Source organism: Desulfovibrio sp. JC022, assembly GCF_010470665.1.
In the GTDB taxonomy this organism is placed as follows: domain Bacteria; phylum Desulfobacterota; class Desulfovibrionia; order Desulfovibrionales; family Desulfovibrionaceae; genus Maridesulfovibrio.
Genome location: NZ_VOPZ01000009.1, coordinates 1 through 57,671 on the forward strand (window position 1 = coordinate 1; position 57,671 = coordinate 57,671).

60 protein-coding genes (1 of these 60 running past the window's edge) are annotated in these 57,671 nt (G+C 48.2%); 23 read left to right on the forward strand and 37 right to left on the reverse strand.

The features are described from left to right. The coding region (locus tag FMS18_RS15300) for a transposase (protein ID WP_163295553.1) at positions 1-144 on the forward strand (144 nt) is incomplete at its 5' end. A gap of 79 nt (positions 145-223) precedes the next feature. Continuing rightward, on the forward strand, positions 224-1,588 hold the full coding sequence (locus tag FMS18_RS15305; RefSeq protein WP_163295554.1) for a DUF4062 domain-containing protein: 1,365 nt from the start codon (positions 224-226) through the stop codon (positions 1,586-1,588). Between the two features lie 49 nt (positions 1,589-1,637). Here the strand turns inward: FMS18_RS15305 and FMS18_RS15310 are convergent, their stop codons facing one another. The 4 genes from FMS18_RS15310 to FMS18_RS15325 all read right to left on the reverse strand — a co-directional run bounded on the left by FMS18_RS15310 (position 1,638) and on the right by FMS18_RS15325 (position 5,391). Then, on the reverse strand, positions 1,638-2,636 hold the full coding sequence (locus FMS18_RS15310; protein ID WP_163295555.1) for a Fic family protein: 999 nt from the start codon (positions 2,634-2,636) through the stop codon (positions 1,638-1,640). A 3-nt stretch (positions 2,637-2,639) separates the two neighbouring features. Next, entirely contained in the window at positions 2,640-3,365 is a 726-nt protein-coding gene (locus tag FMS18_RS15315) for an OmpA family protein (RefSeq protein ID WP_163295556.1), read from the reverse strand. A gap of 86 nt (positions 3,366-3,451) precedes the next feature. Next, positions 3,452-4,228 carry a MotA/TolQ/ExbB proton channel family protein gene (locus FMS18_RS15320; protein WP_163295557.1) on the reverse strand — a complete coding sequence of 259 codons (777 nt, stop codon included), beginning with the start codon at positions 4,226-4,228 and terminating at the stop codon, positions 3,452-3,454. Further along, a complete protein-coding gene (locus tag FMS18_RS15325; RefSeq protein ID WP_163295558.1) occupies positions 4,225-5,391 on the reverse strand; it encodes a cyclic nucleotide-binding domain-containing protein in 1,167 nt (388 codons plus the stop codon). The genes FMS18_RS15320 and FMS18_RS15325 overlap by 4 nt, the downstream gene beginning before the upstream one ends. 319 nt (positions 5,392-5,710) lie before the next feature. On the opposite strand from FMS18_RS15325, the gene FMS18_RS15330 reads away from it, so the two are divergent. The 11 genes from FMS18_RS15330 (at position 5,711) to FMS18_RS15380 (ending at position 18,591) form a co-directional block, all read left to right on the forward strand. Beyond that, positions 5,711-7,096 carry a phospholipase D-like domain-containing protein gene (locus FMS18_RS15330; protein WP_163295559.1) on the forward strand — a complete coding sequence of 462 codons (1,386 nt, stop codon included), beginning with the start codon at positions 5,711-5,713 and terminating at the stop codon, positions 7,094-7,096. A gap of 45 nt (positions 7,097-7,141) precedes the next feature. Continuing rightward, on the forward strand, positions 7,142-8,068 hold the full coding sequence (locus FMS18_RS15335; RefSeq protein WP_163295560.1) for a zinc dependent phospholipase C family protein: 927 nt from the start codon (positions 7,142-7,144) through the stop codon (positions 8,066-8,068). A 671-nt stretch (positions 8,069-8,739) separates the two neighbouring features. Next, a complete protein-coding gene (locus tag FMS18_RS15340) occupies positions 8,740-8,991 on the forward strand; it encodes a hypothetical protein (RefSeq protein ID WP_163295561.1) in 252 nt (83 codons plus the stop codon). 331 nt (positions 8,992-9,322) lie between these two features. Continuing rightward, on the forward strand, positions 9,323-9,958 hold the full coding sequence (locus tag FMS18_RS15345) for a LysE family translocator (protein ID WP_163295562.1): 636 nt from the start codon (positions 9,323-9,325) through the stop codon (positions 9,956-9,958). A 55-nt stretch (positions 9,959-10,013) separates the two neighbouring features. Continuing rightward, positions 10,014-10,982 carry a signal peptide peptidase SppA gene (gene sppA, locus FMS18_RS15350; protein WP_163295563.1) on the forward strand — a complete coding sequence of 323 codons (969 nt, stop codon included), beginning with the start codon at positions 10,014-10,016 and terminating at the stop codon, positions 10,980-10,982. 90 nt (positions 10,983-11,072) lie between these two features. Then, on the forward strand, positions 11,073-11,432 hold the full coding sequence (locus FMS18_RS15355; RefSeq protein WP_163295564.1) for a hypothetical protein: 360 nt from the start codon (positions 11,073-11,075) through the stop codon (positions 11,430-11,432). A gap of 77 nt (positions 11,433-11,509) precedes the next feature. Further along, complete coding sequence (locus FMS18_RS15360) at positions 11,510-12,616, forward strand: amidohydrolase family protein (protein ID WP_239061064.1); 1,107 nt, start codon at positions 11,510-11,512, stop codon at positions 12,614-12,616. Positions 12,617-12,650: 34 nt separating this feature from the next. Further along, positions 12,651-13,574 (forward strand): aspartate carbamoyltransferase catalytic subunit, encoded by a 924-nt coding sequence (locus FMS18_RS15365; protein ID WP_163295566.1) that lies wholly within the window; start codon positions 12,651-12,653, stop codon positions 13,572-13,574. A gap of 13 nt (positions 13,575-13,587) precedes the next feature. Continuing rightward, positions 13,588-14,859: a dihydroorotase gene (locus FMS18_RS15370; RefSeq protein ID WP_163295567.1), complete on the forward strand. Its 1,272-nt coding sequence runs from the start codon at positions 13,588-13,590 to the stop codon at positions 14,857-14,859. Positions 14,860-14,978: 119 nt separating this feature from the next. After that, on the forward strand, positions 14,979-16,304 hold the full coding sequence (locus FMS18_RS15375) for an HD domain-containing protein (RefSeq protein WP_163295568.1): 1,326 nt from the start codon (positions 14,979-14,981) through the stop codon (positions 16,302-16,304). A 202-nt stretch (positions 16,305-16,506) separates the two neighbouring features. Next, positions 16,507-18,591 carry a calcium-binding protein gene (locus FMS18_RS15380; protein ID WP_163295569.1) on the forward strand — a complete coding sequence of 695 codons (2,085 nt, stop codon included), beginning with the start codon at positions 16,507-16,509 and terminating at the stop codon, positions 18,589-18,591. A 136-nt stretch (positions 18,592-18,727) separates the two neighbouring features. Here the strand turns inward: FMS18_RS15380 and FMS18_RS15385 are convergent, their stop codons facing one another. Then, the gene (locus FMS18_RS15385) at positions 18,728-19,360 is read right to left on the reverse strand and encodes a LysE family translocator (protein WP_163295570.1); all 633 of its coding nucleotides are present in this window, start codon (positions 19,358-19,360) and stop codon (positions 18,728-18,730) included. A 108-nt stretch (positions 19,361-19,468) separates the two neighbouring features. On the opposite strand from FMS18_RS15385, the gene FMS18_RS15390 reads away from it, so the two are divergent. Then, a complete protein-coding gene (locus FMS18_RS15390; RefSeq protein WP_163295571.1) occupies positions 19,469-20,347 on the forward strand; it encodes a LysR substrate-binding domain-containing protein in 879 nt (292 codons plus the stop codon). Positions 20,348-20,465: 118 nt separating this feature from the next. Here the strand turns inward: FMS18_RS15390 and FMS18_RS15395 are convergent, their stop codons facing one another. The 11 genes from FMS18_RS15395 to FMS18_RS15445 all read right to left on the reverse strand — a co-directional run bounded on the left by FMS18_RS15395 (position 20,466) and on the right by FMS18_RS15445 (position 30,538). Further along, positions 20,466-21,803, reverse strand: coding sequence for an ATP-dependent 6-phosphofructokinase (locus FMS18_RS15395; RefSeq protein ID WP_163295572.1), 1,338 nt, complete (start codon positions 21,801-21,803; stop codon positions 20,466-20,468). A gap of 48 nt (positions 21,804-21,851) precedes the next feature. Then, entirely contained in the window at positions 21,852-23,225 is a 1,374-nt protein-coding gene (locus tag FMS18_RS15400) for a WD40 repeat domain-containing protein (RefSeq protein WP_163295573.1), read from the reverse strand. After that, entirely contained in the window at positions 23,222-23,620 is a 399-nt protein-coding gene (locus FMS18_RS15405) for a DnaJ family domain-containing protein (protein ID WP_163295574.1), read from the reverse strand. The genes FMS18_RS15400 and FMS18_RS15405 overlap by 4 nt, the downstream gene beginning before the upstream one ends. Continuing rightward, positions 23,620-24,246, reverse strand: coding sequence for an ABC-type transport auxiliary lipoprotein family protein (locus tag FMS18_RS15410; RefSeq protein ID WP_163295575.1), 627 nt, complete (start codon positions 24,244-24,246; stop codon positions 23,620-23,622). Before FMS18_RS15410 ends, FMS18_RS15405 begins: the two co-directional genes overlap by 1 nt. Beyond that, on the reverse strand, positions 24,239-25,201 hold the full coding sequence (locus FMS18_RS15415; protein WP_163295576.1) for an MlaD family protein: 963 nt from the start codon (positions 25,199-25,201) through the stop codon (positions 24,239-24,241). The genes FMS18_RS15410 and FMS18_RS15415 overlap by 8 nt, the downstream gene beginning before the upstream one ends. 15 nt (positions 25,202-25,216) lie before the next feature. Beyond that, complete coding sequence (locus tag FMS18_RS15420; protein ID WP_163295577.1) at positions 25,217-26,020, reverse strand: ABC transporter ATP-binding protein; 804 nt, start codon at positions 26,018-26,020, stop codon at positions 25,217-25,219. 6 nt (positions 26,021-26,026) lie between these two features. Beyond that, on the reverse strand, positions 26,027-26,776 hold the full coding sequence (locus tag FMS18_RS15425) for an ABC transporter permease (RefSeq protein ID WP_163295578.1): 750 nt from the start codon (positions 26,774-26,776) through the stop codon (positions 26,027-26,029). A 40-nt stretch (positions 26,777-26,816) separates the two neighbouring features. Continuing rightward, entirely contained in the window at positions 26,817-27,125 is a 309-nt protein-coding gene (locus FMS18_RS15430) for an STAS domain-containing protein (RefSeq protein WP_163295579.1), read from the reverse strand. A gap of 37 nt (positions 27,126-27,162) precedes the next feature. Beyond that, the gene (locus tag FMS18_RS15435; RefSeq protein ID WP_163295580.1) at positions 27,163-28,422 is read right to left on the reverse strand and encodes a PP2C family protein-serine/threonine phosphatase; all 1,260 of its coding nucleotides are present in this window, start codon (positions 28,420-28,422) and stop codon (positions 27,163-27,165) included. 86 nt (positions 28,423-28,508) lie between these two features. Continuing rightward, positions 28,509-29,519: a D-glycero-beta-D-manno-heptose-7-phosphate kinase gene (gene rfaE1 / locus FMS18_RS15440; RefSeq protein ID WP_163295581.1), complete on the reverse strand. Its 1,011-nt coding sequence runs from the start codon at positions 29,517-29,519 to the stop codon at positions 28,509-28,511. A gap of 92 nt (positions 29,520-29,611) precedes the next feature. Continuing rightward, entirely contained in the window at positions 29,612-30,538 is a 927-nt protein-coding gene (locus FMS18_RS15445) for a ParB/RepB/Spo0J family partition protein (protein ID WP_163295582.1), read from the reverse strand. A 120-nt stretch (positions 30,539-30,658) separates the two neighbouring features. Here FMS18_RS15445 and FMS18_RS15450 point away from each other — a divergent pair, with 120 nt between their 5' ends. Then, a complete protein-coding gene (locus tag FMS18_RS15450; protein WP_163295583.1) occupies positions 30,659-31,084 on the forward strand; it encodes a hypothetical protein in 426 nt (141 codons plus the stop codon). A 55-nt stretch (positions 31,085-31,139) separates the two neighbouring features. On the opposite strand, the gene FMS18_RS15455 is transcribed toward FMS18_RS15450, so the two are convergent. The 8 genes from FMS18_RS15455 to FMS18_RS15490 form a co-directional block, all read right to left on the reverse strand. Further along, positions 31,140-31,922 carry an AAA family ATPase gene (locus FMS18_RS15455; protein ID WP_163295584.1) on the reverse strand — a complete coding sequence of 261 codons (783 nt, stop codon included), beginning with the start codon at positions 31,920-31,922 and terminating at the stop codon, positions 31,140-31,142. A 284-nt stretch (positions 31,923-32,206) separates the two neighbouring features. Then, positions 32,207-33,214: an NAD-dependent epimerase gene (locus FMS18_RS15460; protein WP_163295585.1), complete on the reverse strand. Its 1,008-nt coding sequence runs from the start codon at positions 33,212-33,214 to the stop codon at positions 32,207-32,209. A gap of 2 nt (positions 33,215-33,216) precedes the next feature. Then, a complete protein-coding gene (locus FMS18_RS15465; RefSeq protein ID WP_163295586.1) occupies positions 33,217-33,999 on the reverse strand; it encodes a slipin family protein in 783 nt (260 codons plus the stop codon). 26 nt (positions 34,000-34,025) lie between these two features. Then, a complete protein-coding gene (locus tag FMS18_RS15470) occupies positions 34,026-35,336 on the reverse strand; it encodes a nodulation protein NfeD (protein WP_163295587.1) in 1,311 nt (436 codons plus the stop codon). A gap of 124 nt (positions 35,337-35,460) precedes the next feature. Next, positions 35,461-36,282 (reverse strand): hypothetical protein, encoded by an 822-nt coding sequence (locus tag FMS18_RS15475; RefSeq protein ID WP_163295588.1) that lies wholly within the window; start codon positions 36,280-36,282, stop codon positions 35,461-35,463. Further along, complete coding sequence (gene coaBC / locus FMS18_RS15480; protein WP_163295589.1) at positions 36,258-37,469, reverse strand: bifunctional phosphopantothenoylcysteine decarboxylase/phosphopantothenate--cysteine ligase CoaBC; 1,212 nt, start codon at positions 37,467-37,469, stop codon at positions 36,258-36,260. Before coaBC ends, FMS18_RS15475 begins: the two co-directional genes overlap by 25 nt. Then, on the reverse strand, positions 37,469-37,960 hold the full coding sequence (locus tag FMS18_RS15485) for a hypothetical protein (protein WP_163295590.1): 492 nt from the start codon (positions 37,958-37,960) through the stop codon (positions 37,469-37,471). The genes coaBC and FMS18_RS15485 overlap by 1 nt, the downstream gene beginning before the upstream one ends. A 168-nt stretch (positions 37,961-38,128) precedes the next feature. Next, positions 38,129-38,806, reverse strand: coding sequence for a hypothetical protein (locus tag FMS18_RS15490; RefSeq protein ID WP_163295591.1), 678 nt, complete (start codon positions 38,804-38,806; stop codon positions 38,129-38,131). Positions 38,807-38,954: 148 nt separating this feature from the next. Between FMS18_RS15490 and queA the strand changes: the two genes are divergently transcribed. The 7 genes from queA to FMS18_RS15525 all read left to right on the forward strand — a co-directional run bounded on the left by queA (position 38,955) and on the right by FMS18_RS15525 (position 44,310). Then, complete coding sequence (queA, locus tag FMS18_RS15495) at positions 38,955-40,040, forward strand: tRNA preQ1(34) S-adenosylmethionine ribosyltransferase-isomerase QueA (protein ID WP_163295592.1); 1,086 nt, start codon at positions 38,955-38,957, stop codon at positions 40,038-40,040. A 181-nt stretch (positions 40,041-40,221) separates the two neighbouring features. Further along, positions 40,222-40,452 (forward strand): 4Fe-4S binding protein, encoded by a 231-nt coding sequence (locus FMS18_RS15500; RefSeq protein ID WP_015853687.1) that lies wholly within the window; start codon positions 40,222-40,224, stop codon positions 40,450-40,452. A 1-nt stretch (position 40,453) separates the two neighbouring features. Then, on the forward strand, positions 40,454-41,521 hold the full coding sequence (locus tag FMS18_RS15505) for a 3-methyl-2-oxobutanoate dehydrogenase subunit VorB (protein WP_163295593.1): 1,068 nt from the start codon (positions 40,454-40,456) through the stop codon (positions 41,519-41,521). Between the two features lie 2 nt (positions 41,522-41,523). Next, positions 41,524-42,282, forward strand: a complete 759-nt coding sequence (locus tag FMS18_RS15510) for a thiamine pyrophosphate-dependent enzyme (RefSeq protein WP_163295594.1) — start codon at positions 41,524-41,526, stop codon at positions 42,280-42,282. Position 42,283: 1 nt separating this feature from the next. Then, positions 42,284-42,826, forward strand: a complete 543-nt coding sequence (locus FMS18_RS15515) for a 2-oxoacid:acceptor oxidoreductase family protein (protein WP_163295595.1) — start codon at positions 42,284-42,286, stop codon at positions 42,824-42,826. Positions 42,827-43,170: 344 nt separating this feature from the next. Beyond that, positions 43,171-43,989 carry a shikimate dehydrogenase gene (gene aroE, locus FMS18_RS15520; RefSeq protein ID WP_163295596.1) on the forward strand — a complete coding sequence of 273 codons (819 nt, stop codon included), beginning with the start codon at positions 43,171-43,173 and terminating at the stop codon, positions 43,987-43,989. Between the two features lie 78 nt (positions 43,990-44,067). Beyond that, complete coding sequence (locus tag FMS18_RS15525) at positions 44,068-44,310, forward strand: hypothetical protein (RefSeq protein ID WP_163295597.1); 243 nt, start codon at positions 44,068-44,070, stop codon at positions 44,308-44,310. A gap of 51 nt (positions 44,311-44,361) precedes the next feature. On the opposite strand, the gene FMS18_RS15530 is transcribed toward FMS18_RS15525, so the two are convergent. Then, complete coding sequence (locus FMS18_RS15530) at positions 44,362-45,726, reverse strand: NAD-dependent succinate-semialdehyde dehydrogenase (protein WP_163295598.1); 1,365 nt, start codon at positions 45,724-45,726, stop codon at positions 44,362-44,364. Positions 45,727-45,876: 150 nt separating this feature from the next. Then, on the reverse strand, positions 45,877-47,499 hold the full coding sequence (locus tag FMS18_RS15535) for a LysM peptidoglycan-binding domain-containing protein (protein WP_163295599.1): 1,623 nt from the start codon (positions 47,497-47,499) through the stop codon (positions 45,877-45,879). 438 nt (positions 47,500-47,937) lie between these two features. Between FMS18_RS15535 and rlmB the strand changes: the two genes are divergently transcribed. Next, the gene (gene rlmB, locus FMS18_RS15540; RefSeq protein WP_163295600.1) at positions 47,938-48,693 is read left to right on the forward strand and encodes a 23S rRNA (guanosine(2251)-2'-O)-methyltransferase RlmB; all 756 of its coding nucleotides are present in this window, start codon (positions 47,938-47,940) and stop codon (positions 48,691-48,693) included. A gap of 99 nt (positions 48,694-48,792) precedes the next feature. Here rlmB and fliQ read toward each other — a convergent pair whose 3' ends face one another. From fliQ to topA, 11 genes are all read right to left on the reverse strand, one after another. Then, positions 48,793-49,062: a flagellar biosynthesis protein FliQ gene (gene fliQ, locus FMS18_RS15545; RefSeq protein WP_163295601.1), complete on the reverse strand. Its 270-nt coding sequence runs from the start codon at positions 49,060-49,062 to the stop codon at positions 48,793-48,795. Between the two features lie 41 nt (positions 49,063-49,103). Beyond that, the gene (gene fliP / locus FMS18_RS15550; protein ID WP_163295602.1) at positions 49,104-49,895 is read right to left on the reverse strand and encodes a flagellar type III secretion system pore protein FliP; all 792 of its coding nucleotides are present in this window, start codon (positions 49,893-49,895) and stop codon (positions 49,104-49,106) included. Continuing rightward, positions 49,828-50,193, reverse strand: a complete 366-nt coding sequence (gene fliO / locus FMS18_RS15555; RefSeq protein WP_163295603.1) for a flagellar biosynthetic protein FliO — start codon at positions 50,191-50,193, stop codon at positions 49,828-49,830. Before fliO ends, fliP begins: the two co-directional genes overlap by 68 nt. Beyond that, a complete protein-coding gene (gene fliN / locus FMS18_RS15560) occupies positions 50,186-50,875 on the reverse strand; it encodes a flagellar motor switch protein FliN (RefSeq protein ID WP_163295604.1) in 690 nt (229 codons plus the stop codon). Before fliN ends, fliO begins: the two co-directional genes overlap by 8 nt. Positions 50,876-50,971: 96 nt before the next feature. Further along, positions 50,972-51,472: a flagellar basal body-associated protein FliL gene (gene fliL / locus FMS18_RS15565; protein ID WP_163295605.1), complete on the reverse strand. Its 501-nt coding sequence runs from the start codon at positions 51,470-51,472 to the stop codon at positions 50,972-50,974. A gap of 78 nt (positions 51,473-51,550) precedes the next feature. Beyond that, positions 51,551-52,279: an OmpA family protein gene (locus tag FMS18_RS15570; RefSeq protein WP_163295606.1), complete on the reverse strand. Its 729-nt coding sequence runs from the start codon at positions 52,277-52,279 to the stop codon at positions 51,551-51,553. Positions 52,280-52,288: 9 nt separating this feature from the next. Next, positions 52,289-53,119 carry a flagellar motor protein MotB gene (locus FMS18_RS15575; RefSeq protein WP_163295607.1) on the reverse strand — a complete coding sequence of 277 codons (831 nt, stop codon included), beginning with the start codon at positions 53,117-53,119 and terminating at the stop codon, positions 52,289-52,291. A 58-nt stretch (positions 53,120-53,177) separates the two neighbouring features. Next, the gene (locus tag FMS18_RS15580) at positions 53,178-53,939 is read right to left on the reverse strand and encodes a motility protein A (protein WP_163295608.1); all 762 of its coding nucleotides are present in this window, start codon (positions 53,937-53,939) and stop codon (positions 53,178-53,180) included. Between the two features lie 27 nt (positions 53,940-53,966). Further along, complete coding sequence (locus tag FMS18_RS15585) at positions 53,967-54,671, reverse strand: YggS family pyridoxal phosphate-dependent enzyme (RefSeq protein WP_163295609.1); 705 nt, start codon at positions 54,669-54,671, stop codon at positions 53,967-53,969. Positions 54,672-54,776: 105 nt separating this feature from the next. Further along, positions 54,777-55,694, reverse strand: coding sequence for a GTPase Era (gene era, locus FMS18_RS15590; protein WP_163295610.1), 918 nt, complete (start codon positions 55,692-55,694; stop codon positions 54,777-54,779). A gap of 361 nt (positions 55,695-56,055) precedes the next feature. Further along, positions 56,056-57,671 carry the 3' portion of a type I DNA topoisomerase gene (topA, locus tag FMS18_RS15595; RefSeq protein WP_163295611.1) on the reverse strand. It continues 787 nt past the right edge of the window, so 1,616 of the gene's 2,403 nt are visible here — the last part of the coding sequence; the start codon falls outside the window, past its right edge; its stop codon occupies positions 56,056-56,058.

Genomic DNA, 57,671 nt, shown 5'->3' on the forward strand with positions numbered 1-57,671 from the left:
CATCCCATTTCGTCAGGCCCGATGGAAGGCACCAACAACAAGATCAAGACCATGAAACGCCAAGCCTACGGCTACCGTGATCAAGAGTTTTTCAAACTCAGAATCATGGGCATTCATGAGGCAAAGTACTCTTTAACCGGATGAACCTTTTTTATTACCTTTTGACAAAACCTTTCACCTGATTATACCTTTACCAATATTTTCATTCAAATAAGGATTGGTAATGTACAATACAAAATATCAAATTTTCATCAGCTCCACCTACGAAGACCTCAAAGAAGCTCGAAGCAAAGTACAAGAAACCATTCTTGGCCTCTATCATTTCCCAATAGGCATGGAAATGTTCAGCGCCGATAACGATGAGCAGTGGGAAATCATCAAAGACACCATTGATAACAGCGACTACTATGTAATCCTTATTGGACACCGATACGGCAGCATTACCTCTGAAGGGATCAGTTATACAGAAAAAGAGTACGATTACGCGCTTGAAAAAGGAGTTCCCATTTATGCTTTCGTAAGGGAACGGGACATTTCGACAACATCACGTGAACGCGAAAATGATCCTGAAAAAATGAAAAAGCTTGAAAATTTTATTACGAAAGCCACATCCAACAAGATGTGCAATTTTTGGACGAATATTGATGAATTAGCAACCCAAGTCGCTATTGCCCTTCCCAAAGCTTTTGCGCGTAATCCCCAGACAGGATGGACGAGAGGCAGTGGAGAAGACATACAAACTATTTCAAAAGAACTTGCAGCAGCAACAGAAGAAAACAGGAAACTTCGAAAAAAAATAGACTCACTCAGCAGCTTACAGCAGAAAAAACCCGAACTGGCATTAAAAATAAATGACTCAGACAACTTAACCGTAAATCTCAAAGACCTTACTGACTACTACCAACGAGCAACACCATTAGATGAAAATAATATTGAAGCACATTTACTAAAATACATAAATAAAGATTTAATACTAAAATACAATAAGTCATTACCAACGCAAGAAGACATAACCAAATTTAACATAGAAGCTAATAAAATCCAAAGACACAATTTATGCGCACAAAAAATAATTGTAACAATAGAGAACAATGGCTGCGCAAAAGCAAATAACATTAGAGTAGACCTAAAATTCCCCAACACAATAATAATACTAGACAATGATAATTATAAAAAATTAAGTCTACCTAGACTTAGCATAGAAAAATCTCCATTACAAATAGCTCAAGCAAAGTACAATATTGACCACGGGAGCAAAGACCATAAAGATCTTATGCTTAGTATGTATGAAAATATTCAAACTCAATCAAACTCAACACCCCCCATATACGAAGCAGAAAACACGCCACCAATAATTGTAAACACAAAAGGCGATCACTCTTATAATATAAACAAAAAAAACAACACCATATCAATAGAATTCAATGAATTAGTACACAAAAGATACTTAAACATAGACAATTTCATCATTATTCCTAAACAAATAAATAAAGGAATCATAGAAGTAAGTGTTCACTGTGAAGAGTTTGATGAAATTAAACATTCAGAGATTCCAATTGAAATTATTACCATCCAAACACACTTATAACTAAATAATGTAAACAGAAGTCCACCACTGTAACCAGATACAGCACAGACTAATTGTAGACCAGCCCCTTCCCCTTCTCGGTCAGCCTATACCGCTGATTCTTACTCTTGGGCTTGTCGGGAATAGTCATTTCCACAAGCCCGGCTTCGAGTGCAGGCTTGAGATAAAGCTCCCTGAACGATTTACGATCCTTAAGATTCAAAACAGATAACAATTCATCACGATGCATTTCACCTGAAACCGCTTCTACCAAGGCTTTAACATGAGGGGTATCATGGGGGGTATCATAGGGGGTAGCAGACAAAACCGCATCCAGAATCATCTTGAGCATGAACTCTATGAAGGGTGCCGAGTCAGCTTTTTTTGTACTCTGCTGTAGGGCATAATAGTATTCTTCCTGATGTTCAAAAACCAGACTTTCAACCGGAATATCCGCGAATAATGAATTCCAGCCTTTCAGAATCAAGGTCTGCCATAAACGGCCCATGCGGCCATTGCCGTCTGCGAACGGGTGGATGAATTCAAATTCGCAATGAAATACCGAGCTGGCAATCAGCGGATGGTCGTCGGTTGCCGCCAGCCATGCAAACAAATCCTGCATGAGCGTCGGAACTCTATCGGCAGGCGGGGCCATGTGGATTACTCTTTCCCCGGCTATCACACCCACACCGGAACGGCGGTAAACACCGAACTCATCAATGAGTCCGCTCATCAACACACTGTGCGCTTCCTTTAAATCAGCTTCACTTTTTACCGACCAATCATCAAACCGATCATAAGCGGCAATAGCGTTACGCACCTCCTGAATTTCACGGGGTGGTGCGACTACTCTTTTGCCCTCCAGAATGGCTGTAATCTGTTCTTTACTGAGATTATTACCCTCAATCGCCAAAGAGCCGTGAATTGTGCGTACCCGGTTGATACGCCTTAACCGCAACTCTTTTGAGTTGTCGGCAAGGACGGTCAAACGCCCTACTTCCTCGCTTATCCTGGCAATCAGATTTACGATGGAAGGGGTTATTGTATGAGGAGGCTGGTAGGCAACCATGACCTACTTCTTCTTTTGCGGATAAACCAACAACACCACACGGCGGTTGCGCTTCTGGTTGGCGGGGATAGCCTTGCCGTTCTTGTCCATGTTGGGATAGGCGGGAGCGGTATCAGCCATGCCCAGCACTTTGATGCGGGACTTGCTGAACCCGTTGTTCAGCAGATAGCGGGCAACTGCGCTGGCACGGGCAGAGGAAAGCTCCCAGTTGGAAGGGAACTGCCTTGATTTCATGGGAATATTGTCTGAATGCCCCTCGATAACCACATCATAGGGAGATTTGGCGAGGGAAGGTGCTATTTTGGCAAGGACCCTTTTGGCACCCTTGGTCAAATCAGCCTTGCCGCTGGGAAAAAAGAAACCGCCCTTGAGCACGATGGCTACGGAATCAGGTCGCATCTTGATTTTCAGGGCATCTGATTCGCGACCCACCAGTCGGGCCATTTCAAGCTGCATTTCAAAAATATTGCGTTGATGATCACTGATCACCCTGCGGGCGACCGGGGCACCTTCAAAAGTATCCGCTTCTCCCTTCGGGGGAACAGGCACGCCCATGGCAGATGCCAACGAATCTGAAACATCTTTGTATTTGTTCTGGTCAACGTCAGCGATAGCCAGCAAAAGCACAAAGAAACAGAGCAGCAGAGTCATCATATCTGCCAGAGTCAGGGCCCAGCCGCCCTCTTCTCCGCCCTGTGCAGGCTTTTTCAGGCTGAAATCATCCGACATAGTTTAAACCGCCTAGAGTTACGCCATTAAATTTATCCTTATAAATTTAATGAAAAAAATCCTATTTTTAAGTTAAGTACCCAACGTTACTTCTTAGCCTTAACTGTGGCCCACTTGCGCGGGGGCAGGTAACCCTTAAGCTTATCCATGACGATAGCGGACGGGGTCTTGTCCTTGATGAACAGGATACCGTCGCGGATAACCCTCATGAGCAGGGTGATCTCGTCAATTCTTTTCTCCACTTTAATGGCAATGGGCATGAAAAGCATATTGGCGAAAAGCGCGCCGTAGAGGGTTGTCGTCAGGGCTGTAGCCATGGCCGGACCGATGGCAGCAATATCTGCCCCCATGCCCTGCATCATGGCAATAAGACCGATCAGGGTACCGATAATGCCGAAAGCCGGAGACAGGGTGGACATGGTCCGATAGATCCCGGCGGCACTGTATTCCTGCTCGTGATACTGCTGGATGCGGTTATCGAGAATCTCCTTGATTTCCTCTTTAGAATAACCGTCCACAAGCATCTGCAACCCTTCACGCAGAAAATCGTTTTCAATATTTTTAAGGCTGCCTTCGAGGTGCTCCTCGCCTTTGGAAGCCACATCCTTGGAGAGTCCTACAATTACTTTGATGTAGTTCTCAAGAGGCAGTTCGTCAGCCCCCATAGCCATCATAAAAACACCGAGTACGCGCATTACTTCGCGCAACGGGTAACAGATAAAGGTGGAAGCGATGGTACCCCCGCCGACAATTGCAATACCAGGGATATTAATGAACACTCCCACTGAATCAGTGGAGGTGTAGGTGGCAACCATGAGGATGGCAATACCGAAGAATATACCGATTATGGTGGCTATATTCACTTTTTATCCCCTCCCTTAATCTCACGGACCATTTCAAAAAGCTCCACGAGCACGTCTTCAGCCTCGGTCTCATCCACGTTGTCGCGGATTTCGTCCTGCACGATCTTGGCAATCTTCTTGGCAAGGTTAGCCAGAATCTTTTTGCGGGCATCATCCTCGGCAATGGACATCAACACGCCCAGCTTATGATAGCCCAGCTTGGTGAATACTTCCTTGAGGGTTCCGTTGTCCACGTAGACAATATCTTCGATGTCTTCCAGCTCTTCAATGGACTTCTTCTTTTTCTTGACCTTGCTGAAGTAGTCCGGCTCTTTTTCAGAAGCCCAATCGCTGACCTTGTTACGGTCGAACATGAACATGGTTTCCGGAAAATCTTCCTGTGCGATTTTCTTATAGATAATCTTAGGGTCGCTCTCCAGCATTTCAGAAATTTCGTAAAGATCCACAATCTGCAATTCAGATGTTGGGGTATAGGCATTCTGCTGCAATTCCCTGAAAAGATTATTGGCAACTTCAAGAAAATTGTCCGGATCGGAGATCTGGATAAAACGGTCAGGAAAGGCTTTGCCTGTGCGCAGGTCGATGGCATCAATAATCTTCAAGCTCTTAAGCTTGTTTATAACCGCATCAATATCATTCTGGGAGACAAGGATAATGCTGCGGATGGTCTTGCAAAGCTTGGTATAATCAAGGCCCAGATCATGATTGCGTTCTTTTCTGGCCTGCTCCCGGTCCATACTGGCGTGGGTGCGGTAGGCAAGATCGAGAATATTGCAGATACTTGTAAAATTGCTGCGGTGTCCTTTAGGTGAAATCATCTCCCCGGTGCGATGCAGCCGTTTGACCAGCAAACGGGTCATGTATTGGACAGTACGCGGGCACTGGTCCAAAAGCTTAAGAATTATCTGGTCAGTAAGAATGACGAGATCGCAGTACTCAGCGGCTTCGGCATTGGCGGAACGGGTTCCTTTGGAGATAATCCCCATTTCACCGAAAATTTCACCTTCCCCGAGGCGGGCAAGGATGATCTTTTCATTGTTCTGGACTTTGTAGATATTAACCGCACCCTTTTTGATCATATAGGCTACGGAACTCTCTTGTCCTTCCTTGAAAATTTCCTGCCCCTTGTAAAAGGACTTGATGTTAGGACTGCTGGACCCCATTAAGAAACTCCCTCAATATTACCCTTATTCCGGGCGAGAAATAGAAACTGACAAATTACAGATCTGAAACTGACGCCAAAAACCAACGGCTACAGTTATTATCATATATTAGATCATTATAAAGAACAATACGCCAAGAATTTATCTTAAGAATACCAAAAAGAAAGCGTTAAGGGCAGAAACTTTTATACAGACCATAACGGTTATTTTTCCTATGTCGTTTAAATCCCTTACGTCACATCTCAAATACTGTTAAGCTTGCTTCAGGACGGATCAAGGTCCGGTAATCAATGATTAAACCCGCACTTCAGGAACAAACATGGAATGGAATCTCTTATTCGGACACCTCGCGGTTGTGGGCGGCTTTTTACTGGCTGCCATTCTGGTAATGTCCATCCTGCGCAAGCAGCGTACTTCATCGGCGGCATTTGCCTGGTTGCTGGCAATTTTCTTTGTGCCCTATGTGGGTGTTCCCTTTTACCTCATCTTCGGGGGCCGCAAGCTCAAACGTGACGCCCACACCAAAGCGGACATTCATCTGGAAGTACAGGAGACCATTCCTCAAGAAGAAGCAGACCCCATCGACACCATGCTCCGTGAATACGGCATTCCCGGAGCCACCAGCGGAAACAGGGTCCGGCTCTGCCCCACGGGAATCGATATCTACAATGAACTGGTCAAGCTGATTGAAAACGCCGAACACCAAATCCTGATCACCACCTTTATCCTTTCACGGGACGAAGTGGGTAAGGACATTGTAGAAAGACTGGCCCGCAAGGCCGCTTCAGGAGTAACCGTCCGCCTGCTGCTGGACGACATCGGCTCCCTGTTCACCTCCCGTCGCTTTCTCAAAAAACTACTCGATAACGGCGGCAAAGTTGCCTACTTTATGCCCCTGTTTCACGCCCCCTTTCACGGAAACAGCAACCTGCGCAATCACCGTAAAATTGCCATTGCCGACCAGACCTATGTGCTGGCAGGCGGAACCAACATCGCTAATGAATACATCGGGCCCGACCCCTGCCCGGAACGCTGGACCGATCTTTCCTTTGTGCTGCAAGGGCCTGCGGTACGCCACTACATTGAAGTTTTCCAATCGGACTGGCTCTTTGCCTCCGGTGAAAGAGTCAACATTATCCCGCCCTGCACCAAGGGTTCTGCCGTAAGCGGAGACGGGGTCATGCAGGTTGTTCCGTCAGGGCCGGACGTACCCCGCGACCCGGTCCATGATGCACTGCTCACCGCGGCATTTACCGCTGAAAAAAGACTCTGGATCGTCACCCCCTACTATGTACCGGATGAAGCTTTGGCACAGGCCCTGCGTCTGGCAGCCCTGCGCGGGGTGGACCTACGGGTTGTGGTCCCGGCAAAATCAAATCATTCACTGGCAGACCTTGCCCGAGGAACCCATCTCCGGGAACTTGAGCAATGCGGTGGGCGGGTGGTCAAATACCCGCACATGGTCCACGCCAAAGTAATCGTAGTTGATGACCGGCTGGCAGTTGTGGGCTCGGCCAATATGGATATGCGCAGCCTGTTCCTCAACTATGAAATCGTCATGTTCTCTTACTCCGAAGCTGACGTGAAACCGGTGAACGACTGGGTTCAGGGACTTATCGATGTCAGCAGCGAAGGAACCGTTCCTGTGGGAATGGTCCGCGATACCGTGGAAGGTGCTGCGCGACTGGTGGCCCCGCTACTTTAAACGGAATGCATTGACCTCACACAGAGCGGGGCTTATTTTATAGGTATGGGAAAAGTTATTCTGATTTTATTCTTCAGCGTTCTTCTGGTGCTCGGCTTCGCAGCAACCTGCTTTGCATGGGGACCGGGAGTACATATGGCCATCGGCAATGCGGTGCTTTCCAACACCGCACTGCTTCCTGATATGATGGCAAAACTGCTGCTCTCCAATTCAGCCATATTCCTCTACGGATGCCTGAGTGCAGACATATTCATCGGCAAGGGCAGTAAAGCCAAACGGCTGCACAGCCACAACTGGCAGACCGGATTCAACCTGCTTGATGAATCTGATGACGAGCACCTGAAAGCGTACTCGCTGGGCTATCTCTCTCATCTTGCAGCTGACATCATCGCTCACAATTATTACGTACCCAACCTCATGCAACAGGCTCGGTCCGGGGGCAGGCTCAGCCATGTGTATATTGAAATGCTGGCTGACGATCAGGTAGCATGGTCCGCGCAGGAAGCTGCACGGCTTTTCCGCAAAGCCAATCAGGATGCTGACTTCAATCTGCGCAAACACATGGATGCCAAGAAATTCAGCTTCCTGTTCAAGAAAAAGGTATTTCACCAGACCATCGCCCTGCTGGAATACAAGGCTGTGAGCAAATCCCTGAATATTTCTAAAAAAGTAGTCCCGGCCTTCCGCCAAGCCTACCTGCGCTCCATTATCGACTATTCCTACAGGGTCGTAATGAATATGCTAAATTCTCCGCAAAATGCTGTAGCCTTGAATTTCGATCCCATCGGCGCAGCCAACATCGGCCTTGCCAAGAAAGAGAACAACTGGAAAAACGCCCTTAAAAAGTCTGTTCCCTTCTCACCCCGTTTTGAAGTGGATGATAAGATTACCGGGCTGCCAAAACTTGCCGGGATTGATGGAATGTTTAAATCTAAGGCAACCAGAAGTACTCCTGCTGCGCTTCATTTTTAACCACGACCAAGATCTTTCAGAAAAACACCTGAATTTCGTTCAGTAAAAACAGTTTTTACCTATCTAAAAGTCGGCCTTTTCTTTAAAGCTATGAATTTCATTCGGCTGATTTTGTTTTATCTTTTAGCTAAAGCAGCTCTTGTGCATCTTTAATGTAATTTTTCAATAATCAATGTTGTACACATCAATACAACATCACTAACACATCATAACTGCATTAGCATCTACATCTTATCATAAAAATACACAGTGCAGGATAATCGATTTATCCTTTTCCCGGCTATTCGCCAGCTTATCCGAGATTTAACAAAATTGATATTTTTTTACTTATTTTAAAAATTATCCAATACAATTCAGTTATATATCGATTCAACTCTTATTCCAATATTGTAAAAGCGTGTACTAACAAGACACGCTTGAGAAATTTTTCACCAACGTATTGATTTTAAAATCAACGCTGTCTGAATCCTGACACCACTCCTTCCAGACCTTGTCTAAACAAAGACAAGATACTGATATTTATGAATTATATAGTTTCAAAAAAGCGTGAACATTATTTGCTATGCATTTTCAAATTTTGCATTGCCAACTGTTGACTTGCATTAGGGTCGGGCATAGGTGGGAATTGTGAACAACACAAATTAACCAAATTTTTTTTGGAGGAATATAAAATGTACGCAATCGGAACCATCAAGGCTTGGGCAGCTACTCGCGCAGCACGCAACGGCGGTGAAGTTAACCACAGCATGCACGCTGTGCTGACCATCGCGACCCTCGGTCTCTGGCTCCCGGTCTGGACCGTGGCTGCTATCCGCGAAACCAACCGCGCACAGATGAGAAGCTCTCTTGTGGACCTGCGCCACATTGAGCGTCTTGAAATCTCCCCTGAGTACCGCAGACAGCTCGCACGCATGTCTCGCTAGTGCTGCGCACAGCAAATTCATTAATATGAATTTGTAGGACGTAACACTAATTTCAGGCAATACAGCTTTTGCCGTCTTACCGGGTTAAGACGGTAGATATTACAAACCCGGTCCCTTGTGATCAGTTGCGAGTGGGCCGGGTTTTGTTCAAATGAGAATCCCTTTCCGGGCTTTGCTTTTCTTTACGGTTGAAATATAGTCAACCTTCCTTTCAGCCGTTTCACCTGAAACGGTAATCCTGTTTCCCGCGCCAAAACAGAACCTTGCATGCTACGCGACACATATCTATGTGCCGTGGTCGTTTGTATTTTTAACTCACCGAGGTTCAATCATGTTTGAATACGATCTTGCCCACTGGACATCTTTCCTGCTTGCCGCCCTGCTGCTCAACATCGCGCCGGGGCCGGACATGGCCTACATACTCAGCCATACCGTTACCGGAGGCCGAAAAGCCGGATTTGCCGCCATGTTCGGAATCTGGTCCGGAGCATTTCTCTATGTAATCCTGACAGCTCTCGGACTTGCTGCCATAGTAGCCGCATCCGCCACCGCCTTTAGTATCGTAAAATGGATCGGGGTAGGATATCTTTTCTGGCTGGCAATCGGTGCCTTCAGGTCCACAGGAAGCGTGCTGGATATTAATAAAAATTCAAATCCCTTAGACTCTGCCGCCATCTTCAAGCAAGGCATGTTCATCCATCTGCTCAACCCCAAAGTTGCAACTTTTTTTATAGCCTTCCTACCGCAATTCGTAGTTGAAGGAGCCGGTCCGGTATGGGCTCAGCTCATGCTGCACGGCACTTTGATCATCGTTACCGCAGCTTTTGTGGAACCGCCGCTGATCTATGCGGGAGACCACGTCACCGGAAGACTGCGTGAAAGCAGAAGATTACAGATCTGGCTGGACCGCGCGCTGGGGTCGGTGTTTGTGGCTTTCGGGGTTAAGCTGGCTATGTATGAACGGTAGGGCTTTGCCATCCCCACCCCCATCTGCTACTTTCCGCCTAACAAGGAGTTTCGCCATGAAAAAAATATTACTCACCTTATTCATACTCGGTTCAATCGCCCTTTGCGGCTGCCAGCCAAAAATGAACCTTTTCCCGGATGGGACTGACCCCCTGCTTGAAAAGAAATTACAGGGCGAGGGTGAACACAAGGTTCTCGTTGTCTCCATTGACGGAACAATTTCCGATGAAAGCAAGCGCGGCCTGCTGGGCAGCTCTCCCAGCCTTGTTCAAGAGGTATCATCGCGGCTCAAGCTTGCTGCCGAGGATGAGGATATCAAAGCCCTTGTACTTAAGGTAAATTCTCCCGGCGGATCAGTTACTGCCAGCGATATAATTTACAATGAGATACTGCGTTTCAAGGAAAAAACCGGGGCCAAGATAGTTGTTAATATGATGGATGTGGCTGCTTCCGGCGGTTACTATGTCAGCCTTCCCGCTGATCACATCATGGCCCACCCCACCACTCTCACCGGGTCCATCGGGGTGATTTTCATCAGGCCCAAAGTTGACGGACTCATGGACAAGATCGGCGTATCAGTTGAAGTTTCCAAGTCCGGTCGCAATAAGGATATGGGCTTCCCTTTCAAACCGGACACCCCGGAACAAAAAAAGATCATTGACGATATCATCAAAGATTACGCGGACCGCTTTCAAGGGCTGGTCAAAAAACACCGCTCTATTTCTGATGACTTACTCAAAACAATTTTCACCGCACAAGTCTTCAGTGCCAAGAGCGCAAAGAAGGCCGGATTGGTGGACAGCCTCGGGTATCTACCTGATGCGGTTAAAGAAGCCTGCAAGCTGGCCGGGATTGATGAAGATTCACGGGTAATCACTTACAAACGTAAGAGCTACCCCAATGACACGCTCTACAACTCTGCATCATCACAGGCTTTCTCTCCGGCCTTGATTAACATTGATGCCGGGAATCTCATGCCGCCCAAGGCCGGATTTCATTATCTCTGGCTTCCGGCAGCAGAATGATTATAGCCGCACTGCTTTGCATTCCGTAAAAAAACATGTATGAACTGCCCGTTTGACCTGATGACAGCAACCCCCTTAACGGAGAACCAAATGAAAAAGAACAGCCTGATCCTTACATTCATCCTGCTTTTTTCTCTCGCTGTTTTCAGCGCATGCACTCAGGAAACCCAAAACCGCATCGGTCGTTCCCTCCAGAACTGGACCGGGGTAAATGGGGTTCTTGAGATTTATTCCGGCGGCAAACTGATTAAACGATTTGTAAAAATCGACAAGCTTTCCACAGCTTCCGGCACCAAAGAAAGGGTTCAGCGACCCTACCGATTCGGTTACGGTATTCTTGATGCCAACCTGAACGGCAAAGCAGACCCCGGTGAAAACAAAGTCTACTTTGAATTCAGCGATTACTCTACAAATTATGTCTTTTTTGAAGATCCCAACGCTAAAAAATAATTAATCCTGCCGGGCCTTAATGGTCCGGCATTTTTTTGCCCATGAACAAATGCACAAGAGCGGCAAGAGCCGTAACAATGGCCCGCGGAGAAAATCTTATCATCAAGGATTTTGCTCTCATTCACGACGGGGACCGGATTCTGGAAACAGGAGTATGGTCTGCGCTTAAGGATAATTTTTCCGGCGAAGTGGAAGACCTCGGCGATGTGACCATTGTGCCCGGCCTGATCAACGCCCACGTCCATCTTGAGCTTTCCCACTTGAAAGACAAGACCGTGCAGGGTCAGGGATTCACCAATTGGATTAAATCCCTGCTTTCCAATCCTCTTTATGATCTTGATACTGAAGCGGTCCGTAATGCAGTTAAGCAGATGCGAGCTGAAGGCACAGCCTTTTGCGTCGACATCTCCACCCGCAACTGCGCAAAAGTAGCCGGGATTATGGATGAGCTGTCCATGGGCTTTTATGCTTGTTGCGAAGCCATCGGGATTCAGATCCCCAAAGATGGAGCCAAGTTTTTCCCACAAAAGAATTTCGCATACGGACACGCTGCCGGGTCCGGGCATTCGCTCTACTCCACCGGAGCTGAACTTTTACAGGGTGTAAAAAAAGCAAACCACGCAGCCGGACTGCCCTTCCCCATCCATCTTGCTGAAAACGAGGAAGAAGATGAAATCGTGGCCCATGGCAGCGGCGAATTTGCCACAATGCTCAAAGGGGCCGGCCTGCTGGCTGATTGCGGCAACAAAGGATTACGGCCGGTTGAATATGCAGAATCACTCGGCTTGCTTGATGAATCTACCCTTGCGGTCCATTGTGTTCGGGTTGCGGACGAAGACATCAAGACTCTTGCCGAACGCAAGGTAAATATCTGCCTTTGCCCCCGCTCCAATACATACATTGGTGAAGGCCGCGCGCCATGGGAAAAGATTTTGAAATCTGGTATAAACACCTGTCTGGGTACGGACAGCATCGGGTCCAATTATGATTTATCCATGTGGAACGAGCTGGAATACCTGCTGAAAAACATTGAAATTTCCTTGTCCCCGGCTGACGCGCTTGCACTTGTGACTACAAACAGCGCCAAGGCCTTGCAGATAGACGACTCATACGGATCTCTTGAAAAGGGAAAAAGGGCTGTTTACGCAACGGTTCCCGCCCACCTTGAAGATCTTTTGTTTTAATACTTTTTCGCACCACAACTTAAGAGGAAAACTTATGGAATGGCGACATAAGGACTTGCTGGATGTTACCCAGCTCAGCAAAGAGGAAGTACAGCACGTTTTTGAAACTGCCACTTACTTTCAGGAAATCAACTCCCGTCCGGTAAAAAAAGTACCGACTTTAAAAGGCCATAGCGTGGTCCTTTTTTTTGCCGAACCGAGTACAAGAACCAAAACATCCTTTGATATGGCCGGGAAGCGTCTCTCCTGCGACACCTTCTCCCTTGCCAAAAGCTCCAGCAGCCTGACCAAGGGCGAAACCCTCAAGGACACCGCCCTGACCTTACAGGCCATGAATCCGGACGGCATTGTCATCCGCCACTGGGCCAGCGGAGCAGCGCAATTTCTTGCCGAACGGCTCGATTGCAGCATCATCAACGCCGGTGACGGCCGCCACGCCCACCCCACTCAGGCACTGCTGGACGGTTTCACCCTTTATCAGGAATGGGGCTCTCTTGAAGGCAAGACAGTGCTCATCCTCGGTGACATCGCTCATAGCCGAGTGGCCCGTTCCAACCTCATCTTACTGAATATAATGGGTGCGAAAGTCCGCTTCTGCGGCCCGCGTACCCTGCTGCCTCCATACATCAAGAATTGGGACGCTGAGGTCTACACTGACATCAACGAGGCCTGCAAAGGTGTGGATGCGGTCATGTGTCTTCGCCTTCAGCTTGAACGTCAGCAGGATGGATTGCTGCCCGACCTGCGTGAATATTCCAACTACTTCGGTCTCGGACACAAGCAGATTGAACTGGCTAGCCCCGATGTAAAGATCATGCATCCCGGTCCCATGAACCGCGGAGTTGAGATCAACTCCGAACTTGCCGACTGCGAAGCCAGCCTCGTGCTTGATCAGGTGGCCTCCGGTGTGGCTACGCGTATGGCTTTGTTATATTTGTATCTGACCCGTAAGAAATAAGGAGAAATTAATTATGACTCATCCTGAACTTGTTATCCGCAAGGCAGTATGGAAAGGCGAAGAAGTCGATCTCCTTGTTGCTGGCGGTAAAATTTTAGAAGTGAAACCTTCTTCAGATACAATGTATGAAGGCGCGGAAGTAGTCGCTGCTCGCGGCTTGCTGCTCATGCCCAGCCTGACGGACGTGCATACCCATCTGCGCGAACCGGGCTTTGAATATAAAGAAGATATAGCGTCCGGCCTGAAAGCTGCCGTACACGGCGGCTTCTCCAACATCATGTGCATGGCCAACACCGATCCCGTCAACGACAACGCCGTGATTACCGACGAGATGCTGCGTAAAGCCAAGGCCGCTTTTCCTGAAGGAGGTCCAAGACTTTTTCCCATCGGTGCGCTGACAAAAGGACTGAAAGGCGAAGAACTTACCCCCATGCATGAAATGGCTGAGACCGGATGTGCGGCCTTCTCCAATGACGGACTTCCAATCAAAAACAGCGAACTTTTCCGCCGGGCCATGGAATATTGTTCCGATACCGGCAAACCCATCATCGACCATTGCGAAGACCCGTATCTGGCACCCGCAGCCGGAGTGAACGAAGGTGAAGTATCTTCCGTGCTGGGCCTCGCCGCACAGCCGGACGTGGCTGAGGCCGCACAGGTTGCCCGCGACCTGCTCATGGCTGAATATCTGGATATGCACATCCATCTGGCCCATATCTCCTGCCGCAAGTCTGTTGATCTGATTGCATGGGCTAAGAAACGCGGAGTAAAAGTAACCGCCGAGACCTGCCCGCACTACCTGCTGCTCACTGAAGAAGCCCTGCACGGCTACGGGTCGGATACCAAGGTTAACCCGCCCCTGCGCACAGCCGACGATGTAGAAGCCCTGCTGGCAGGCATTAAGGACGGCACCATCGACATGTTCGCCACCGACCATGCCCCCCACGCAGCCCACGAAAAGGAAGTTGAATTCATGAACGCGCCCTGCGGCATCTCCGGACTGGATTCAGCTCTATCTTTAACATGGTCGCTGGTTGCTGACGGAAAAATTAGTTTTGATGATTTCATCCGCATGTGGACTACAAGCCCCTGCGAAACTTTCGACCTGCCGCTGAACAGCTTCAAGAAAGATGATCCTGCGGATTTTTTCCTATTTGATCCCAGCGAGGAATGGGTGCTGGATTCTTCAACCATGCATTCCAAAGGAAAAAACACTCCTTTCCGCGGACAAACCTTGAAAGGACGGGTCATAAGCCATTTCCTTAGTGGCAAAAAAATAGTATGACCTCTTTAACAGACAGAGCATAAGTCTGTTGAGTTAAGGTAAAAACTAATAAATTTATATAGTTGATCTACATCTGCTGCTAAGACGGCAGGCTGTTTATTTTTGATAAGGAGATTTTAATGAGCGAACCTTTCAAGGACGCGGTGGGCATTTGTAAAACCATCATGCGTAATGGCTATGATGCTTACATTATTAACGAAAGGCTTCAGAAGCTGACCATCGAAGATAAGGGTGAAGAAATCGAACTGGATATTTCCACCGAGCTCGATTTCAAAAGGCTGGCCAAGCTTTTTCCCAATGTTCAGACAACTGAGCAGCAGGGTGTAACCGCTGTGCTGAAAGAAGGCGGCAACACTTTTTATTTCTACACATCTGAAACCAGCAACTCTTCCCATCCTGAAGAGTGCGTTTCACGCATGACTCCGAGACTGCTCAAAGCTCTGGAAAAACAGCACCAGATCCCCATGTCCGCAGCCTGTCCTTACATCCCCAAGGCCGCAGACCCTTACGAAGGATTTGCTGAGCTGAGCAGCGGTGAAGTCCGTCTGCTGGGTATCCCGGACCAGACCCTTAAAAAAGATTACCTCATGGGCATCAGGGCGTTGCGTTTCGCAGCAAACTATAACCTGCCCATTGAAACCAATACTAAAATCGCGATTATCCGCTCCTGTAAGCGTATTCTCGATTACGTACCCGTGCCTGAAATCATGGATGAATGGCGCAAGGTTGAATCCGAAAACATGTACGTTTTCGTTTCCCTGCTCTTTGAAACCATGCTCCTGCACGGCCTGATTCCCGAACTTGCAGCCCTTTCCCGCCTCACTCAGGTGAAAAACAGCAAGACCGGTGAAACCGAAGACGTATTCACCCACACCCTTGATGTCATGCGCCTCTACCCCGAAGAACTGCCTTATGACTGGTTCGGCGTGGTAGCCTGTATGTTCCACGATGTGGGCAAGCTCTACACAGCGGAAGAAGTGGACGGACACTGGCAGTTCCTGCAACATCACCGCGTAGGTGCAAAAGTGACCAGAAAGATCCTGACCCGCCTCAACTTCCCGCAGGAAGATGTGGACCTGATCTGCGATCTGGTACGCAACCACATGCGTTTCCACTTTATGCTCACCGACAAGGGTATCCGCAAATTCAAGGCTCTGGATGAGTATCCCCGCCTTATCGAGATGGTCCGCGCAGACATCAAAGCACGCGACACCACCTACAAGGAATTTAACCACAACATTAAAATGCTCGAACGTGCCGACATACCCGAAGAAGCACTTGATCCGTTCCTCAACGGTAACGAGATCATGCAGCACACCGGCCTCAAACCCGGTCCCGGCGTCGGTATCATTCGCGAATCCCTGCTTAAAGCACAGATCTCCGGCGATGTATCCAACATGGACGAAGCCATTGAGTATGTTATTGAACAGGCTAAAATGTCTTAAATTCTAGACTACCTACAAGCATTAAAGCCTCTGGAGCAAGTTGCTCCAGAGGCTTTCTTATTTTTAAGACAGAGCCTATACGCATTCTAACGCAAAAAAGACGAGAATCATCAACCTGCACTTCACTATAAATCAAAAGTAGCATAATCATACAAAGCAACAAGCAACTAAACACCCCTTACTACAGTGCAGGCATTAAGCTATGAGTCAAAACAACATTCTATCAAATGACGAAATATCCACACCTACAGATCAAAAACCGCAAGTAATTGATCAAAGACCCATTGATATTTCGCCAGTAAGTGACGAGAATTCGGCACAACCGAATCTGGAACATGGGGTAGTTCCGGGGACCGCGCCGACAAACAGTGCTCAACAATCAGGACTGCCTGCCGGACCGGTGCATCTTCACAATGCGAATGACTTTAGTGATCAAGGGGAACGATTCGGCGGAGTGCTCAGCCCTGCTGCCGGAGTTCTCAATCCCGGCGAAGAAATTCTGGCTGATATTCAAGAGTTTGAACCTAAATTTCTAGACATCCCTCCGCAACCGGATGCCAAATCCGAAGCCGAAGTAGCAATAAATATTAATGACAACACCCTTAATCTTGCCATCTACCAGATAGAACAGGAAGTGGAAGAAGGACCGCAGTCTGTAGCAAATTTTTTGGCACTCCAGCCCATCGGGCTTGGGCAACAGCCAGTACACGAACCTAGAGCCACCCGTTCAAAAATTGACCAGATCATAGATCCGGTCGAAACACAGGAAATAACGCCAGCACCAACTCCATCTCCCGGACCGACACCTGAGCCAGAGCCCGAACCACAAAAAATACTATACGGCACCCCCGGTCCCGACAATATCAAAGGAAACTCATCCTCCACGACCATATATGGTCGTGCTGGCAATGACACACTAACCGGCCGGAATTCAGCTGACACCCTCTATGGCGAAGAAGGGAACGACACCCTCGCCCCCGCGCAGGGAAATGACGTTGTGGATGGCGGTGACGGCTCAGATACCATATCTTTTGCATCCATCAGTAACGATGTGAATATCACCCTAAGCAGCACATCCGGGTCTGCCACAATTGAGGACGGAACCGGAGCAGTTGCCTACACTGTTGATCTGGAAAGTGTTGAAAATGTCATAGGAGGTTCAGGGGATGATTATATCCGGGGAACTACCGGGGCCAACACTATCTACGGCGGGGACGGTGCCGACTCAGTCTACAGCAACTACGGTAGCGACCTCATTTACGGTGGCAAAGGGAATGATACCCTATACGGCAGGTCCGGTTCGAACACCATTTATGGTGAAGAAGGTAACGACTACCTGACTGACGGCTCCAACAATGACTATATCAGCGGTGGTAGTGGGAATGATACCATCTCCCTTAATAAGGGTGTAGATACGGCATATGGAGATAGCGGCGACGACAAAATATACGTATATTGGGATAAAGCATATATTTACGCAGGCTCCGGGGACGATAAAGTAATCCTCGCTGATGCAACCGGACCCTTTGCTGCTGCCAACGGAACTATTGAAGGCGGATCAGGAAATGACACTCTATATGGTGGCGGGATCAACGACTATATCTGGGGCGGCTCCGATGATGACACCATTGACGGCAAAAAGGGAAATGACACACTTTACGGCGATAGCGGCAATGACTCCATAGACGGCAGCCAAGGAGATGATTTTATCTTCGCCGGAAGCGGCAATGACAACATCGACGGCGGTGATGATACAGACACCCTGAGTTATATCAATGCCACCACAAGCGTCACCGTAAACCTTGAAAGCGGAACTGCCACGGGTTGGGGCACGGACACCATTGCTTCAATTGAGTCCATTATCGGTTCAAATCAGGATGATAACATCACTTCCCACAATTCCGGCACAGAATCCATTACCGGAGGACAAGGAGCTGACACAATCACCCTGAATGACGCCAGCACCACCAAAATATACTACAATGCCATCGCCGAAGGCGGTGATCATATCAAGAACTTTGACTCCGGTACCGACAATTTCAATTTCGCATCATCCGGGGGATTCTCCGATACAGCAGGGTTCAAATCCTACAACACCGATGCTGCCGGAGATGCATATGACGGCACGAACGCATCCATCGGAAGCAACACCCCCACATTCGTCTACGACGACCACAACAACCAGCTCTGGTATGATTCCAACGGAGATAATGCCGGAGGGGCTACGCTGATCAGCACCATTGACAGCGGAGATGATGTTGTCAGCGGAGATATTTCGGTGAGCTGATTAACACATGAAAATATTTCAATATAATAATTATATAAAGAAGTCCCCGGTTCAGCATTGCTGAGCCGGGGACTTCTCTTTTGATCCCACGCAGTTTAAGCACAGCATTGTCTAGCATCCGGGAAAAACATCTCAATCAACCGTCGAAAGCTATTTTGGCACCAAGCCCCAGCATGCATACCCCGACAGCCTTCTCAATTCCCTTTTTGCAGCTGTTGAACAGCTTCAGCGGACCGGGAGCAGTCAACACAAACACTACAAATGAAAACCACAACAAGTGGGTTAGCGAAACAAATAGACCGATGCCTACTTGGACCGAAACTGGTGTTTCAGGATTTACAACCTGCGTGAACAGGGCCATGAAAAAACATATTGTTTTCGGATTCAGCACATTACACATGAAGCCATTTCGAAATGCCGTGACTGTAGAACATGATGCAATGCATTGCCCCTCACCATTCAGTTCCTCAGTCGTTTCCGAGGGTAGGAACGATGAAATACCCAGCCATATCAAATAAGCAGCACCAGCGTATCTTATCGCCTCCAGAACCCAGCTGAAAGTTGCCACTACATAGCCAAGCCCCAGCAGGATATACGTCGTATGCACAATCACCCCACAGGCAATTCCGGCAGCTGTCGCTAATCCAAGCTTCCGCCCGAAACGAAGCCCGTTCCTGACGATAATCGCAAAATCCGGTCCGGGACTGACCACAGCTAAGACAGTAACCATCCCTACCAACATTAAATTTGAATCGATAAAATAATTCATATTAAGACCTCTCCTGAATCAATTTAAATATTGTAGTAGACCATATTTCATGAAATAAATAACGAATAGTTTTCAACTTAATTGTGAATATAATTCACAGGAATTAATATGAAACAACTTCCACCTTTAGGACCGCTCGTCAGTTTCCGTGCTGCAGCTGCCTGCTTGAGTTTTACGAAGGCAGCCCGAGAACTTAATTTGACCCATGGCGCAATCAGCAAGGCAGTTAAGCAGCTTGAAGAATATTACGGCCTGCCGCTTTTTCACAGACGAAACAGGGCAATTTTCCTGACTGAGAAAGGGCGTTTCCTATTTCAGCATGTAGACAGACTACTTAACGAACTTGAAGAAGTTAGCGAGCAGATGCGCATTGCCGAAAACGGACAAAGAATCTCTGTTTCATGTGAGCCATCCCTGAGCATGCGCTGGCTGATGCCTCGATTGGAGCAATTCCATGAGTCCTTCCCCGAAACTGAAATTCACATATCTACCGCCGGAGGACCCATTGATCTGACTTCCGGGGGCGTACATCTGGCTATACGGCGTTCAGATTTTTCATGGCCTGCAAACTATCATGCACTGTCTCTTGGCAGAGAACGCATAGGCCCTGTTTGCAGTCCTTCCTATTGGGAAAAAAACAAACACAAGCCCAAAAGACTACTACATACCAGAACCCGTAGAGAAGCTTGGACAGATTGGGAACAATACTCAGCCAAAGAACTCAAAGCAGACTCGGAACAATTTTACGATCACTTTTACTTTAGTCTGCAAGCAGCTGTAGCCGGGTTGGGAATAGCCATGGGACCTGAACCTCTGGTAGCGGATGACCTTGAACGAGGACTGCTCGTTGCCCCGTTTGGTTTTGTTAAGACCCCTATTTCATATGTTGTATTATCCCTGAACCCTATTGACCAAGATAAGAAACTTAATGATTTTGTTTGCTGGGTAAGAGAACATATTGCTTTGGATAAAAATGAATACCAGTAAAGCCCCAGCGACCTGCAATTGTCAGAAATAGCTGCAAACCAAAAGCCCCCGGAAGATATCAAAATCTTGCCGAGGGCTTCTAATTTATTTTATCAAAAATGCCTAGAATTTCATCTGATCACATCTCACAAATATCCTTCTCCATGTCATTGCGCAGATGGCCCTGACCGGTGGATTCGAGAACTGCGCGCCAGTAGTCGGACTTGATGTTCAACTTCTTGCGCTTGATGGTGACCACATCGAGCGGCAGGTGCACGTAGCGGGCCTGCAAGCGACTGACGACCATTCCGGTCTTTCCGGCCATAGCCGCGTGCACGGCGTGCTGGCCTAAGAAGCCGCAATATACGCAGTCGTTGGCATTAGCCGGTACTGAACGAATAATATAGCTGGGGTCGATAAATTTTAAAGTGATATCCTTGCCTACGTCCTTGAAATAATCCTTTATGCGCCGGATGATCAAAGTGCAGACATCGCAGAGAACAGGGTTGCCGGAAGCGTCCTTTTCCCCGGTATATTCGCATTGTTCCTGCCCGGCTCCTTCAGCGCAGACAATAACCGCATGCTGCCGTTCATCCAAACGCTTTTCAAGAGAGCGCAACAGTCCGTACTCCCCGTCAAATTCAAAGGGGTGCTCAGGCACAAGCACGAAGTTAACGTCCTTGAGTGCCAGAGTGGCCTGCGCAGCAATAAAACCGGACTCGCGGCCCATGAGCTTAACCAACCCGATACCGTTAACCACGCCCACGGATTCCACATGCGCGGACTGAATAGCCTCGGTGGCCTTGTCCACTGCGGTATCAAAACCAAAAGACTTGGTAACAAAGCTGATATCATTATCAATGGTTTTGGGGACCCCGATGATGGAAATCCTGATCCGCCGTTTCTCAATTTCTTCCACAATCTTCTGGGCCGCACGCATGGTGCCGTCTCCGCCGATCATGAACAGCACTGAAATATTCATCCGTTCAAGGGCATCCACTACTTCTTCCGGGTCCTGCGGTCCGCGCGACGAGCCAAGAATGGTTCCACCGAACTGATGGATGTTTGCAACTTTATCAGCTGTAAGCTCTACAACATCATGCCCGTACTTGGGGATGAACCCCTGTAACCCGAACTTGATGCCCAGCACCGCAGGCACTTTATACAGGTAGTGTGCTTCCAATACGATGGAGCGTATAACATCATTCAGGCCGGGACAAAGCCCGCCGCAGGTGACAACCGCGCATTTGGTCTTGGAAGGATCAAAATATGTGAAAGCTCTGGGGCCGGCTTTTTCAAACTCCTGATAAACATCGTTGTCAGCTGAAGAATCCATTTCCTCTTCAGCAAGGTTGACCAGAGTCCTTTCCTTATCTTCTATAAAAACACACCGTTTAAGCGGCGAAGGGATTTTAGCCTTACCAAGCACTGGAATTTCAGTATTGATCTGTTCTGCTTTATTAGCCTTTTTAACCATTTCAAACCTCCTGCGAAACAATTCAGTCCCGCCAGTAGTGAATAGCAATTATCTTACTTCACCTTCAATAAGGGGCACCCAAAGAGCCGGGCTGTCCGCCAGAATGGATTCCCGAATCGGCAACTCCATGGGATGAGGATTCATACGGGCCACGCTACCCATATTTTCCCACCAGAGGTAAAAGCCCTTGTCCCCGATATGTCTGCCGTAAAGGCGCATTGTACCCTTCTGACAGACAAGGTCATAGAGACGAAAGAACTTCTTACCAACTTTGTATACACCTTTACTTGGTGAAATCAATTTCCAGTCATCAGCTTCAGTTCCGGCAATTTCCTTGCCATCCAAAACACTATAATAGCGGGTTTCACGGTCAAGGTCACGAACCCTGAGTAACTTTTCAGCGGCAGAATAGGAAACAATGAACATAGGCATACCCAGATGTTCTGTTATCTTCCAGCGATCCACTCCGGTGGAATAAACAAGCCCACCGTTGCGCTTGTATATCCAGGCCGGTTCCTGCTCCAAGGCTTCAGATTTCTTCACCGTGGCTCTCTTGCGCAAATCCCAGTAAACCTCACTCCCATTGTCACGGGTCAGGCAGACCACGTATCCGGCCATTCTGGCGTCCACAAAAGGTCCTCCGGGAACATCATCTGAATCCATGCGGGTATTATTTTTCATACCCTGCTTGATGATCCTGCCCGAAGCTTCTACAGCAACCAAAACGCCCTGCCCCGGTGTGTAGCCAAGAGAAAGCGGTGTGCCTTCAAGAATGGAAATTTCCTGAAGCGGACCGGAAACAGGTCCGCAGAGCAATCCATTAAAATTGTCGATAATGCCGAGCCATTCCCCGGTTCCGGAGAGGGCCATCATCTTTACCGGACCATGCTCAACCGGAATTTCTCCCGGAATCCTTGAACACTCTTCAAGGTTGAAGACATAAATCCGGTCACCGTCACGTCCGGTAGCGGCAAGAGCAGGGCTACCGGGACCATATCCGGTATGCAGAGCCCCGCCACCGCCGGGAAGGCGGACTTTACGGCATTTATATCTACTCCAGATCCGGACTGTGCCGTCATAAAGAGCTGCGGCCAGACCTTCCTCATTTCCGGCATAGGAGGCAACCCCCCCGGCAATGATCGGCATAGCTTTTTCTCTTTTCACAGAAATATAAAGCTTATCTTCGATGCCTTCAAAAGGCGGATCATAAAGTTTTTTCGCGCTTACGTACTTCTTACTCAACAACTGGGAGACATAGCCCTTCAGGGATTTTGTAGTCCCTTTCCGCAATTGGGAGGGCACATCAATATATGACTGCCCCACTCTTTCTTTGGACGCCGCATCCCCCTGAACGGGCATCCCGGCTGTTACAACAACTAAAGCCAGAACCATAAGTCCGGCTTTGAAATTTTTTGAAATCATCCCTCAATTTCCTTGATTTTCCTGCTCTGCAAGGTGATGCGCTCAACGATGCTTTTGTAATATTCATCTTCCTCGTCGATGGCTATTTCCTTTCCACGCATATTTTTGATGCGCTCGAAAAGCAGATTCACTTTCTGCATCTGAGTATAGCGTTCCTTTTCATCTTCCATATATTCAAGCAAATCAAGGGCAGAATGAATATCTTTTCTGAGCTGCATCTCAGGAGGCAGATAGCCCCCGTTTTTTAGGGCCTTATAAGCCATGCGCAATTCAGGCGGGATCATGGAATCATCTTCCAGTTCAAGGGGTTTACCCTTTCCCGGTAAGTCCTTGAACTCCCCTTTGCGCTCTGCTTCCTTAATTTTTGATTCGGCTATGGCTGCAATAAAAAACATTAACGCCCCATATTTCGGGAGAGCATCTCCCCTCCAAAACCATCTATCCACAAAATTGTTTTCTTCATGACCCCGTCAACAGCCTGCTGAGCCGCCTGTGCTATGGATTCGCCACGCAAAGATTTAACCATGGCCTGCGCTTCAACCAGTTTTCGGGCCAAAAGATTCTTGCCGCTGCCGTCCCAGAGGGAATAACGCACAGCAACCTTAAATGCATCCTCTCCGTTACGCTGAAGCTCAAATGAGGTAATCACGCCTGAAAGAACCAGATCCTTCCTGATACCGGGTCGATAAGGGCTGACAACCTCATAGCTGTTCATACAATTCAAAGAAGGCGCAGCAATCAGATCCAGAATCTCCGCCGGAGTACCTTCCCAGCTCCAACGGTAATCGGGCTTCATGACCTGCCCTTTGGCTATGATCACCGTCTCCCGGTCAAGAGCAGGCAGACTGGTAAAACGTTTCAGAGCCAAACGGGGCATATCCGGATTTACCCGTTCACACCCATCGCCAGAACCATTATTCCCCACCCGCAAGTAAGAAGATTCCACAGATTTACCGCCGATACATCCGGCAGAAAACAAGACACAAACCAGAATTATGAGGGATAAAATTTTCTTAATCATGTTCAGCTCCCTGCGGAGGATTTAAAACCTGCCACGGACGTTCGCGCAGCGACCGGGCCAAGCGATTCATTTCACGGGAAAGGCGGTTGATGTTCACAAGTATGATTTCCAGTTCTTCCTGATCGTATTCCACATTGCGGCGCAGGTCTGTAGTCAAGCCGTCTATGCCGTCAACTGCACGGCTGACATCTCCGCTGACGCTATGCAGGGTTGTACTCATATCCCCTTGCAGTGCAGCAAGAACAGCCTCTACTTTCTGCAAGGTATCGATAAGTTCTTTTGTAAGAACGGTAATATTCTTGGAACCGTTGTTCATGGCCCCGGCACCGGACCGGGCCAGCTTTTTCCACTCATCCCTGAAAGTAACTAAAGTGGCATTGGTTTCTGCAAGCACCTCTGGAGCCATTTTCAGACTTTTTCCGATGTTGGACATATTCTCAGGTGAAAGAAGCATCTCAAACCCATTTACGGCCCTTTCAAGCTGTGGAGTTAGCGAGGCAACAGAACGACCCATTGCAGCAGCCACTTCATTCATGCTCATTTTTACCGTCGAAGGAATAATGTCTCCATCAGACAATTTAGGACCGACATCCCCACGCAATTCAAGCAGTATGTAATTATCGCCCACCAGCCCCTTCTGGCTAACCATGGCTGTAGTGCCCCGGTAGAGAGGAAAATCACGATCCACATTGATGACCACGGAAATCCGTCCGGGATTGTCTTCATCCACATTGATAGAAGCCACCTTACCCACGCTTAATCCGGCATACTTTACAGGACGCCCAGAAGTAAGATCCTTCACATTACGGAACAAAATCTTGTATTGCGAATAGTCGGAAAAAAAATCATGGCCGCCCAGAAACACAATGAACAGGCCAAGCACGCTCAGCCCTGCCAGAGCGACCAATGCGGCCTTGATCATATCAGCAGCCGAGCTGCGCGGATTGAGTACCATCACATATCTCCCGTATCAAACCCTGCTTCTGAACTTAACAGCCCGTTCCATGGTCTGGTCAATCTCGGTGGGTCTGCGCTCCAGAAAGTCGATTATATAGTCATTATCGGACTGTTGCAGTCCTTCAACGTCACCCTGATAAAGACAGCTTCCCCTATGCAGGACTACCACGTGATCGGCAATGTTGAACAGGCTGTCCAGATCATGAGTGACCACCACGGTGGTGACGTGAAATGTTTCCTTGAGCTTGAGGATCAGCTGATCAAGGTCTGCGGCGGTGATGGGGTCCAGCCCGGATGACGGTTCATCGCAAAGCAAGGTTGTGGGGTCCATGACCATAGCCCTTGCCAGCCCGGCCCTTTTACGCATACCCCCGGAAAGCTGGTTGGGAAAATAATGCATAAAATCGCCCAGCCCGACCATGCGCAATTTCATCTGCACCACTTCCTCAATAATCGAATCGGGCAGTTCAGTATGTTCCTGCATTGGCAGAGCCACGTTCTCACCAAGGGTCAACGAACCGAGCATGGCCCCGTCCTGAAAAAGAACGCCCATGCGGGTACGGATCTGTTTGTACTCTTCTCCGCTGTCCAACGCGGTAAGATTTGTTTCGCCCAAAAAGATCTCCCCGGAAACAGGAATGTTCAATCCAAGAATGTGACGCAGCAAAGTGGATTTCCCGCAACCGGACCCACCGAGAATCACGCTGATTTTCCCAGCAGGCAAGACTGCGTTCAGATCCTCCATAAGCACCTTGCCCGGATAACCGAGGCTGAGCTTCTTAAGCGTTATGTCCTGTGCAATTCTTGATAACTTCATGATCATCTACCGGAAAAGAAAGTTGAGTGCCGTAAAAAACAGGTCCAGCAATATTATCATAAATATGGAGATAACAACAGAATTGGTTGTTTTGCGGCCAACATCGGCAGCTCCTTCACGGGCAAGAAATCCCTGCCAGCAGCCGATTATTGTGATCGCCACGGCAAAGCCCCCGGCTTTTACCAACCCGGCCAGCACGTCGTGGAGTTTGAGAAATTCTACAGAATTATTAAAATAGGTGACTTTGTTGATGCCAAGGGCAATAGAGGAAAAGGCCCCGCCGGAAAAAATACCTACAAAATCAGCCCAGACGGTCAGACAAGGAACCATGATCAACATGGCAATCATCTTGGGAAGGACAAGAAAACGGACCGGCTCAATTCCCATAACCTCAAGGGCATCGATTTCCTCCGAAATCTGCATAGTGGCGATCTCAGCAGTGAAAGCAGCACCGGAACGTCCGGTGACAATGATGGCGGTGAGCAATGGGCCAAGCTCACGAATGATGGTCACGCCCACAAGATTGGCCACATAACTTATGGCCCCAACCTTTTCCAATTGCTGGGCGGACTGTAAAGCGAGGATAATGCCTGTACAGGCGGAGATAACACTGACGATGGGGATGGAATCCGCTCCCACCGAGGCTAAGTCACGAAGCAGCCTTTTACGGTAAAATGATTTTTTCTTTGTGGGCGTAAGGCGCAGGCAACCTAGGAGTCTGGAAACCATCCAAGTTAAAACCTGCAATCCGTTCATCCTGAACAACTCCCTTGCCACCCCAAAGCGGACCGATTGATTAATCCATTCCGAACAACGACTTGACCTGCGTAAGGTTTAAAAGTCTGTCCACCTGATCAGTAACTGCGATAATCTTTACAGTACGACTATCCTTGACCAGCATCCTGCGCAGCTCGATCAATGAAGCCAGTCCGGAACTGTCCAGATATTCAAGTTCGGACAGATCAACACGGACCTCCCCGGATGTCTGCTTCACAAAATCATGCATTTCATTCCTAAGATCGGGGGTCCCGGTAAAATCAACTTCACCGCTGATCTTGATCAGGACCTCCTCCATCGAGGATTCCATTTTCCAGCCTGCACCCATTTAAAACTCCTTACTGCTCCATTTAAACAGCCGGCCCTTAAGCCCTGTATATTTCGACCACGGTTGTATCATCATTAGGAGGGGTGTCCCCTCTCCAGTCGGCAACAGCCTTGAGGAGATTTTTCCCGGCATGAGGAGTTCCGCCCTGCCTGAGAATCTCTTCCATCCGTTCTTCGCCGAAGAATTCACCATCAGCGGCACGGGCTTCATCAACACCATCTGTGACAACAACCAGAGATTGTCCTTTTTCAAGGGTAATTTCACTGGTCCCGAAATCGCCTTCATCAAGAATTCCAACGGGCAAACCAAAAGGCCTCTCAATAGGCTCAGCCTGACCTTCCGAAATCAGCAAAGGAGAAGGATGCCCGGCCACCGCATATTCGCACTTCCCGCTCTCAGGAGTGTAACGCATAAGAACCATTGTGGCGAAGACTTCACCGCTCATAAATTCATAGGCACCGACGTTAATCGCCTTGAGCATTTCTCCGGGAGTCCGTTCAACCAGTGCTTCCGCCCTGATCCGGGTCCACAATGCGGACATGATCAACGCGGCAGGAAGCCCCTTACCGGCAACGTCAGCCACATAAATATACCAGCTTCCGTCTGAGTTGGGTATAAAATCGTACAAATCACCGCCTACAAACTGGGCCGGGACAGAACTGCCCCAGATCAGGTTATCACCTTCAAGTTCAGGCTGGCGGGGATTAAACTGTTTCTGAATGCGTGAAGCTGCTTCCAACTGGGTTTCAAACTTCTGCTGATTGAGCCGCTGCAACATCAGTTCGGAGCGGACCAACGCCACTCCGGCCAGATGGCCGAAGCTTTCAAGCAACTCCTCATCTTCCCTGCCGAAACATTCTTTATCTGCTGAGTTCAAGACCTGGACAACACCCAGTAGTTTATCCTGATGAATAATAGGTGTGCAGAGAATGCATCTGGTCTTGAAACCTGTTTTCTTGTCAGCTTCCTTGGAAAATCGCTCATCGTTCTGGGCATCAAGCACATTCAAAGCTTCACGGTGCTCAGCCACCCAACCGGCAACACCTTTACCCATGGGCAGCTCAAAGCCAGTTTTTAAATCCTTCATGGCTTTGTCGCCGAGAACGTCATTCATGGCCCATGCAAAATTGAGTACATTCTTCTCTTCGTTGTACAGCATAATCGAGGAAGCTTCAGCACCGGTCACATCCTGCGCCAGCCTTAAAAGCTGAGGCAGCAGATCCACCAGAGACTCAATACTGGCCAACACCTGATTGGCCTGAATCAATTTCTTTAATCTGTTAGCCTGTGTGTTCAAAATTCCCCCCGATTCATTTGCTCTGCAACATTTACCATGACAAGCCAGAGTACACCATTTCAATATATTTTGAAATTATTCAAATCTTATTCATTCCAGACATTGATTTCCGGCTTAGGCCAATCGCGCACAGCTTCGGCCAGTTCTTCTACTGATGCCGTAGCCGCGCCCACCTGACTCACAACTATCCCGGCAGCATAGTTTGCCAGCACGGCTGAAGTAAGCGGGTCCAGTCCAGCGGCAAGACCAAGTCCGAGGGTGGCGATCACCGTATCCCCGGCACCGGTCACATCAAAAACCTTACGGGCAAACGTAGGCACATGCTTGACCACATCCCGCGACTCAAACAAAGCCATACCGTCCCCGCCAAGGGTGATCAGCAGATGGGTGGGGTCAATACGGTCAAAAAGCCTGCGCCCGGCTTCCAGCACATCTTCCCGGCTCTTAACCTGCATATTGGCACCCTCTCCTGCTTCTTTGGAGTTAGGAGTGAGCATGCTGACTGATTTGTAACGGTCGTAATTAACTGTCTTGGGATCAACCAATATGTGCGGCTTATGCTGTTTTTCATCAAGAAGATTCCAGAAACGCTCGAAAAAGGAATCAGAAAGAAGCCCTTTCCCATAGTCGGAAAGGATGACCACTTTATAATCGCAGACTTCACGTTCCAGAAAAGCAAACAATTTATCCATGATCGAATCAGCAAAGTCCTCGGTCTTTTCGCGATCAACCCGGACCATTTGTTGATTATGGGCCATCACCCGCGTTTTCTTGGTTGTCGGGCGGTCATCTGATTCATACAGGGAGCAGGGAATCCCGGAATCGGAACAGAGCCGCTCAAAGACTTCCCCTTCGCCATCGTGGCCGACGAATCCGGTCAAATGCGGCTCACCGCCAAGGGCTGCAATATTTCGCGCAACGTTCCCTGCCCCGCCGAGCAGGTATTTTTCTTCAGTAACCTGAACCACAGGCACCGGTGCTTCCGGGGAAATACGTTCGACCGAGCCAATCACATAGTGATCAAGCATCACGTCCCCAATGATCAACACCTTGCGGTCTTTCAGTTCCGGGAGGATACTTAAAATCTTATTATCCATTCAATTGGTTCCTTTATCCTGTATAATTTATCTTCAATATGTGAGTATCCGGAAAACACAAAAGCATTTCCGGCATGATAATCTACAAATAATTACGAACGAAGTTCAAGAATAGCTATCAGACGCTCCAGCTCTTCTTCATTTGCGTAGCTGATTGTCATTTTCCCTTTGCTCTGGGAGCCACTAAAGGAAACCTTTGTTTCAAGAGCAGACTCCAAACGCCCTTTGATACGCTCAAGATTTTCATCAACCTTTTTCGGTTCTTTATTCTTGCTTTTGCTGGACTTCGGTTTGGCAACAACCTCACCTTCGGGCAGTTCGCCATGTTCCTTAAAATATGTAGCCGCCCCTTCACATTGGCGAACGGACATTCCGCTGTTCATGAGTCTACTGAAAAGCTCATCACGAGCATCATCATCAGCGACAGCCATAAGCGCACGTCCGTGCCCTGCGGAGATTTTTCCATCACCGATTGCGTTTTGTACAGGCTCGGAAAGAGTCAACAGACGCATGGAGTTGGAAAGAGCGGAACGGCTTTTCCCCACCTGACCGGACAATTGGTCCTGGCTGAGACCGAACTTTGTGATCAACTCCTGATAACCCTTGGCCTCTTCAATTGGATTCAGGTCTTCGCGCTGCAAGTTTTCAATCAAAGCAATAGCCATGCTTTCAAGGTCGGTCATCTCTTTGACCAGTGCGGGAATCTCTCCCAACCCGGCAAGCTTTGAAGCCCTTAAGCGGCGCTCCCCTGCCACCAGCTCAAAACGGTCTTTACGTCCGGCAATGGGACGAACCAGAATCGGTTGCAGCACGCCTTTCGCGCGGATAGACTCGGATAAATCCTTCAAGGCTTCGGGAGAAAATTCCTTACGCGGCTGATTCGGGTTGGCAACAATCATATCAATATCAATTTTCCGGGCATCGATTGAAACCTCGGAACTTGATTTATCATCAACACCCTTGCCGCCTCCCAGAAGGGCATCGAGTCCCCTTCCTAAACCGCCAGTGACACCTGCCATGGATTTTCTCCTTATGTTTACCAGCCTGTGAAAACGGGCCGGATAATATTTCCTTTGACTTGATCGAAACCGTGATTATTGTATCCCGAACTCATCATAAAAACTGACGTCGGAGGCTACATGTCTAAACACGATGATAATCTTACTGAACTTTTCGATAAAAACGGCAACCTGATCGGTGCCCTGCTTACGGCTGATCTTTGGTCCAAAGTTAAACCCTTGATCAAGGAGCTGCTTCCCAAAGAAGCCCCTGCGGAACGCCCGGAACCCATCGGCGAGTGGAACACCCTTAAAGAGTATTGGGATTTCCCCTACCCGATCGATACCGACGTTCATTGCGAACTTTGCGGCAGCAAGACTGAAGACTGGGAAAAAGATACTCCCCGCAAATTCAGGCTCATGTCCTGTAATCTCGGCGGACTGGTCTCATTTAAATGTTCCCAGTGCCAAGCACGTATTGTCAAAAAACATTTCAAAGATGAAATTACCGTTGAATGTACTCCCTACATTGAGAAGAAAGACACCAACTACGAAGCTCGTTATTAAGCTCAAGAGCGACGACAATACTCATTCCAAGGCCGACAGAGATGTCGGCCTTTTTTTATTTTACTTCCTGCTCTGCATCATGCCTTTTAACAACTTCCTGCGCCAGACTGAGATAAGCCATGGCACCGTTTGACTTCGCGTCATATGAAATCGCAGGTTTACCGAAACTGGGAGCTTCTGAAAGACGCACATTTCGCGGAACAATTGTCTCAAAGAGACTATCCGGAAAAGCCTTGCGCACCTCATTTTTAACCTGACGGGCAAGCCTGTTGCGCTTGTCATACATGGTCAGCACAACCCCTAATACAGCAAGTTCAGGATTTAACCTTTTCTTGACCAGTTCAAAGGTCATTAAAAGCTGAGCCACACCCTCAAGGGCATAATATTCCGTCTGAAGCGGAACCAGCAATTCTTTTGCCGCGCATAGAGCATTTACAGTCAGCAGACCAAGTGAAGGCGGACAATCAAAAATGATATAATCATATTCATCATCCACAGTCTCAACGAGGTCCTTCAAATAATATTCACGTCCCATTTTATCGATCAACTCGATCTCTGCCCCGACCAAGTCCTGACTTGCGGGCATGAGTGAAAGATAAGGGATGTCTGTTTGATATATTGCTTCCTTTGCTCGACTCGGCTCAAAAAGCACAGAATAAACATTCTCTCTTGAGTCGCCGGGATAGAAACCAAGTCCGCTCGAACCGTTACCCTGCGGGTCACAATCTACGAGTAGAACTTTTTTCTCCATTACTGCGAGGGAAGCGGAAAGATTGATGGAAGTGGTAGTCTTACCTACTCCACCCTTCTGGTTAGCTACAACGATTCTCTTTGCCACTTGAAACCACCTTGTTCATGAGATTTCAATTTTCATGTTTCACGTGAAACATTTCAACCAAGTTGACACAAAAACAACTTCGCCAAACTAGTCTTAAAAAAACTTTAAATCAAGAAAAGCAACAGAGAAAATGAGTGGTTAAATCTAAAATATCAACAGATAATCACCATAAAAAAAGCATTAAAATAACTATTTCAAGATATTAAAAAAAATTACAATTTAATGATCATCATAAAAAAAGGCCGCTCGAAAGCGGCCTTAATAAACTCAATGTGGATCAGCAATTAAACGTTGTAGTAACCCCTGTACCACTCAACAAACTTAGCAATACCTTCTTCAACTGTTGTCTCAGGCTTGAAATCAACATCACGAACAAGGTCATCGACATTTGCATAAGTGGAAGGAACATCACCGGCCTGTAATGGCATCATGTTCTTTTCTGCCTTCTTGCCGATGCACTCTTCGAGCACTTCGATGTAACGCATAAGCTTTGTAGGCTGGTTGTTACCGATGTTGTAGATACGGAAAGGCGCTGGACTTGTTCCCGGATCAGGGGCATCGCCGGACCAATCAGGATTGGGTGTGGCAGTATTTTTCATGACCCGGACAACACCTTCAACGATGTCATCAATGTAGGTGAAGTCACGCAGCATCTTTCCATGGTTGAACACGTTGATGGGCTTATCTTCAAAGATCGCTTTAGTGAAGAGAAAAAGAGCCATATCTGGTCTGCCCCAAGGTCCGTATACAGTAAAGAAACGAAGACCTGTAGTGGGGATATTAAAAAGGTGGCTGTAAGAATGAGCCATGAGCTCGTTGGATTTCTTAGTGGCCGCATACATGCTGATGGGATGGTCCACGTTGTCATGAATGCTGAAAGGCATGTTAGTGTTCAGACCGTAAACAGAACTGGAAGAAGCATAAACAAGGTGCTCCACTCCGTTGTGTCTGCAACCCTCAAGGATGTTCATGTAACCGACAACGTTGGAATCAATGTAGGCTTGAGGATTTTCCAAGGAATAACGGACACCGGCCTGCGCTGCGAGGTTGACCACATGCGTAAACTTCTCTTCTGCAAAAAGTTTCGCCATAGCTTCACGATCAGCCATATCCATGTAGGCAAAAGTGAACTTCTCGTGATCCTCAATCTGCTTGAGGCGGTTCTTCTTAACATTTACATCATAGTAATCATTAAGAATATCAAGGCCGACAACATCATGGCCTTCAGCAAGAAGACGTTTGGAAAGGTGAAAGCCGATAAATCCGGCTGCTCCTGTAACAAGGACTTTCATTATTAATCGCTCTCTTGGTCTTTTTTATCCATTGCCTCTCCCCTGCCGGTAATCGGCGCCAACATCTTTAATAAATCAAGAGGAAGAGGAATTATGGTGGAAGATTTTCCTTCAGCAGACATTTCTCGCAAAGTCTGCAAATATCTCAACTGTAACGCTTCTGGATGGGCTGAAATAATTTCAGCTGCTTCGGACAGCTTATCTGCGGCCTGAAACTCACCCTGAGCGTTGATAACCTTAGCCCGACGCTCACGTTCAGCCTCGGCCTGTTTGGCCATGGCACGCTGCATTTCCTGCGGCAGGTCGATGTATTTCAGCTCGACAGTACTTACTTTGATACCCCACGGATCAGTATGGGTATCCAGAATTTCCTGAATTTCACCGTTAACTTTTTCACGCTGGGAAAGTATCTCGTCAAGTTCAACGCCTCCACATACGCTACGCAAGGTGGTTTGTGCAAGCTGAGAAGTGGCGAACATAAAATCCTCAACCTCCAGAATAGCCTTGATCGCGTCGGTAACACGGAAGTAAACAACAGCATTGACCTTGATACTCACGTTATCTCTTGTGATAACATCCTGATTAGGAACATCTAAAGTCATAATTCTTAGCGAAACGCGAACCATGCGATCAACGATAGGAATCAGGATTATCAGGCCGGGACCTTTAGCATTTATCACCCTACCCAACCTGAAAATCACTCCACGTTCATACTCGTTCAAGACTTTCAAGGCTGTGATCAGAAAGAAAACTACCAATAATACTGCGGGAATTAAATAAGTCATGTTAACCTCTCAAATAATTACGCTGATCAACTTTTTTTTACGACTATCAGGTTCAGACCACGGGCCTGAACAACCTTAACCGCTGTTCCGGAATCAAAAAAAGTTTTATCCTCAGTCTCGGCATTCCAAATCTCACCCCGTACTCGTACCTTCATACGCCCCTCTCTTAGCTCTAATACTTCTCCTTCTAAACCAATCATGCTCTCCAGACCCACTCCTGACTTGGAAAGTTGGGCTTTGGTCACCAGATAAATAATAATCCCGGCAAAAACCGAAAAAGTCAGCACTGTACCGAGAATTGTCCCAAGGGGAATGCCGGGAGTCCCTTCCCTGAACAGGACCAATGATCCGATAAACAGACTGATCACAGCCCCAAGACTAAGCAAACCATAACTGACAATAAAAATTTCAAGGATAAACAAAACCGCACCCAGCATGAGCAAAAGCAAACCCGCGGCATTAGTTGGCAATATTGACATGGCGTAAAGTCCGGTCACAAGACAAAAAGTACCGATCACACCGGGCAATATGGTTCCGGGATGGGAAAGCTCGAAAAAAACACCCAGCACGCCACCAAGCAAAAGAAAATAGGCAACCTGCGGATCGAGCAGCCATGAAAGAACATCGTACCTGAAGCCCGGCTCAAATTTGCTGACCACCACCTCTGATTTTGAAAATTTAACCCTCTGTCCGTCTATAAGCACCCCTCTCGCACCGAGCTGCTCAAGAAAATCATTCACAGACAGGGCCATAAAATTCACAATGTTCAAAGTCACCGCATCCTGCGCATCAACACTGATACCATCCTGAACGGACATAGCGTACCATTCAATATTGCGCCCTCTCTTGCGGGCAATGCCCTTAATCAGGCTGACCATATCCCCGGTAACTTTCTTGCTCATGGTTTCGGGAAGTTCTTCACCTGACGATGAAACCGGGCTGGCCGCACCTATGGATGTGCCGGGAGCCATGGCTGCCACCTGCGCAGCCGCTGTTATAAATGTTCCGGCAGATGCTGCATGTGCTCCTTCCGGGCCGACCCAGACGCAAACCGGAACCTTGCTGTTCATGATGATCTTGACCATCTCACGCATGGATGTACCAAGACCGCCCGGAGTATCGAGACGGAGCAGCAAAAGATCATGATCGTCATCACCAGCCCGCCCAAGACCGTCCTCAAGCAGATGAACCTGCACCGGACTTATCCCGCCCTCAAGTTCAAGCAACAATACGTTGATCTGACGGGCAAAAACAGAATCTGAAACAATGCAGCTTAAAAATACTACCGTAATGATCAAACAATAAATGAATCCTGATCGTTTCTTTAAACCATGCATAGCGACTCCCGCGAAAAAAACTTTTATAGTTCATAATGCCAAATCGCGGGAGATAAATAAACAATGGAAAAAGAAAACCCCGCCTGCTGGAGACGGGGTTGATAATTTCAAAATGAAATAAAAACTAAAAGAGTGGTAATCGCAAAAGTGAGATACAAAGCAACTGCTGCTCATCCGGCGGCAGGTTCTTAAGAAAGTCCGGATCTTGGAGCATGAGCATCTGTACTCCGTTAGTATGAACCGACGCTGAACTCGAAGGAGCGTCAGGAGCGACAATTGAACGGGTCTGGTCACCAAAGCAAGCCACAAACTTCACCCCGTAAGCCTCTACTCCTTTCCAAAAAATATCACTCTTGTTTTCAAAGTCATTGCCGTTCCAAGCAGTACAAGGCCAGAACGAAATGGCTCCCTTGGGTAGGCCCATATAACCGATCAGAGATTGGAAAAGCTTGCGCCGGGCAGTATCAGCCTGCCCTGAAAGGTCTTGACCAAGCTGGGCATAGGTCCAGAAAATCTGCACGCGCGGACTGATGCGTCCTGCCAGAGTCGACCAAGGAGCCGGCCAGGACTGGGGATCAGGAAAATTTACCTTGGGCTGAGCCGAAGATTTACTCTTCGCAGGCATGCGCGAAGGTTTCGGAGCAGGAGTGCGATCAAAAGAAGGTCGCTGCTCTTGCTGTGGAGATTGCTGAACCGGAGCGGCCTGTTGCGCAGGAGCTTGTTGCGGAGCCTGATTCTGCTGCGCTGCAAACTGTTGCGGTCTTTGCTGTGGGCGTGATTGAGCCTGCTGGCGGGGTTGTGCAGGCACACCGGGACGCTGCTGCCTTTTCGGTTTTTCGAGTTCCTCGATGCCGGGCAGTGAATCCTTGAAAACATATTGCAGACCGTTTTGATACCACGGCCTGACACTTTCAAGCACATTTAATTCTGCAGAAGGAGATCCCATATACGCCACGCTACTTCGGTTTTGGGGAGGTCAGGCCATTCTTCGGACCGCCCTGTTCTGTCCAGAACATAGACTGAATTGGTGGAAGACTCAAATCCGGCTCCAGGCTTGTTGATAGGGTTAGCAACAATCAAATCCAGATTCTTGCGCTCAAGCTTACCCTTGGCTGCCTCTTTAATATTGGAAGTCTCAGCGGCAAAACCGATCAATTGCTGGTCATCACGTTTCTGTGTGCCGATAGTTTTAAGAATATCCGGGTTGGTATCAAAATCAACTCTGAGAGCATCATTGCCGGCCTTCTTAAACTTGCCTTCTCCATGCGGAATAGGTTTGAAGTCCGCAACTGCAGCAGTAAAACACCCGGTGGTACAACCGGGCCAGACCGCAGTGGCGGCATCATACATCTGCTGCGCGGAATCAACTTTGATCACATCAATATCTTCAGGAAACCACCAGTTCACCGGACCGGAAACCACAGTTACCTTGGCCCCGCGAAGCCATGCGGCCATGGCAATGCAGGCACCCATGAGACCGGAAGAAGGATTGGACCAGAAACGGACAGCATCCCATTTCTCACGGGTGGGCCCAAGAGTGATCAGCACGTGTTTACCGCTCATATCATCAGGAGCAACAGCGCGTAACCCGTGGGCATAAATGGACTCCAGCGGAGCAAGGCGACCACGTCCATGATCACCGCAGGCAACATCGCCGCAATCGGGACCGATGAATTCAACACCCCGTTCAGCAAGCACCCGGCAATTATCCTGAGTGGCAGGTGCATCCCACATGGCCGGGTTCATGGCCGGAGCCACAAGTTTTGGGCCACTAAAAGCCAAGCCCTGACAGGAAAGCATGTCATCCGCCAGACCATGAGTCATACGCGCCAGAACTGAAGCTGTTGCCGGGGCTACCAGCATGGCATCCGCAGCCTGTCCGGGCTCAAGGTGGCCGAAGGTGTCATCCATGGTCGGATACATTTTTTCCCAGACCTTGAAAGCACCAAGGGCCTCATAACTGAGGCCCTTGATAAATTCCTGCGCACCTGAAGTGAGCGTAACACTGACTTCGATCCCGGCCTTGCGAAACATACGCAGTAAGTCCAAAGACTTGTAAGCTGCGATGGAACCGCTGACGCCAAGGTGGATACGTTTTCCTAAAAAGCAGTCAAAATTAAGATGTTCATTCATTATTGTATAGTCTGTTCCTGAACCCCGCCGGAAAGGGGCGCGGAGTCGGACTTCATTTCAACGGCGTAGATTTCGACCTCAGTATTGTAGGAACCATCAAAAATTCTCACTGTGCAGCTCTTGTAAGGCTTGGTGAAAGAAAGAGTTGAAACAGTAGAGGTAATGGATCTTTCCTTGGTCCAGTTATCTTTTGCCATCTGGTTTACGAAAAAATCAATCAGGGACTGGTTTTCAACGCGTCCCTTGAGAACAATTTTTCCATACTTAAAAGACTGGTCTTCTGCAACATAGGACTGATCAGGTACCCTGCTCAGTTCGTTGGGAACGGCAATATCATCAAATTCAGTATAAGGAACAAATTCTTCATAACTTTCAGTAGCACCGGATGCGGCAATTACGGGTTCGTCAGAAGTTTTGTTGGTTCCGGCCAGACAACCGGTAAGTCCAACAAAAATCATGGAAATAAGAAGCATTTTAATGAAAGTACGCATAGTTAATCCTCCGATTTTAATGTCGACGCATATTGAAATTCAGGCCAGCCGGGCTGGACATAATTGATCACGCTAAACAGACACGGCATTGAGCAGTTGGCTCCACCGCATCTTCTAGACTTTTTCTACAGCCATGAGAGCAAAAAATCAATTCCGAAGGCAGGAAAATCAACCGTTCATGCGTTTGATCTTATCCATAAAATAATTTTCCATTTCTCTCCGGTCTTTGCGCAAACGAACCAATTCGGATTCCATAACCTCAAGCTTATGCTTCAAGTTAGTGTTTTCCTGAGCTAATTCAGTGGTAGCCTCTTCGAGTTCCACATCTTTCTGCTCAAGAGCATTGGTCCGAACGTCATACTCTTCAGTCATGGATTTTATATCCAGCTGCGGCAAAGCCTTGATTTTTTTCTGGCTGCGGGCAAGAAGAACAAAAGCTTTTTTGAGCTTGTAAATATCTTCGCGCTGCTCTTCAATGATTGACTTCTGGTCGGCAATCACTTCAAGTGACTTGCTCATCTTGTCCATCATCTCGGCAAATGCGCCGCTCAGCTCAGCCTGAATATTCATGGCCGGCTGGGCTGGAACACCACGCTCGGAAGGGCTGATCTCAATTGTACGGGGAAATTCGGAACGGAGCTGCTGCTCAATTTCCGTGGTAACCATCCCATCATTATATAATGTGACGATGCGCTTGAAGATTTCCACAGCGGATTCCGGGTACTTGGTAACCCGGCCCATTTTTTTACTGGAAAGAAAATCCTTGAACAGCGAAGCATAACGCCTTGCTGTTGGAGCGGGGATCATCGTAATCTTGGATATTTCAGCAACTGACAACCATTTCATAATCTAATCCGGATTTGGTGATCAACGTGACAATCAAACAGACTTGTTTGACCGGGCAATCAAAGGATAAACACAGCATTCATAGACCTTGAAGGTCTCTGCTGTAAAGATTCTTACCAGATTATCATCAATAAAGAAAACTGAAAAAATGAACATAAACACAGAAGACTTTTTCCTTAAAAGCTACGACTTTGAATTACCGGAAGACCAGATAGCGCAGTGCCCCGCAGTTATGCGCCATGGTTCCAAGCTCATGGTCCTTGATCAGAATAGCGGTGAAACCGAAACAAGAAATTTTACTGACATTGTGGACCTGCTTCCTGAAGGTGCCCTGCTGGTGGCCAACAACTCAAAAGTTGTCCCGGCACGTATCTTCGGTAAAAAACCTACCGGAGGACGGGTGGAATTCCTGCTGCTGACCCCCCTCCCGCTAATTGAAGCCGAAAAAGTTCCCGGTGGTTTTAAAGCGCAGGCCCGTGGCTTGCTTCGTGCTTCCAAAGGCCCAAAACCTGGTAATGAAATATTTTTTGATGGCGGCCTGAAGCTGACAGTGCAGGGCAAAGGAAGATTCGGCCTTTCCGAGGTTGAATTAGAATGGACCGGGGATCTGAAAAAGATTTTCGAGGAATGTGGTAAAATTCCTTTGCCTCCCTACATTCGCCGTGCAGCTGATGAAACAGACAATGAACGCTACCAGACCCTCTACGCTTGCGATGAAAAAGCCGGATCTGTAGCCGCCCCCACAGCCGGGCTGCATTTTTCCGAAGAGATCAATGAAAAACTCAAAGCCAAAAACATCGAACGCGCAGAAGTTACATTATATGTAGGTTACGGAACCTTCAGCCCGGTTCGCGCCGAAGATATCCGTGATCATGAGATGCATCATGAATACATCGAAATACCAGAAGAAACAGCCGCCGCTGTGATCAAAGCCAAGCAGGAAGGACGTCCGGTAATCGCAGTGGGCACCACCTCAGCCCGCACTCTGGAAGGAGCTTTCCAACAGACCGGCGAAATTTGTGAATTTAAGGGTGAAACCAACATTTTCATATACCCCGGCTTTGAATTCAAGGTGGTCGACCGTATGATTACCAATTTCCATTTGCCAGAATCATCCCTTGTCATTATGATTTCCGCTCTTGCAGGTAGGAAAAACGTTTTGAAAGCTTATTCCAAAGCAGTGGAGAACCAATTCAGATTCTTCTCCTACGGCGATTCAATGTATATAAAATAAAGTACGAATAACGTTTGAACGTAGTTTTGACGGAAAAATTTGCACCTCAACGCAAATAATTATACGTTGTCTTCCAACAGTCACATTTTCATAATGTGCTACCCACAAGTTAATAAAGACTCTAATGGTCCCAGCCCGTTGATATAACGGGCTTTTCTGTCCACGGTAACAGGAGTTTAGGATGTCACGAGTAGAATTTTTGGATGAACGGTGCAAGGGCTGTCTGCTCTGTACCACCGTCTGTCCAAAGGAAATCATAAGGCAATCCGACCGATTCAACCAACATGGCTACAAAGTTGCTGAAGTCGCGGCTGAGGATATGGAAAAGTGTACCGGATGTACTTCCTGTGCGCTGATCTGTCCGGATATCGCTATCCGGGTATACAGAACCAAAAAGGCCAAAGGAGAATAGTATGGCTAAGAATGGCGAAAAGCTTTTTATCAAAGGCAATGAGGCTATCTCCCGCGGCGCAATCGCAGCCGGGCTTAAGTGCTACTTCGGCTACCCCATCACCCCCCAGAACGATATCCCGGAATACATGTCCGCAGAACTGCCCAAAGTCGGCGGCGAATTCGTTCAGGCTGAAAGTGAAGTTGCCGCTGCAAACATGCTCATCGGCGCAGCAGCCGCAGGCTCACGTTGCATGACCTCTTCCTCCAGCCCCGGTGTATCCCTAAAACAGGAAGCCATCTCCTACCTCGCAGGTAGCCAGCTTCCCGCGGTTATCGTCAACATGAACCGCGGCGGACCGGGTCTCGGCGACATCGGTCCCAGTCAGGGTGACTATTTTCAGGCCACCAAAGGCGGCGGACACGGTGACTACCGTACCCTCGTACTTGCTCCCGGTACCTGTCAGGAATGCTACGACCTCGTCATCGAAGCTTTTGACCTTGCTTTCAAATACCGCAACCCGGTCATGATCCTCGGTGATGCCATCGTCGGTCAGATGAAAGAGCCCGTTATCACACGGGAAGTCAAAGAGCACGATGCAGCAGAAGGAACCGAGTGGCGCATCGAAGGTGCCAAGGACCGTGATCACCGCATCATCAAGTCCCTGTTCCTCACGGAAGGTTCTCTCGCAGGCCACAACCAGGCATTGCAGGCCAAATATGACGACATGGCCAAATCCACCAAGCAGGAACTTTTCGAAACCGAAGATGCCGAACTTATCGTGGTTGCCTACGGTTCCATCGGACGTATCGTAAAGAGCACAGTACGCAAACTGCGCGCACAGGGTCACAAGGTCGGCTTGTTCCGTCCTATCACCCTCTACCCCTTCCCCTCCGAAGAGCTGAACAAGCTCGCCAAGCAGGGTAAGAAGTTCCTGACTATTGAACATAACCTCGGTCAGATGGTTGAAGACGTACGTCTTTCCATCCGCACCATTACTGACAGTGATTTCTTCGGCTTCATGCCCGGAAACCTGCCCACCCCCGACGATTTCGAGGAGCCCATCCTCAAAAGCCTTGGAGGGAAATAGATATGAGCGAACAAGAAATTCTCGCCTTTGATAAGGCTGACGCTATTGTAGACGTTCCCACCCACTACTGTCCCGGCTGCCAGCATGGTGTAGCCCACAGGCTCGCGGGTGAACTGCTCAGCGAAATGGGTTTGACCGAAGACACTCTTCTGGTCACCTCCATCGGTTGTTCCGTATTCCTCTACAACTACCTGAACGTGGACAGTGTGGAAGCACCGCACGGCCGCGCACCGGCTGTTGCGACAGGCGTTAAACGCGCACGCAAAGACAAGTTTGTACTCTCCTATCAGGGTGACGGCGACCTCGCTTCCATCGGTATGGCTGAGATCATGCACATTGCAAACCGTGGTGAAAAAGTCTCCATCATCTTCGTGAACAACACTGTTTACGGTATGACCGGCGGACAGATGGCCCCCACAACTATGGAAGGCCAGAAAACCACCACTTCCCCAAATGGACGTGATCCCATGAAAGAAGGCCAGGCTATCCGCATGGCTGAGATCATTGCCCAGCTCGGCGGCACTGCCTATTCCGCACGTGTGGCCCTGAACAATGTGAAGAACATTCGCAAGGCCAAAAAAGCTATGAAAAAGGCTTTTGAAGTGCAGCAGAAAGGTCTCGGTTTCGGTTTTATCGAACTGCTGGCAACCTGCCCCACCAACTGGAGAATGACTCCCATTCAGGCGAACGAAAGGGTTGAATCTGAAATGATCCCCTACTTCCCGCTGGGTGTATATAAAGACGCAACCGCGGAGGACTAAGATGAGCAAATACCTCGACAGCATCATTGCCGGATTCGGCGGACAGGGCGTTATGCTCATCGGTAACCTGCTGGCCTATTCAGGCATGAATGCCGGACTCAATGTAACCTACATTCCGGTATACGGCCCAGAAATGCGCGGCGGAACCGCAAACTGCACAGTCGTACTTTCCGACGATGAGATCGGTTCCCCGATCATCCGCAGCCCGCACAGCCTGATCATCATGAACCGTCCTTCGCTGGATAAATTCCAGCCCATGCTCATGGATAACGGTATCCAGATCGTCAACTCCTCACTCATTGATGAAGAGTTGGTTGAGACTGATCGCATCAAATCCTACCTCGTGCCCTGCAACGATATCGCCGACAAACTCGGCAATGCCCGCTTGGCAAACATGGTAGCACTCGGTGCATTCATCAAGGCAACCGGAATCATGGAAATGCAGGCAGTCATCGACTCCCTCGAAAACGTGATCTCCGCACACTACCATCATCTCATTCCCAAAAACGCAGAAGCCCTCCAAGCAGGTGCTGACGCTATTTAAGTTACTACTTAAACGGCCCGTGCGAACCAAGTTCGCACGGGCCATTTTTTTTATTGCCTCCGGCGGCCAAAGGAGAGGGGAAAACCCTTTTGCTACCGCCAAAAAGTGTTTTCCCCTCTCCTTTGGAATCCTCTCCCCTTTCCCAAAACGCGTTAATAATCTTTTCTCTTTAGCGCAGCAAAACATACCTTATTTGCTAAATGTTCCTGATTCGGTCAAACTGTCTTAACGCAACGTCCAGTCTTTAAAAATTTTCCTGAATTTTATCATTCAATTTAAGCGTATTAATTCAAAAAAATGACCTTCACTCTACGAAAGACCACAAAGGTCTTCAGGAGCTAAATATGGAAGTATTCAAGCCTGAAAAGCTTTTCGGAATTATCGGACACCCTCTCGGGCATACCATGAGTCCCCTTTTGCACAATTGGGGCTTTTCAGAACATAAAATCCCGGCAGTTTATATGGCATGGCCTACTGAACCGGAAAAAGTTGAAAATTTTATGCAGACTTTCAGAAATCTGCCCATTTCCGGCATCAGCGTGACTATTCCGCACAAACTTTCCGTAATGAACTACATTGATCAGCTAACAGAGCGCGCCAAGTCAGTTGGAGCGGTGAATACACTCTATTGGAAAGGTGATAAAATCGTGGGCGACAACACTGATGCCGCCGGAGTGTCCGAGCCGTTACGCCCCTATTCTGATCAGATAAAAACGGCCCTGTTGATCGGTGCAGGCGGCGCTGCTCGCGCTGCGATCACCGGACTTCAATTATTGGGCATCAATGAAATATTCATCACCAACCGTACCAAATCCAAAGCAGATGATCTCGCCGCTGAATTCAAAATATCAGTCCTTGATTGGGACACTCGCGGCGATCAACACTTCGATCTTATCGTGAATTCAACCTCGCTGGGCATGTCTGGAGAATTTCAAGAGATCAACCCCATGATCATGGACAATCAGGATGCGAACACCATCGTCTTCGATCTGGTCTACAATCCCATTGAGACTGTTTTCGTCAAGGAAGCCAAGGCCAAGGGATGCACCGTAATTCACGGAATAGAGATGTTTGTCCATCAAGGGATGGAGCAATTCCGGTTATGGACCGGAAAAAAATTGGATGAGAAGAAAGCGCGGAAATTATTGCTGGATAATTTGTAATCACCTTGACATAAAAACTGGTACACCATATGTACCGAAAAAGTACTTGAACTAAACAAAATTCAAAAGGAGATTAAAATGGCACGGCCCTTTATTGCCCCAGACCCTAACGATAGATCTGTAAATGAACCCTCTGTAGTTGTTAGCGCAAACCAAGTTTTGGGCTATTACAACCAAGAAAACAAAGACAATAAAAGAGAAAGAGTCGTAGATTCTGTTAAATCTTGGTACATGGATAAAATGGAAGAAGCTGGATGGAGTGAAGCAAAATTCACAGGAAGCCAGTGCGTTTTAGGTGCAAATATTAAATTAGAAAAATAATTTTATTACCGTAGCTGTTTATAAGACAGGTACGGTAATAAAATACTTCACCTACCCAATACAAACAGATTTCACGTTGGTAAATTCGCGTATTCCATAAGTTGAAAGCTCACGCCCGTAACCGGAGTTCTTAACACCACCGAATGGCAACGGCGGACGGCTGCTGACCCGTCCGTTCAGGTAAACCAAACCGGCCTCGATCTGACGGGCAAGGCGTAACCCTTTTTCTTCATCGCGGGTCCAGACAGAACCGCCAAGGCCGAAAGAACTGTCATTAGCCATTTCCATAGCCTGCTCTTCGCTGTCTGCACGAAAAACAAGGGCTACGGGTCCGAAAAATTCATCACGCCCTGCTTTGCTGTCAAAAGGAACATCAGTAATAATTGTCTGGGGATAAAAAGCACCCTCGCCTTCAGGGATCGAGCCGCCAATTACCAATTCTCCACCGACTTTAAGGCAAGCATCTACCTGTATTTGCAGATCATTGCGGAACTGATGTGAAGCCATGGGCCCCATTACAGTGTCTTCATCCAGAGGACTGCCCATAACTACTGATTCCATACATCCCTTCAGCTTCTGCACAAAAGAATCGTAAATATCACTGTGAACAATGAACCGCTTGGCAGCAATACAGGCCTGTCCGGCATTGGAACAACGGGATTCAGCCCCGATAACTGAGGCTTTATCCAGATCTGCATCAGCAAGGACCACGAAAGCATCACTTCCGCCCAACTCCATAACTGATTTCTTGAGCTTTGCCCCGGCTGCTGCGGCAACTTTGCGCCCTGCACCTTCACTCCCTGTGAGGCAAACTCCAATTACGGAATCATGATCAAGAACCTGTTCAACCTGCCCGGCCCCTATGAGCAGGGAACGGAATACGTTTTCAGGAAATATGGAATCACGGAAAATATCCTCAAGAGCCAATGCACACTGAGGAACGTTTGAAGCGTGTTTTAAGACCATTGTATTCCCGGCCATAAGTGAGGGCACGGCAATGCGCAAAACCTGCCATACGGGGTAATTCCAAGGCATAACAGCCAAGACCGTTCCCATAGGCGCATAGTCAACGTAACACTGCATGCCGTCCACAGTTTTCGGCTCACTGGCCAGCATGTCCGCGCCATTGTCAGCATAAAAATCACAGACCGTTGCAGACTTTAGAACTTCTGCCCTGCCGGACTTGAGCGGCTTGCCCATTTCAGCTGCCATAAGCTCTGCAAAGCTGTCCGCGCGTTCGCGAAGCAGCCCTGCCAGATTGCGCAGACAGTCTGCACGCTGCTCAAAAGAGCTTAATTTCCATGTGGAGAATGCATCCGCAACTGAAGATAAAATTGAAGAAGTTTCTGCGGAGCTTAATTCGGTAAATTTTTTTTCGACCTTTCCGGTCATAGGATTGGTACTCTGAATAGCCATCTGGGCAATACCTTGTTTTATATGATTCTTCTCAAATGAAATGTGATTTTGATCACTGCGTGGAAAGGCTACTTAACAAGAAAGGAACAAAAGAAAAAGGCGGCTGCCCTTGGACAACCGCCTTTATTTTGATTTTAAGCCAAAAAGGGATTACTGAACGTAAACCTTGATTCTGTCACCGGGACGAAGAATTGATTTTGAATTCAGGCTGTTCCATTTCATGAGCGAAGAAACTTTCACTCCGAAACGGCGGGCGATTTTCCAGAGATTGTCGCCACGACGCACGCGGTATTTAACCATTTGCTGTTTTACGTTCTCAGCCTTGGCAACGGAACGGGCAGAACTTTTGGCGTTGTTGTCGGGAATGTAGAGCTTCTGGCCGATCTTCAGCTTGGAAGAATAAATCCCGTTGGCACGCTTGAGCGTAGCCACACTTACACTATAACGGCTGGCAATATCCCAAAGGGTGTCACCCTTGCGAACCCGGTAGTTTGCCCTGCTCTGAGCGGTACGACGGGTTTTACTGGCCTTGGATGTATAGAGAGACTTGGAAGCACCTTTACCCGGAATCATGATGTACTGGCCGGGCTTGATCAGGTTGGATCTGCGGTTGTTGACCGACTTGAGCACTGCCACAGGAGTACCGTAACGGCGGGCAATGCGATACCAGGAATCACCCTTGCGGATTTTGTAGCGCTTGTACCCCGCAAAAGGACGTGAGTTGGGGGATTCAAGATAATCGGCAGCATCAGCCATAACCCTTTCGGGCAGGTAAGCATTGATAACGGCGTTGGGCGGGCTGACCTGTCTGCGGAAATGGGGGTTGAGCTTATGAAACTCACTCCATTTCATGCCGCAGGCTTTGGCAAGGGCCAGCAGATCGGTTCCGCCGGGAACCTTTACTGTTTCAACCTGAATACCGTTATTCCAATCGATATTCTCGAATCCAAGCTCTTCAAGGTTTTTAAAAATCTTGGAAATAGCAATAAACTTGGGAACGTAGTTCTTTGTTTCTTTGCGTAATCTGTAACGATAGCTCAGCTTATAATTCTTTTTGGTAAGATCAAAAAAATCCTGTGCACCGGTCTTACGGAGTGCACGCCCGATCTTTCCTTCACCAGCATTATAAGCGGCCAGAGCAAGATACCAGTCTCCAAACATGCCATGAAGAACATTCAGATACTTTGCAGCTGCAACGGTCGACTTGTACGGATCTCTGCGTTCATCAATCCACCAATCGACACGAAGGCCGTAAAGACGGCCTGTATAAGGCATAAACTGCCACAGGCCACCGGCACCGACACGTGAATATGCCCAGGCATTGTATCCACTTTCGGCAAACGGCAACATTGCAATATCTTCGGGAATACCATTCTCCTTCAGTACCTGACGTACGTAAGGAAGAAATGGCTCGGAACGTTTCAACCACCGGGTAAAAGTCTTACGGGCTTTGTGAGTAAAAAAACCAAAATATTGCTGAACTTCCTTGGTATCGTGTTCGTTGAGGTTGAAGTAGATACCGTTGCTGGACTGGAGGACTTTTTCTTCCTCCGGGGTAAGTATCTCTTCTTCCTGCGGTGCTGCTTCAAGCTCAGGGTCGAGAGGCTCAACACCGGAATCGGTAACCTCAGATTCCACTGAAGCTTCACTTTTAAGAGCAGCTGTAGTCTGAGCATCAAGCTCAGCCTCATTAACCGGAGCAGTCTTGGCAGAACATCCGGCAAAAAATGCAAATAAAGCCAGAAGCGCGATTAACCGAAATGAATTCAGCATCTTCGACCCCTTGTCACTGTGGACGTCAAACGTATTGATTTTATCCATAATTTATCTAGAAAAACTATAAATTTTGCTTGGTTAGACACTGATATTTAAATTTAACAGCTTAAAAATAAAGGATTTTCAGTGCATATGATTGAGTTGTTCAAACATATGTAGAGCTATACTAAAGCGCGAGGGTTTGCAATAGTAAAACGAAAGGTATAGGTTGCCAAAACCGTTCAGGCGCAAGGGTTTTAGTCCTGCCCGGTCTGTTTTAAAATGGATTTGGTGTTAATAAAATGAGATTCGTATTCACCGTAACAAAGCATTTTTATTAACCAATTCCCCGCATGAAAGTTAGACACTTTCATACGCTTTAAATGCCCCATACAAACACAAAGAATCCGCACTCAGTGCTAATTTTTATATTTTTAATAAAAAGGTAAACTTTACATGAAAAAAAGAACCAGAGAAGATGACAACACCATCATAGCAGGCCGTAAACCGGTTCAAGAGATGCTTTTAGATGCTCCGGAAAGGATTGACCTGCTTTATCTGCAAAAAGGGCGTCAGGACAAGAATTTCGAGCGCACAATCCAACGCTGCAAAAAGCACGGCATCAAATATAAAATTGCAGACAAAACTGAACTGGGTCGGATTTATTCCGGAAACCATCAGGGAATCATCGCAAGAGTTGCCGCCATGTCCTACGCTGACTTCGATGATATGCTGGAAAATCTTTCAGATTCTCCCCTGCCTTTGCTCATCGTTCTCGATCAGGTGCAGGACCCCGGCAATATCGGTGTGCTGGCCCGCTCCCTGTACGCACTGGGCGGAGCCGGAATTGTAACCGCCAAGCACGGCGGGGCATTTCTGGGACCTGCGGCAGTTAAAGCTAGTGCCGGAGCACTGACCAAGCTTCCCGTAGCGAGGGTTAACAACATTTCGCAGGCTCTGGACAAAGCCATAGATATGGGCATCAACATTTACGGAGCCGGACTTGATGTTGATTCCTCCTCCGCTTACACAGCTGAAATCAATACCCCGGCCATTCTCGTGCTGGGCAACGAGGAAAAAGGTATCCGCTTCAACGTTGAAAAACGTTGCCAGAAACTGATCCACATTCCCTTCCGCCGCGAATTCGATTCCCTGAATGTTGCACAGGCCGGAGCCATGCTGATAAGTGAATTTGCAAGACGTCTGGGTTAATTTCCTGCAATACAACCTGTCAAACCAGACATAAAGTAAGCCCCCTGAAGATCACACTTTCTTCAGGGGGCATTATCATAGAAAAAAACTAGAGTAACTCTACTTAATATAGTTGGGCAGATTAAGAAAAATATTGCGTGTAAAATCAATCATTTTATCCATGATCCACGGAAAAGCAAAAAGCAATGCAATAAACATGGAAACAATTTTGGGCACAAAGGTCAGGGTCATTTCCTGAATCTGTGTAGCAGCCTGAATAACGGACACAAAAATACCTACCACCAGCCCGACCATGAGCATGGGCAGAGCCAGCGTAAGGGCCAGTTCAATTGACTGTTTCGCAAATCCGATAACAAATTCTGGGGTCATTTTTTATGCCTCCGCGTAAAAAAAACGCACTACTGCCCGGGTCACTGAAAAGTGTTGACGATGGAGCCCGTCAAAAGCGACCAGCCGTCAACCATGATAAACAGCAATATCTTAAAGGGCAATGAAACCATTGCCGGGGGCAGCATCATCATACCCATGGCCAGCAAAATACTGGCGATAACCATATCAAGAATCAAAAAAGGCACATAGATCAGAAATCCGATGGTAAACCCGGTCTTCAGCTCACTGATGGTATAGGCGGCAACGAGGAGCATTGTGTTGACATCCTCTTTGGTTTCCGGCCGCTTTTCACCGGTGATGGAATAAAAAATGGAAAGGTCTTTCTCTCGGGTATGCTTGAATAAAAAAGTCCTGATGGGAACCTGCGCCCGGTCTATGGCTTCTTTAAAACCGATTTCCTCATTGAGATAAGGCTGCAAGGCTGCATCGTTAACAGCCTTCCCGGTAGGCATCATAATGACCACGGTCATGAAAATGGCGAGGGAAGCCAGAATCTGGTTGGGCGGCATCTGCTGCGTGCCCATGGCCTGACGCAGAAAGTGAAAGACGATAATAATCCGGGTAAATGAGGTCATGGTCAGCAGAATAGACGGAGCCATACCCAGAACAGTCAGCAGAAACAGGATTTCCAACAGTTTGGCAACCTGCTCCGGTTCTTCCTGCCCGGCGGCAAGATTGAGCGAAAGGGTAGGTACTGTATCCTGCGCAAAAGCAGCTGCCGGAATGAGCAGCAGAAAAACTGCGCTAAGAGTCAGAAGAGCCGGAGCTTTCTTTTTCAAGATACCCGGCAAAGTCGCTATCAGTCTTTGCATGCCCTTCATCCCTTGCATGGAGCAGAGTAATTTTATCATGAGTAACACCGACCACCATTTCGCGATCGCGATACCTGACCACTGTAATATTCTGGCGCGGACCAAGCGCAAGTCGATCCACAATTTCAAGCGCGCCCCTTCTGGTGCCCGGAAAAGCACCGCCGATATTCAAACGGCGCAAAAAATAATAAGCCAGAAACAGCATTGCCAAAATGAAAAAAAGTGCTGCCGACATCTTAAGCACAGAGGTAATCCCGGAATCCGGAGCCATAAGAACAGCAGCAGTGGCATTAGGCAAGGTGCTTCACCCTTTCAATGGGACTGATAATATCAGTCAGCCTGATACCGAATTTTTCATTAATAACAACAGCCTCGCCACGAGCAACCAGCTTGCCGTTAACATAGATTTCAAGGGGTTCCCCGGCCAGCTTGGTCAATTCAACAACAGAACCGGTTCCCAGTTGCAGAAGCTCGTTGATGAGCATCCTTGAACGGCCCAGTTCCGCAGAAACATCCAGCGGAATATCGAGAATAAAATCGAGGTCACGCCTTGAACCGTCATGGCGCGGGTTCTTGGCTTCATTGGTCAGGTCCTTGAAATCAGCATCACGGGTCTGGGTGCGCAGAAATTCCTGTTCTTTTTCCTTGCGGATGTCATCACCGGTATCTTCCGCCAGCGCAGCAGCCCATTCATCAGCAAGACCTTCATCTCCGCCGCCACCGGCGTCGAGATCCATTTCACCGCCGCCCTCATCACCCTGCTCACCGAGGGCAGCCGCCCATTCGTCAGCAAGGGCATCCTCGTCGGCTGCTCCGCCATCATCCTGGTCGGCCAGAGCCGCAGCCCATTCATCAGCTAAAGCTTCGTCATTACCGTTACCGGGATCACCGCCCAGAGGGTCACCACCTTCGGAATCGTCAGTGAGTGCGTCCGCCCACTCCTGCGCGAGTTTATCCTGATCAAGATCATCTGACATCATAGCAGCCTACCTCCGGATTAATCATTGGCCATCCCGTAAAAACAGTTCTGCCGACATAAATTCGACACACCATCAAGGGGTTAAGCAAAAACCGTGCTACTGGATAACCATATCCGTAAAATATACCTGTAAAACCTTGGAACCGCCCATAATTTGATTCAACCGGTCTACAATTTCCTTTTTCAGGAGAATTTTGCTCTCCATGGTGGAAAGATCCTGATAAGTCTTGCTGGAAAGCAGCAGGATAAGCGTATCCTTGACCATGGGTTCTTTCTTGGAAAGCTCAGCCACAGCTTCCTCGCTGACAACTTCAACATCAATTCCGAGCTTAAGATACCTGCGCCCGAGCGGATCAGCAAGGTTGACTACAAAAGTAGGCAGGGTAATGGTGAATCCGTCACCGGGCAGGGTTCCGGGATCTTCACCCTCGGCAGCCTGCTCATCCTTCTGTTCTTCCACAGCATCATCAGGCTGGGCGGCAAAAAATTTCTTGTAGGCGAAAAAACCACCGCCACCAAGTATCGCCAGAAGCAGGATAAGGATTATCCACTTCAGCATTCCGCCTTTCTTTTTCGGTTCCTGACCATCATCAGCCATGATTCACCCTCTTAAGCTTAATATTGCGCCAATCAAATTCATCAATATGAATTTGATAACTTTTTTATAGGACTTACACTAATACCCCCCCATGGGGGGTGTTGTCTTTATCAATATTTCAACCCGCCTGTTCTGTGCGCGCCCTTCCGGAGTTGTGTTGCTGTACAACGGAAAGGTCGGCCCGCAAGCGGAAACTGTCAACCGGTCATTTTGGATGCCCTGCTCCACAAAAAACGTGAGTACGGCCATGGCCCGCCCACCGGATAATTGGAAGTTCGCCGGACTCATGCCGCCGACATTATCCGTATACCCGGCAATATTCACATCCGCGGCTCCCAGATAATCCAGCACCGGAACAAACTGGTAAAGCAGTATTTTTGCCCTCTCGTCAAGTTCCGATTTACCAAGGGGAAACATTAGCTTATCCGTAAGCACCAAAGCCACACCTTCAGGTTTAGCAAGTACCTTCAGGTTCTCATTAAGAGTAGCCCGGTCCATATCAGGCGGCAAAACATCATCCGGGAAAAGCAGATCCTTGATCCGATTCTGTTTTTCCAGCACTTCCCACGGCCTTTCAAGAAATTCACTGACCAACTTCACTTTGGCCGTTACCCGCCCGGAACCGCGTTTGTCCAGAAATCCAAGTTCAGCAGGCATAATGGTAACCCGGGTAATAAAACTCTGGTCCATTGAAGCCATACTTAGCAAGAGCACAAAAAAAGTCAAAAGCAGGGTGACCAGATCAGAGAATGTTACCAGCCATCCCCCACCCGGATCCGGCGGCTTTTTTACTTTATCGCGGCCCATGGTCTATCCTCACTGCTTGGTCCGGGGTTTGTCAGCATCACCAATGGGAAAGACAAAATCATCAAATTTGAATTTATCGTTTTCCTTACGCGGAGGCTGATACTCCTTGATTTCCTTAGAAACAGCCGCGCTGCGAGTATCAAGCACCAGATCAACCCTGCGATTCATCCTGCGTCCCTCGGGAGTGGAGTTTGGATGGCGGGGCCTGAATTTACCGAATGCCTCCAGCTTCAACATTTCCGGATTCATGCCGTTGCGGATCAGGTAATTATAAACCGCAAGTGACCTGCTCAAAGAAAGTTTCCATGAAATATCAGGGGTTAAATCCCGGTCTTCAACACGGTAGTCTTCCCCAAGCTCATCACGAAGGATAGAAGTATGTCCGGCAACCAGCACAGGGTGCTTAACCCTTTTGAGCACCGGGAGAACTGTATCAAGAATTCGCGCACCCTCAAGTGAAACGGAGGTGCTGTCCGGGGTAAAAAGAACATCGGCTCCAATGGAAAGAATCTGCACAAACCTGTTGGATTCAAAACGCAAATCCTCTTCGGCAAATTCCCAGAGCAAGGGCTTGATAGGCTCCAGACCTTCCTGAAGCTCCATAGGGCCGACCTGAACGGTTTTGCGGGACTGGGTGTCGGAAAGAACATCGAATCCTTTGGAACCGAACCCGAACGTACCGATAATGGAACCGAGCACCACCATCTTACGCCGTTCATCAACAACCGACATACTCACCAGCAGCACAAAAAAGGTGAGCATCAGGGTCATCAAGTCACTGAAGGTAATCAGCCATAAAGGCTGACCTTCAGGCTCTTGCGGCTTTTTCTTCCTACCCATCAATCCCCCGTTCAAACATTTGCTGAACCGGCCCAGTACACAATGAAACTATGCCCCGCTAATCGGTAATCTTGCGGATTTTCGGAGGCAGGAAGCTGTTCAGCTTCTCCTCAATAATCTTGGGGTTCTCACCTTTGGAAATTGCGATGATGCCTTCCATGACCATTTCCCGAAGCAGGATTTCCTCTTTACTGCGGGTTTTGAGCTTTCCGGACATGGGAGTAAAGACAAGGTTTGCCAGAATCGCACCGTAAAGAGTGGTCAGCAGCGCAACAGCCATGGCAGGCCCGATGGTACTTGGGTCACTCATGGTCTGGAGCATCTGCACCAGCCCGATAACCGTACCGATCATACCCATGGCCGGAGCAAAGTCGGCAAAAATCTTCAGGATCTCAGCCCCGGTTTCATGCCTGTTCTCAAGGTACTGGATTTCTGTTTCCAGAATTTCCTGAATAACCTGCGGCTCAAGGCCGTCAACAGTAAGTTGCAGCCCTTTGCGCAGAAAGTCGTCTTCAATGGATTTCAAGGCAGGTTCAAGAGAAAGAATGCCTTCACGGCGGGCGCGGTTGGCGAAATCCATGAACTTATCAATGATCTCACCCGGTGATTCAAGACTGGAAAAAAAAGTCTTTTTAATAACCCCTACAACGCCCAAGACATGGCCCATGGGATAGTTGACCAGCGAGGCCCCGATGGTCCCGCCGATAACGATCAGTACAGAGGGAACGGAAATAAAAATACCCAAGGGACTTCCGACCAGAATAGCCGAAAGCACAAGTCCGAAAGAAAGAACTATTCCTATTACTGTACCCAGATCCATTCAGTCCGCCTGTGGGTGTTTTAAGGTTTAGTATCCCGGTCTTTTGCCAAAAATTCTGGTTCCGACCCTGATCATGGTGGAGCCTTCCTCAATGGCTACCCGGAAATCCCCGGTCATGCCCATGGAAAGTTCCGGCAGCTTGATTCCGAAAAGTTTTTCCATACCTTCGGAGAGCATACGCAACCTTGCAAAGTAGGGCCTTGCCCCTTCCGGATCACCGAAAAAAGGCGGCAAACACATCAGCCCGGTCAGCTTGAGGTTGCCGTAACCCTGAATCTCTTCAATCAGAGCGGGGAGTGTCTCTTCGGTCACCCCGCACTTCTGTTCCTCACAAGCGGTATTTACCTGAATGAGGATATTCTGGACCGTATCCAGAGCCTCGGCCTTTTTATTAAGCAGTCCGGCCAGCTTGGATGAATCCACACTATGCACTGCGCAGAACTTTCCGGCCACCTGTTTGGCCTTTTTGGACTGCAACCCACCTATAAAATGCCAGTCTATATCAAGACCGGACAGCTCATCCTGCTTGGCTAAGGCTTCCTGTACGTAAGATTCGCCAAAGCAGCGATGTCCGGCATTGTACAACATCTCGATATCAGAGGCTGCGTGAAGTTTGGAAACCGCCATGACGGTGACTTCCTCTGGTTTACGACCGGCCCTTAAGCAGGCCTGAGCCACTTCTTCCTTAACCTCTGAAATATTCTCAACAAGTTCTTTTTCTCTGTTACTCATTGTCAAACAGCCGTTTTCAGTAAGCGGCATACATTAAAATTCGGTTGATTATATAAATTTCTTTAATAAAAAGAAAACAAAAGGACAAGAATTCTTCGCGCCGGACTACTCACCAAGTCCAAGGGAACGCAAGAAACCCACATCTTCAGTCCAGCCCTCACGGACTTTAACCCAAAGTTCAAGCATGACCTTCATCTCAAGCATCTCTTCCAGTTCTTTTCTGGCCTGAGTGCCGATTTTCTTAAGGTTCTGCCCGCCCTTACCGATGATCATACCTTTGTGGTTCTTCTTGGTGGTATAAATAATGGCCCCGATATTGACCAGATTACGCTCGGTTTCTTCGGTCCAGAATTCAATTTCCACTGCTGTGGAATAAGGCAGTTCCTGCTGCAAGCTCATAAACAACTTTTCGCGCACGGTTTCAGCAGCCATGAAGCGCATGGGTACAGTTGAAACCTGATCTTCAGGGAACATGGGCGGCCCTTCAGGCAGAGTCTCAATAACTTTTTCCAGCAAAACATCCGCGCCATCACCTTTAAGAGCGGAAACAGGAATGAATTCAGCTTCAGGCCAGAGTTCCTGAGCCTTTTCCATTACCGGAAGCAATTTTGCTTTATCTTTAACCTTGTCGATTTTGTTTACTGCCACGAACAGCTTTTTATTGGACTGGTTGACCGGTTTAACTACCGGAGCCAGTTCCTGCTCCATGAGATGGGGCTTGGCTGCGTAAAGAGCAGCGTCAAAGAGAACCACGATGGCATTGGCACTTCCAAGCGCTTCCCACGCAGACTCAAGCAGAAAACGGTTCATCTTTCCGCGCATGCGGTGGATGCCGGGAGTGTCCAAAAAGACAATCTGTGAGTTTTCATTGCTCAAAATACCGCTGATGCGGTTACGGGTGGTCTGGGGTTTAGGTGAAACAATCGCCACCTTCTGGCCCAGATAGTGGTTCATGAGAGTGGATTTACCAGCGTTAGGGGGACCGATCAAAGCCACCCAGCCAAATTTATATTCTTCAGACATTTTATTTCCTTGTTATGATGCGCTGTCGCGCTTTTATTTAAGAGTGCCTCCGGCGGGTCTACCGACGGTCCCTCCGGGGGCTTAACCCCTTTTTGTAAAAAGGGGTTAAGAATCCCAAAAACTTTTAGTTAGCTATCGCTACCAGTCTTTGAAATTCATGCGGTAATTCATTTCAAACAACCGCCGAGAGCAAAATACACGAAAAATTGATACTAGGCCAATTTCAAAAAATTGAATTCCTGAAACGCACTGAAAAAACATTAAAAGACCTTTCCAATTAGTCCTTGGAAAGGTCTTTTTTGATCTAACATTTGCCTAGATTTAATCTAGACTTTCTTTAGTTTCACGTGAAACCAAAGACTTACCCTTCGTCCTCACCCTGAACATAGCCACACCCTTTTTCCGGGCAGGCAATATGCTCACCTTTGGCGCGGGTGGTCTTTTTGACCAGCACAGGATGTCCACATTTCGGGCAGGGCCCGTCAATGGGCGGATACCAGACCGCATAATCGCAATCCGGGTACTGATCGCAGGAGTAAAAAAGTTTTCCACGGCGGGAGCTTTTTTCCACCAACTCGCCTTTGCAACCTTCACGAGGACATTTGACCCCGGTAGAGAACGGTTTGGCGTGTTTGCAATCAGGGTAATTGGAGCAGGCAATAAAACGGCTTCCGGTACGGGCATGTTTGATAATCAGCTCGCCGTCCTTACAATCTGGACATTTACCGACCTTCAAGGCTGAAGGTGTTTCCACAACCTTGATTTTGCCGTCATCATCGCGCTCGAAATTCTTAATATTGCGGCAATCAGGATATCCGGTACAGCCGAGGAATTCACCGCGACTGGAACGTTTGATAGCCATAGGACTGCCGCATTTCTCACAGGTAACCCCGGTCTCTTCCGGCGGTTCCTCTTCCAGAACTACGATCTTACCCTTTTCATCGCGGGTGAAATTGACGATGCTTTTGCAGTCCGGGTAGTTGGAACAGCCGAGAAATTCCCCGGTACGTCCAAACTTTATAACCATGGGTGAACCACATTTTTCACAAACAATTCCGGTATCCTCTCCGCCGCGCTTCATTTCCTTGGACGCGGTTTCAAGGGTGGGATAAAACCCGTCCACGAAATTTTTCATCAAAAAGGTCCACTCGATCTTGCCGTCAGCAACATCATCAAGCTGCTTTTCCATGGCAGCGGTGAACCCGACATCCATGAGTTCCTTAAAATGCTCGGAAAGCTGGTCGCTGACCACAAAACCGAGTTCCGTGGGGATAAATTTCTTTTCCTCAAGATTCACGTAACCGCGATCCTGAATGGTAGAAATAATGGATGCATAAGTCGACGGACGACCGATACCTTTCTCTTCCAGCTCACGGACGAGGGAAGCTTCGGAATAACGGGCCGGGGGCTGAGTAAACTTCTGTTCGCTGTCGATCTTCTCGACCTTGAGCACTTCGCCCTTTTCCAGCTTGGGCAACTCAATGAGCTTTTCATCACCGGTCTTGCCGGTAACGCGCATAAAACCGGGAAAGAGCAATCTTTCGCCCTTGGAACGCCAGATGGTGTTCTTGGCCTGAATGGTGACCACGGTATCCCAGAAACGGGCCGGAGCCATCTGGGAAGCGATGAAGCGGTTCCAGATGAGCTTGTAGACCTTGAACTGGTCCGCAGGCAGAAAAGGTTTCACATCTTCAGGCATGATTGTCGCGTCAACAGGGCGGATAGCTTCGTGAGCATCCTGCGCGCCGCCTTTGGATTTATAGACGCGAGGCTTGGCCGGGTAGAATTCATCCCCGTATTTTTCAAGGATAACCTTCTTGGCAGTATCCCGAGCTTCGTTAGCGATACGCACGGAATCAGTACGCATATAGGTGATCAGTGCTGTTGTACCTTTATCACCAAGCTCAACACCTTCATAAAGACGCTGGGCAAGAGTCATGGTCCGCTTGGCGGAATAACCGAGTCTGCGGTTGGCGT

Bases quoted from the DNA above. Each gene is read 5' to 3' on its own strand.
- FMS18_RS15305 (WP_163295554.1), top strand. From the start codon at position 224: ATGTACAATACAAAATATCAAATTTTCATCAGCTCCACCTACGAAGAC.
- FMS18_RS15310 (WP_163295555.1), bottom strand. From the start codon at position 2,636: ATGGTTGCCTACCAGCCTCCTCATACAATAACCCCTTCCATCGTAAAT.
- FMS18_RS15315 (WP_163295556.1), bottom strand. From the start codon at position 3,365: ATGTCGGATGATTTCAGCCTGAAAAAGCCTGCACAGGGCGGAGAAGAG.
- FMS18_RS15325 (WP_163295558.1), bottom strand. From the start codon at position 5,391: ATGGGGTCCAGCAGTCCTAACATCAAGTCCTTTTACAAGGGGCAGGAA.
- FMS18_RS15330 (WP_163295559.1), top strand. From the start codon at position 5,711: ATGGAATGGAATCTCTTATTCGGACACCTCGCGGTTGTGGGCGGCTTT.
- FMS18_RS15335 (WP_163295560.1), top strand. From the start codon at position 7,142: ATGGGAAAAGTTATTCTGATTTTATTCTTCAGCGTTCTTCTGGTGCTC.
- FMS18_RS15340 (WP_163295561.1), top strand. From the start codon at position 8,740: ATGTACGCAATCGGAACCATCAAGGCTTGGGCAGCTACTCGCGCAGCA.
- FMS18_RS15345 (WP_163295562.1), top strand. From the start codon at position 9,323: ATGTTTGAATACGATCTTGCCCACTGGACATCTTTCCTGCTTGCCGCC.
- sppA (WP_163295563.1), top strand. From the start codon at position 10,014: ATGAAAAAAATATTACTCACCTTATTCATACTCGGTTCAATCGCCCTT.
- FMS18_RS15355 (WP_163295564.1), top strand. From the start codon at position 11,073: ATGAAAAAGAACAGCCTGATCCTTACATTCATCCTGCTTTTTTCTCTC.
- FMS18_RS15360 (WP_239061064.1), top strand. From the start codon at position 11,510: ATGGCCCGCGGAGAAAATCTTATCATCAAGGATTTTGCTCTCATTCAC.
- FMS18_RS15365 (WP_163295566.1), top strand. From the start codon at position 12,651: ATGGAATGGCGACATAAGGACTTGCTGGATGTTACCCAGCTCAGCAAA.
- FMS18_RS15370 (WP_163295567.1), top strand. From the start codon at position 13,588: ATGACTCATCCTGAACTTGTTATCCGCAAGGCAGTATGGAAAGGCGAA.
- FMS18_RS15375 (WP_163295568.1), top strand. From the start codon at position 14,979: ATGAGCGAACCTTTCAAGGACGCGGTGGGCATTTGTAAAACCATCATG.
- FMS18_RS15380 (WP_163295569.1), top strand. From the start codon at position 16,507: ATGAGTCAAAACAACATTCTATCAAATGACGAAATATCCACACCTACA.
- FMS18_RS15385 (WP_163295570.1), bottom strand. From the start codon at position 19,360: ATGAATTATTTTATCGATTCAAATTTAATGTTGGTAGGGATGGTTACT.
- FMS18_RS15390 (WP_163295571.1), top strand. From the start codon at position 19,469: ATGAAACAACTTCCACCTTTAGGACCGCTCGTCAGTTTCCGTGCTGCA.
- FMS18_RS15395 (WP_163295572.1), bottom strand. From the start codon at position 21,803: ATGGTTAAAAAGGCTAATAAAGCAGAACAGATCAATACTGAAATTCCA.
- FMS18_RS15400 (WP_163295573.1), bottom strand. From the start codon at position 23,225: ATGATTTCAAAAAATTTCAAAGCCGGACTTATGGTTCTGGCTTTAGTT.
- FMS18_RS15405 (WP_163295574.1), bottom strand. From the start codon at position 23,620: ATGTTTTTTATTGCAGCCATAGCCGAATCAAAAATTAAGGAAGCAGAG.
- FMS18_RS15410 (WP_163295575.1), bottom strand. From the start codon at position 24,246: ATGATTAAGAAAATTTTATCCCTCATAATTCTGGTTTGTGTCTTGTTT.
- FMS18_RS15415 (WP_163295576.1), bottom strand. From the start codon at position 25,201: ATGGTACTCAATCCGCGCAGCTCGGCTGCTGATATGATCAAGGCCGCA.
- FMS18_RS15420 (WP_163295577.1), bottom strand. From the start codon at position 26,020: ATGAAGTTATCAAGAATTGCACAGGACATAACGCTTAAGAAGCTCAGC.
- FMS18_RS15425 (WP_163295578.1), bottom strand. From the start codon at position 26,776: ATGAACGGATTGCAGGTTTTAACTTGGATGGTTTCCAGACTCCTAGGT.
- FMS18_RS15430 (WP_163295579.1), bottom strand. From the start codon at position 27,125: ATGGGTGCAGGCTGGAAAATGGAATCCTCGATGGAGGAGGTCCTGATC.
- rfaE1 (WP_163295581.1), bottom strand. From the start codon at position 29,519: ATGGATAATAAGATTTTAAGTATCCTCCCGGAACTGAAAGACCGCAAG.
- FMS18_RS15445 (WP_163295582.1), bottom strand. From the start codon at position 30,538: ATGGCAGGTGTCACTGGCGGTTTAGGAAGGGGACTCGATGCCCTTCTG.
- FMS18_RS15450 (WP_163295583.1), top strand. From the start codon at position 30,659: ATGTCTAAACACGATGATAATCTTACTGAACTTTTCGATAAAAACGGC.
- FMS18_RS15460 (WP_163295585.1), bottom strand. From the start codon at position 33,214: ATGAAAGTCCTTGTTACAGGAGCAGCCGGATTTATCGGCTTTCACCTT.
- FMS18_RS15465 (WP_163295586.1), bottom strand. From the start codon at position 33,999: ATGACTTATTTAATTCCCGCAGTATTATTGGTAGTTTTCTTTCTGATC.
- FMS18_RS15470 (WP_163295587.1), bottom strand. From the start codon at position 35,336: ATGCATGGTTTAAAGAAACGATCAGGATTCATTTATTGTTTGATCATT.
- FMS18_RS15475 (WP_163295588.1), bottom strand. From the start codon at position 36,282: ATGGGATCTCCTTCTGCAGAATTAAATGTGCTTGAAAGTGTCAGGCCG.
- coaBC (WP_163295589.1), bottom strand. From the start codon at position 37,469: ATGAATGAACATCTTAATTTTGACTGCTTTTTAGGAAAACGTATCCAC.
- FMS18_RS15485 (WP_163295590.1), bottom strand. From the start codon at position 37,960: ATGCGTACTTTCATTAAAATGCTTCTTATTTCCATGATTTTTGTTGGA.
- FMS18_RS15490 (WP_163295591.1), bottom strand. From the start codon at position 38,806: ATGAAATGGTTGTCAGTTGCTGAAATATCCAAGATTACGATGATCCCC.
- queA (WP_163295592.1), top strand. From the start codon at position 38,955: ATGAACATAAACACAGAAGACTTTTTCCTTAAAAGCTACGACTTTGAA.
- FMS18_RS15500 (WP_015853687.1), top strand. From the start codon at position 40,222: ATGTCACGAGTAGAATTTTTGGATGAACGGTGCAAGGGCTGTCTGCTC.
- FMS18_RS15505 (WP_163295593.1), top strand. From the start codon at position 40,454: ATGGCTAAGAATGGCGAAAAGCTTTTTATCAAAGGCAATGAGGCTATC.
- FMS18_RS15510 (WP_163295594.1), top strand. From the start codon at position 41,524: ATGAGCGAACAAGAAATTCTCGCCTTTGATAAGGCTGACGCTATTGTA.
- FMS18_RS15515 (WP_163295595.1), top strand. From the start codon at position 42,284: ATGAGCAAATACCTCGACAGCATCATTGCCGGATTCGGCGGACAGGGC.
- aroE (WP_163295596.1), top strand. From the start codon at position 43,171: ATGGAAGTATTCAAGCCTGAAAAGCTTTTCGGAATTATCGGACACCCT.
- FMS18_RS15525 (WP_163295597.1), top strand. From the start codon at position 44,068: ATGGCACGGCCCTTTATTGCCCCAGACCCTAACGATAGATCTGTAAAT.
- FMS18_RS15530 (WP_163295598.1), bottom strand. From the start codon at position 45,726: ATGGCTATTCAGAGTACCAATCCTATGACCGGAAAGGTCGAAAAAAAA.
- FMS18_RS15535 (WP_163295599.1), bottom strand. From the start codon at position 47,499: ATGCTGAATTCATTTCGGTTAATCGCGCTTCTGGCTTTATTTGCATTT.
- rlmB (WP_163295600.1), top strand. From the start codon at position 47,938: ATGAAAAAAAGAACCAGAGAAGATGACAACACCATCATAGCAGGCCGT.
- fliQ (WP_163295601.1), bottom strand. From the start codon at position 49,062: ATGACCCCAGAATTTGTTATCGGATTTGCGAAACAGTCAATTGAACTG.
- fliP (WP_163295602.1), bottom strand. From the start codon at position 49,895: ATGCAAAGACTGATAGCGACTTTGCCGGGTATCTTGAAAAAGAAAGCT.
- fliN (WP_163295604.1), bottom strand. From the start codon at position 50,875: ATGATGTCAGATGATCTTGATCAGGATAAACTCGCGCAGGAGTGGGCG.
- fliL (WP_163295605.1), bottom strand. From the start codon at position 51,472: ATGGCTGATGATGGTCAGGAACCGAAAAAGAAAGGCGGAATGCTGAAG.
- FMS18_RS15570 (WP_163295606.1), bottom strand. From the start codon at position 52,279: ATGGGCCGCGATAAAGTAAAAAAGCCGCCGGATCCGGGTGGGGGATGG.
- FMS18_RS15575 (WP_163295607.1), bottom strand. From the start codon at position 53,119: ATGGGTAGGAAGAAAAAGCCGCAAGAGCCTGAAGGTCAGCCTTTATGG.
- FMS18_RS15580 (WP_163295608.1), bottom strand. From the start codon at position 53,939: ATGGATCTGGGTACAGTAATAGGAATAGTTCTTTCTTTCGGACTTGTG.
- FMS18_RS15585 (WP_163295609.1), bottom strand. From the start codon at position 54,671: ATGAGTAACAGAGAAAAAGAACTTGTTGAGAATATTTCAGAGGTTAAG.
- era (WP_163295610.1), bottom strand. From the start codon at position 55,694: ATGTCTGAAGAATATAAATTTGGCTGGGTGGCTTTGATCGGTCCCCCT.